A 56,965-nucleotide genomic window follows, 5' to 3' on the forward strand; every position below is an offset into this window, starting at 1 on the left:
CCGCTCTGCTGTTCACCGCCCGGCGGCGCTGCGCTTGCCGGGCCTACGGGTTCTGCGCTCACCGGCTGGACCGTAGGCCGGATAAGGCGAAGCCGCCATCCGGCATAAAGACTGGCACCTGCTCTGCTGTTCACCACCCGGCGGCACTGCCCTTGCCGGGCCTATGGGTTCTGTTGTCACCGGCTGGACCGTAGGCCGGATAAGGCGAAGACGCCATCCGGCATCTTGTGCGACAAGCAGAATGACCGGTCTGGTTGCGAAGATTATTTCCCTGTTCGTGCCGCCGTCAGCTCGGCGATACGCACGATCACCTGCACCGCTTTCTCCATCCCTTCCAGGGTGACAAACTCATGTTTGCCGTGATAGTTGTAGCCGCCGGTAAACAGGTTCGGGCACGGCAGTCCCATAAACGAGAGCTGCGCGCCGTCGGTACCGCCGCGGATCGGTTTCATCTGCGGTTCGATATCGCAGTCCACCATCGCCTGGCGGGCAATATCGACCACGTGCGGGTGGGCGATCACCTGCTCATGCATGTTGTAATAACTGTCCTCGATCACCAGCTCGATATAGCAGTCCGGATGTAGCCCCTTGCCCACCTTTTTGGCGATCTCCATCATCTTGCGCTTGCGCGCCTCAAAGTGCTTGCGGTCAAAATCGCGGATGATGTAGTGCATCTCGGCCCGATCGACGCTGCCTTTGATGCTGGTGAGGTGATAAAAGCCTTCATAGCCTTCTGTGGTCTCCGGCGCCTCGTCGGCCGGCACTTCGGCATGAATGCGCGCGGCCAGCGACAGCGCGTTGACCATCACCCCTTTCGCGGTGCCGGGGTGCACGTTGTTGCCGACGATCTTAATGGTCACCGAGGCGGCATTGAAATTTTCAAACTCCAGTTCGCCGACCCCGCCGCCATCTACGGTGTAGGCCCAGCGGGCGTCAAAGGCCTCGACGTCGAAATGCTTCGCCCCTTTTCCCACCTCTTCATCGGGGGTGAAGGCCACGCGGATATCGCCGTGGGGGATGTTTTTCGCCTGCAGGGTCGCCAGCGCGGTCATGATTTCGGCGATGCCGGCCTTGTCGTCCGCCCCCAGCAGCGTCTTCCCGTCGGTGGTGATCAGCGTCTGCCCCAAAAGCTGATGCAAAACCGGGAACATCACCGGAGAGAGCACCTCATCGCCAATGCCGAGCGCGATATCGCCGCCGCGATAGTTTTCGACAATCTGCGGGTTAACGTTTTTGCCGCTGAAATCCGGGGAGGTGTCGACGTGAGAGATAAAGCCGATGGCCGGGATATCGCCCTCAACGTTGGCGGGCAGGGTTCCCATTACCGTCCCTTTTTCACTCAGCGTTACCTTGACCAGTCCCATTTCTTCCAGCTGCGCCTGCAACAGGCGTAACAGCTTCCACTGCCCTTCCGTGCTGGGGACCTGACGAACGCCAGGCTTCGACTGCGTGTCCAAAGAAACGTACTGCAAAAAACGCTCAAGCAATTTATCCATGTAGCCACCCTCTTCTTTTGTGACAACATTATTGATAAGCCAGAAAAGACAAATATTGCGTCAGGTCATTTTTAGCCCGTAAAGCGAAATTTAATAACGGAACCGACGTTATGGTGTAAAGGTAGACTATGCGGGCGTATCAAGGATTGGCGATTACCCTCGTTTGCCGTAGAATGCTGGCCCTTATTAAAAACGTGCAACCCCAAAGGTGGTTAATCACAAACCCCGCAGCGGCCGGAAATTTCCGTTGCGTCTACATGGGACAGAGTCAAAAATTGAATATACAACCGCGTTCGCGTTCGCCGCTGGTGCATCTGGCGGGAATTCGCAAGAGCTTTGATGGTAAAACGGTCATCGATAACCTTAACCTGACCATCAACAATGGTGAGTTTCTCACCCTGCTTGGCCCCTCTGGCTGCGGTAAAACCACCGTTCTGCGCCTTATTGCCGGCCTGGAAAACGTCGACAGCGGACGGATCCATCTCGAAGATCACGATATCACTCATGTTCCGGCGGAAAACCGCCACGTTAATACCGTATTCCAAAGCTACGCCCTGTTTCCGCATATGACGGTGTTCGAGAACGTCGCCTTTGGCCTGCGGATGCAGAAAACCCCGGCGGCGGAAATCACACCGCGGGTGATGGATGCCTTAAAGATGGTGCAGCTGGAGGCCTTTGCCCAGCGCAAACCGCACCAGCTCTCCGGCGGCCAGCAGCAGCGCGTGGCCATCGCCCGCGCGGTGGTCAACAAACCGCGCCTGCTGCTGCTCGATGAGTCCCTTTCGGCGCTGGATTACAAGCTACGCAAGCAGATGCAGAACGAACTGAAAGCGCTGCAGCGTAAGCTCGGCATCACCTTCGTCTTCGTCACTCACGACCAGGAAGAGGCCCTGACCATGTCCGATCGCATCGTGGTGATGCGTGATGGCAAAATTGAGCAGGACGGTACCCCGCGCGAGATCTACGAAGAGCCAAAAAACCTGTTCGTCGCCAGCTTTATCGGCGAGATCAATATCTTCGACGCCACGGTCATTGAACGCCTCGACGAACAGCGCGTGCGGGCCAGCGTGGAAGGGCGTGAATGCAACATCACCGTCAATTTTGCGGTGGAGGCCGGCCAGCGCCTGCATGTCCTGCTGCGCCCGGAAGATCTGCGCGTCGATGAGATCCACCACAACAGCGACGCCGACGGCCTGATAGGCTATGTCCGCGAGCGCAACTATAAGGGCATGACCCTCGAGTCGGTGGTGGAGCTGGAAAACGGCAAAATGGTGATGGTCAGCGAATTCTTTAACGAAGACGACCCGGATTTCGACCACTCTCTTGATCAGAAAATGTCTATCAATTGGGTAGAGAGCTGGGAGGTGGTGTTGGCCGATGAAGAACACCAGTAAATTCCAGAATGTGGTGATCGCCACCATCGTCGGTTGGCTGGTGCTGTTTGTCTTTCTGCCCAACCTGATGATCATCGCCACCAGCTTCCTGACCCGCGACGACGCTAACTTCGTCAAGCTGGTCTTCACGCTGGACAACTACTCGCGGCTGATGGATCCGCTCTATTACGACGTGCTGCTGCATTCGCTGAACATGGCGCTGCTGGCGACCCTCGCCTGCCTGGCGCTGGGCTACCCGTTTGCGTGGTTCCTCGCCCGGCTGCCGCAGAAGGTGCGCCCCCTGCTGCTGTTCCTGCTGATCGTTCCCTTCTGGACCAACTCGTTGATCCGCATCTACGGGCTGAAGATTTTCCTCAGCACCAAAGGCTACCTTAACGAGTTTCTCCTGTGGCTGGGAGTGATCGACACGCCGATACGCATTATGTTCACCCCGTCGGCGGTGATTATCGGCCTGGTATACATCCTGCTGCCGTTTATGGTGATGCCGCTCTACTCCAGCATTGAGAAACTGGACCGTCCGCTGCTGGAAGCGGCGAAAGATCTCGGCGCCAGCAAGCTGCAGACGTTTATCCGCATCATCATTCCGCTAACCATGCCGGGGATCATCGCCGGCTGCCTGCTGGTGATGTTGCCGGCGATGGGGCTATTCTACGTTTCCGACCTGATGGGCGGCGCCAAGAACCTGCTGATCGGCAACGTGATCAAGAGCCAGTTCCTCAATATTCGCGACTGGCCGTTCGGCGCGGCAACCAGCATTACCTTAACCCTGGTGATGGGCCTGATGCTGTTGATTTACTGGCGCGCGGCGCGCCTGCTGAATAAAAAGGTGGAGCTGGAATGATCGGTCGACTGCTGCGCGGCGGCTTTATGACCGCCATCTACGCGTATCTCTACATCCCTATTATTATCCTGATCGTTAACTCATTTAACCGGTCGCGCTTCGGCATCAACTGGCAGGGGTTCACCACCGACTGGTATAGCCTGCTGATGAACAACGATAGCCTGCTGCAGGCCGCCCAGCACTCGCTGACCATGGCGGTGCTGTCGGCGACCTTCGCCACCCTTATCGGCTCGCTGACCGCCGTGGCGCTGTATCGCTATCGCTTTCGCGGCAAACCGTTCGTTAGCGGTATGCTGTTTGTAGTGATGATGTCGCCAGATATTGTCATGGCTATCTCCCTGCTGGTGCTGTTTATGCTGATTGGCGTCCAGCTTGGCTTCTGGTCGCTGCTGTTTTCGCATATCACCTTTTGCCTGCCGTTTGTGGTGGTCACCGTATACTCCCGGCTGAAAGGCTTTGACGTGCGGATGCTGGAGGCGGCGAAAGATCTGGGCGCCAGCGAGATGACCATCCTGCGTAAAATCATCCTGCCGCTGGCCCTGCCGGCGGTGGCCGCCGGGTGGCTGCTGAGCTTCACGCTGTCGATGGATGACGTGGTGGTCTCCTCGTTCGTCACCGGTCCGGGGTATGAAATCCTGCCGCTGAAGATCTATTCGATGGTCAAGGTCGGCGTTTCGCCAGAGGTGAACGCCCTGGCAACGATACTGTTGGTTCTGTCGCTGGTGATGGTCATCGCCAGTCAGTTAATTGCACGTGATAAAACTCAGGGGACGTTAAAATGAAAAAATGGTCACGCCACCTGCTCGCGGCGGGCGCTCTGGCAATCGGCATGAGCGCTGCCCACGCGGACGACAGCAAAACGCTCTACTTCTACAACTGGACCGAATATGTGCCGCCGGGCCTGCTGGAGCAGTTCACCAAAGAGACCGGCATCAAGGTTATTTACTCGACCTACGAGTCGAACGAAACCATGTACGCCAAACTCAAGACCTATAAAGACGGAGCGTACGATCTGGTCGTCCCGTCGACCTACTTCGTCGACAAGATGCGCAAAGAAGGTATGCTGCAGAAGATCGATAAGAGCAAGCTGACTAACTTCAGCAACCTCGATCCGCAGATGCTGAACAAACCGTTCGACCCGAATAACGACTACTCCATCCCCTACATCTGGGGGGCGACGGCTATCGGCGTCAACAGCGACGCTATCGATCCGAAAACCGTCACCAGCTGGGCCGACCTGTGGAAACCGGAATACAAAAGCAGCCTGCTGCTGACCGACGACGCACGCGAAGTGTTCCAGATGGCGCTGCGTAAGCTGGGTTATTCCGGCAATACGACCGACCCGAAAGAGATTGAAGCCGCCTATAACGAGCTGAAAAAACTGATGCCCAACGTCGCGGCGTTTAACTCCGATAACCCGGCGAACCCGTATATGGAAGGCGAAGTGAACCTCGGGATGGTATGGAACGGCTCGGCTTACGTCGCACGCCAGGCCGGTACTCCGCTGGAAGTGATCTGGCCGAAAGAAGGCGGCATCTTCTGGATGGACAGCCTGTCGATTCCGGCAAATGCTAAGAACGTCGACGGCGCGCTGAAGCTGATTAACTTCCTGCTGCGCCCGGATGTCGCCAAACAGGTCGCGGAAACCATCGGCTATCCCACGCCAAACCTGGCGGCGCGCAAAATGCTCAGCCCGGCAGTGGCCAACGATAAATCGCTCTATCCGGACGCCGCCACCATCGAAAAAGGCGAATGGCAGAATGACGTCGGCAGCGCCAGCACCATTTATGAAGAGTATTACCAGAAGCTGAAAGCGGGCCGCTAATCCCGCAGGGCGGAACCGCGGTTCCGCCCTATTTTTGCCCTCACTTTAGCCTCTCAGCGCGCGCCAGAGGATCGCCGGCAGCTTGCGCCAGCGCGGCCGATGGTAAAAATCCGCCAGCCGCTGCGCCACCGCTTCCTGCCCCCGGTGGGTAATAAACCAGGGCGGCAAAGGCATCAGCGTCAGTTCGCCATGCCACAGACTGCGCGGAAACGGCCGAAACGGCGCCTCAATCACCGTGCGCTCGGTTTTCTCCAGCATAAAGCTGTTATGCACCTTGCCCCGCCCGCTCTGAATATCGTCGAGTGTATGGCCAGGGAATGCCCCCCACGGGCAAGGGGCTAACAGGAAGGCCACCCCGCTCCAGCAGTTGATCGCCACCGTGCCATAGCGCAGCTCGGCGATCAGCGCGTTAAAACGCTTACGTCCAATCGCTTTGCGGGTGCGCGGGTGGATCACAATATTGGCCCCCAGCGTGCCCTGCAGCCGCTGATTGGCATAGCCGATCGCCTGACGCAGAAAGCTTTCCGCGCTGTCGGCCTCAAGGCGGGTGATCGACAGCCCCGGACCAAAGACCTCCTGCTGGCAGAAGTCGGGGTCATCCTCGGTGTTCGCCACAATCAACGGCAGCGCATCGCCGCGCGCTATCTCCAGCGGCTGGCGGGCGCGCAGGCGAAAGTTAGTCAACCGGTTTTCCGCGCCGGGGTAATAGTCCTGGCGGGTATTGGCGGCGATCAGCCGGTACAGCTGGTTAAGCAGGGCCGACGCCGGCTCCCAGTCCTGCTGCAGGATCAGCACCTGGCTGGCCACGCAGTTAAACCCGCCGTTGTTCATTTTCTGCGTCGCCAGCTGCTGCGCCTGAAAAGCGATATCCGCCTCGTTCCATGGCCCGGGGACGATAATGGTGGGGCTGACCCCGCCCAGCTCTGAGGTCACCCGGCGCGGGTTCAGCGGCGTCCCGGCGGCCCGACGCTGGCGAGCGGCCTCACCGTCGCCCCAGACGATGGCGTCATGGCTCTCCCGCGATCCGGTGATATGGATCTCATCGACAGCGGGATGGGTGGTCAGCCACGCCCCCGCCCGGGCGTCGCCGGTGACAATGCGGAGCGCATCCATGGCGATCAGCGGCGCCAGAGCCTGAGCCAGCAGATCGTGCAGATAATCATTCACCGGGTTGAGCTTCAGCAGGCAGACCTGATTTTCAATAAACAGCTTGTGTAACACGTCCAGCGGCGCGATAGAGGCCACATTTCCGGCGCCGAGCACCAGCGCCAGCTTGCCCTGCCGCGCGGCCGGCGGGATGTCGTATGCGGCTGCCGCGCAGCGATCGAGATTGGCCCGGGTGACTCCCGGCTGCATCCAAATTTCAGCGCGAATACCGGAGAGCAGCAGCCGATCCCAGAGCGTGCCGGGCACCACCCGCAGCGCCAGCCGGCCGTCCGCCAGCGTCCTCAGCGGGATCCGCCGCAGAAAGGTTTTCTCCTCCAGTTGCTCCAGGGTGGTGATAAGCCCGTTGCAGCCGACCATTAGCGCGCAGGGGCCCGCCAGCCATTCTTCGCCCGTCAGCGGATCCCCCGCCGGCAGCCCTTTAGCCCTCGCCGCCGCCTCCACCCACGCCGGCGCTATGCTGGCCAGGGCATCCTTGATCTGGCGCAGGAGCGCCAGACGACGGTTCACTGAGGTTTCCGCCCAGCGCTGGCGCGCCGCCGACAAGGCGTGCAGCGCTGCGTCATACTGAGAGCAGGTCGTCAGACCGGGTCGCGCGTGGCTCATTGTCCCTCACTCATTAAAATTTCCCCGTAGGCCTGGCGCAGCTGGTTTTTAAGCACCTTACCCGTGGCGCTGACCGGCAGCGCATCGACAAATATCACCCGATCCGGGATCTGCCACTTGGGCACCCGTTTCTCAAACCAGGCCAGCAGATCGCTCTCCTCCACTTTCCCCCCTTCCGCACGGACGCACAGCAGCACCGGCCGTTCGTCCCAGCGCGGGTGGCGGGCGGCGATGGCCGCCGCGCTGCGTACCGCCGGATGCGCGATGGCAATATTCTCCAGCTCAACGGTGGAGATCCACTCGCCACCGGACTTGATAATATCCTTTGCCCGATCGCTGATCACCAGATAACCATTGGCGTCGAGCGTACCGATATCGCCGGTATCAAACCAGCCTGCCGCGGTCAGGGCGCTTTCGTCCTGACCATAGTATTGCTCTACCACCCAGTGCCCCCTCACCTGCAGATACCCCTGACTTTGACCATCCCGGGGCAACGGTTCGCCATCCACGTCGACCACCTGCAGCTCGATGCCAAAAATAGGCCGCCCCTGACCGGTACGCTGCTTTTGCTGCTCCTGTGCCGGGAGGGCGTCATGTTTGCTCAACAGCGTGTTGATGGTGCCGATAGGCGATGTTTCGGTCATTCCCCAGGCGTGGGTCAGCGCAATGCCGTAATCGCGCTGAAAGGCCTCGGCCATCGACGGCGGCAGCGCGGAGCCACCAACCAGCGCACGTTTGAATTCAGGCATTCTCACGTCTGTCCGACGCATCGCCGCCAGCAAGCCGGCCCAGATCACCGGCACGCCAAACCCCACGGTTACTTTCTCGGCAGCCAGCAGCTGCAGCAGGCTGTCGCCATCGAGGTGCGGCCCCGGCAGCACCAGCCGCGCCCCGACCATGGCGGCGATAAACGGCGTCCCCCACGCGTTGACATGGAACATCGGCACCACCGGCAACAGGCTGTCCCTGGCCGATATCCCGGCGGCGTCCGGCTGATTGCCGCTCAAAGCGTGCAGGACCAGCGAACGATGGGTATTCAACACCCCTTTCGGCCGGCCAGTGGTTCCCGAGGTATAGCAGAGCGAGGCCGGCGTCAGTTCATTCAACTGCGGCCAGCGGTAGTCTACTGTCCCCTGCTGCAACAGATCGTCATAAAACAGCAATGAGGGCAGCTGGCTGAGCGCCGCTTCGCTGCGGGGCTCCATCAGCACGACGTGTTTCACCGTCGGCAGCTGCGCCAGCAGCTGCGCTACCAGCGGCAAAAAGGTCTGATCAAAGAACAGCACTTCGTCGGCAGCGTCGTTGAGGATATACAGTAGATGGTCAACCGACAGCCGCGGATTGACGGTATGCGTTACCCAGCCGCCGGAGGCGACGGCAAAATAGATCTCCAGGTGGCGACGGTTGTTCCATGCGAGGGTGGCGCAGCGGGCGCCCGGTGGCAGCCCCAATGATGCCAGCGCCGAGGCCAGCCGCTGAGCGCGGCTGGCCACCTCCCCCCAGCTGCTGCGCTCCTTCTCACCGCCAGCGCTCACCGAGACGATCTCGGTCTCGCTGTGGTATTGCGCCGCATGGCTGAGCAGCGCGGTGGTGGTGAGATCCTGATAAATCATCGGTGACGGCATGGCGGGGTCTCCTTTGCAGACTTCCGGGCGGGGGAACAGGGTCGCGGCGCGAACGTGCGGACGCCTATTGAATCTGGTCTACATTTGCCGGTATGCACAAAAAAACGTACAGAAATCAGCGGTCACGCACAAAATAGAGTAGGAAATCGCTCAGAAAGGAGAAGCCGAGAATGACAGGATGGAGGTCATTGCCCGGCGCCGGTCCGGGCGATATCGTCAGAGCGACCGCCGGGGGCTGACGGTAGCAAGGAGAAAGTTATGCGCGTCTCAGGGGGAAGCGAATCAGCGTCGTCCGCCGTCGCGCTGGCCTTTACCCTTCCCTTTTGCGGCTCGCCGCTGCAAAACCCCCTCCATGATGCCGACAACCCCGTTGAGGGGTTTCCACAGCGCCACCAGCAGCAGCAACGGGCCGTATATTCGCACACCGCCGGTCGCTATCTGGCCGGTTAGCAACAGGGCTAAACCATCCAGCAGCAGGCACAATGCGCTGCCGGTGCCGACGAACAGACACAGCAGGAAGAGGATCGGTCGGCTGTCGGCGTGTAGCGGTAAAGCACGCTGGCTCCAGACGCCAACGAGAATGGCCGCGATCAAGGAGATCGATTCAATGACCAGGGGATTATGCATGGTCTGACTCCTGTCATGACGTATCATCCTTGTCAGCAGCGCTGCCGGAGGCGGCGGGCGTCGCCCTCGTCCCCGGCAGGCTGCTTCAGTTTACAGCGCGTTTTCCTGCAGCAGCTTATCGATAAAGGCGGGCACCACTTCGCTCGCCAGTCCGTAGTGCTTTTCGGCAAACTCACTGCCCACCTGGCTGGGCTCCAGGTTCAGTTCAACGGTGTGGGCGCCGTGCAGCCGCGCCTCGTGCACAAAGCCGGCCGCCGGATAAACGTGGCCGGAGGTGCCGATGGCGATAAAGATATCCGCTTCGGCCAGCGCGCTGTAGATCTCGTCCATCCCCAGCGGCATTTCGCCAAACCAGACCACGTGGGGACGCAGCGCCGCCGGGAACTGGCAGCAGTGGCACTTGTCCTCTGCGGTGACGTCGCCGGTCCACTCCAGCACCTGGCCACTCCACGAACAGCGCACCTTCAGCAGCTCGCCGTGCATATGGATCACCCGGCGGTTGCCGGCGCGTTCGTGCAGATTATCGATATTCTGGGTGACCAGCAGAAAATGGTCGCCCAGCAGATCCTCCAGACGCGCCAGCGCCAGATGCGCCGCGTTCGGCGCGATCTCCGGACTCTGCAGCTGACGACGGCGGGCGTTGTAGAACGCCTGCACCAGCGCCGGGTCGCGGGCAAAACCTTCCGGCGTCGCCACATCTTCCACCCGATGCTCTTCCCACAGGCCATCGGCCGCGCGGAAAGTTTTGATCCCCGACTCCGCCGATATCCCCGCGCCGGTTAACACCACCACTCTCGGTTTGGCCATCGCTTCAGGCTTCATCCTGTCCTCCCTAAAGAAAATCCGCTGACGCAGACGGTCACGCAACTGACGTTTATTGCGACGAAAACGGCTCAATCGATGTAAACGGCGCGACTGCATAGCTACCTCTGTGATTAATGAGTCAGATGAAGGAAGGCCGCACCGCGCATTCCCCCGGCATCGCCGTGGCGCGCGCGCTCAATGCGCGGTACCCTGGCGACCGGCAGAAGATGGCGCGGTAATCGCTGCGCCAGCCCTTCGCTAATGGCCGTAAAGTTAGATAATCCACCGCCGAGCACCAGCAAATCCGGGTCGACAATGGTCAGTATATTCCCCAGACACACCGCCAGCAGATCGAGATAGCGCTCTACGTGCGCCAGGGCGCGCGGATCGTGCTGCTGCCACTGCGCCACAATCTCCGGCGAGGTGAGCGGTTGCTGATAAAAATGTTCATACAGCCAGGCAAAACCGCGGCCGGAGAGATAATTTTCAATGCAGCCCAGCTGGCCGCAGCCGCAGCGAAGCAGCGGAAAATCACGCCCGACCACCTCCAGGGCATCCACCGGCAGACGAATATGACCAAACTCGCCGGTGATATAGCTATGTCCGGTAATCGATTTACCGTTCAACACCAGGCCGCCGCCCACGCCGGTTCCGAGGATCAGCCCCATCACCAGCGGGTATTGCGTAAACTCATCGTCCCACGCTTCCGACAGCGCGAAGCAGTTGGCGTCATTATCGAGGCGCACATCGCGCCCCAGCCGCGCGCTGAGGTCGGCGCGCAGCGGCCGGCCGCTGGCGGCAGGCACGTTAGCGGCATACAGCGTGCCGTCCGCCGTTTCCGGCATCCCCGGGATACCGATCCCAACCGACCCCTGCTGGTCGAAGCGCTCATCGGCCTCGCGGACCAGCGCCTCTACCGCCTGAAGAAAATCCTCATAACTGCTTTTCGGCGTGGCGACGCGTTTTTCCCACTGCAGCCGCCGCTCCTGATTAAATACGCCCAGCGCTATCTTGCTGCCGCCAATGTCAAATCCATAGTACATTTCAGCAATTCCTCTTGTGTCGTCAGCCAGGCCGACGATGACGATAAATTACTGGCCACTCAGCACCCTCGCCGGGTCGATACGGCTGGCGCGGCGGGCGGGATACCAGCTGGCCAGCAAACTCAGCAACAGTGCTGTCACCAGCACATAAAAGACGTCCAGCCAGTGCAGTTCTGACGGCAGGAAGTCAATAAAATAGATGTCGCCGGAGAGGAATTTATGCCCAATCAGGTATTCGATGCCGTTGATGATTGACGTCAGGTTCAACGCGCAGATCACGCCGATCACCACCCCAAACAGGCTGCCTACCGATCCGGCTAATAAACCATACCACACGAAAATCGCGCGAATTAAGCCGTCTTTTGCGCCAAGCGTGCGCAGCACCGCAATATCGCCGCTCTTGTCTTTGACCGCCATCACCAGCGTCGAGACGATGTTAAAGCAAGCCACGCCGATCACCAGCACCATTGCCAGGTACATAATGGCGCGGATCATCTGGATATCGCGATACATATAGCCGTAGGTGCCGATCCAGCTCTTGATATATACGTAGCTGTTGGTCACCTCGCCGGCGTCGCGCACCAGCTTGTTAGCATGGAAAACGTCCGTGACCTTGATGGCGATACCGGTCACGCTGCCGCCCATCTCCAGGTACTGCTGCGCATCCTGCATCGGGATCATGGCAAAACTATGATCGAGCTGGCCGCTCAGCTGCAAAATACCGGTCACATGCAGCCTGACGCGTTTCGGCTGCAGCAGCTGATGGTCGGCGTCGGCGTTAGGGATCATGATCGACACCCAGTCTCCCTGCTTCACGTGCAGCGCATCAGCGACGCCTTTACCCAGAATCACCTGCTGTTCACCGGCCTTGAAGCCGGCCCACGCGTTATTCTGCACAAAGGTGGGCAGCGCGCTGAGCCGGGTTTCCTGCTGCGGGTCGACCCCTTTCACCTGGATGGCGCGCATATTGCTGCCGCTTTCCACCAGGCCGGTGAAGTTAATATAGGGCGCCGCGGCGACTATCCCCTTCACTTTCTGCACCTTAGCCAGCGCCTCCTGCCAGTTATTCCACGGCTGGTTCACGGGTTCGATTTCACCGTGCGGCACCACCGCCAGCACGCGGTTATTCAGCTCGCGCTCAAAGCCGTTCATCGCGCTGAGGCCGACGATCAGCACTGCCACCCCCAGCGCAATACCGATGGTGGAGATCACCGAGATCAGCGACACCATGCCGCCGCGCCGCCGGCCGCGGCTGAAACGCAATGCAATCAGTAACGATAACGGAGAGGCCATTACTCGGCCCCCATCAGGGTCAGGTCGGCGGTCAGGCGGCCATCGCGCATCTCCAGCTGGCGGCTCATCCGCTTCGCCAGCTGCAGGTCGTGGGTCACCACCAGAAACGCGGTGCGCTGCGCGAGGTTCAGTTCGCCCAGCAGCTGGAAGATGCTGTCGGCGTTGCGAGCGTCGAGGTTACCGGTCGGCTCATCCGCCAATACCAGTCGCGGTTTGTTCACCAGCGCGCGGGCAATCGCCACCCGCTGGCGTTCGCCACCGGAGAGTTCCGACGGACGGTGATGGCTGCGGTGTTCAAGCCCGACCGCCTGCAGCATCGCTTTCGCCTGACGTTCAATGTCCGCCGGCTTCTTTTTGCCAATCAGCAGCGGCATCGCCACGTTCTCCAGTGCGCTAAAGTCCGGCAGCAGATGGTGGAACTGATAGATAAAGCCCAGCTCGCGGTTACGCAGGTCGGCGCGCGCGGCGGTGGAGAGCTTGCTCATCGGCTGGCCGGAGAAAATCACGTCGCCAGAGGTGGGGGTATCGAGGCCGCCCAGCAGATGCAGCAGGGTACTTTTGCCGGAGCCGGAGGTACCGACGATGGCCATCATCTCGCCTTCATCAATGCTGAAGCTGACATTGTGCAGGACATCGGTTTGCACATTGCCTTCCTGATAGCGTTTGCACAGGTTGTCGCATTGCAGCAGGATCTTATTCATAACGTAAAGCCTCAGCGGGTTGAGTGGCGGCAGCGCGCCAGGAAGGGTACAACGTAGACAACAATGCCAGCGCCATCGCCACCAGGGCGATAACGACGACCTGCAGCGGCTCAATCGCCACCGGCAGCGCCGCGCCGTCAAGGAAGGCGCCGATGATCGGCATTAAATTATTCAACTGGCTGGCCAGCAGCGCACCAAGCACCGCTCCCAGCAGCGCGCCGACGATCCCTGCGCTGGCGCCCTGCACCATGAAGACGGCCATAATCTGCCGCGGCGTCAGCCCCTGGGTCTGCAGGATCGCCACTTCGCCCTGCTTCTCCATCACCATCATCCCCAGCGAGGTAATAATGTTGAAGGCCGCGACGGCGACGATCAGGCTGAGCAGCAGGCCCATCATATTTTTCTCCATGCGCACCGCCTGGAACAGTTCACCCTTGCGCTCGCGCCAGTCCTGCCACTGGGTGCCCGGCGGCAGCGTCTGCTGGCTGAGGGTATCCACTTGCAGCGGTTTATCCAGCCACAGGCGCCATCCGGTGATATTCCCCAGCGGATAGCGCATCAAACGGGAAGCGTCGTCGATGTTGGTCAGCATCTGATAACCATCGACTTCGCTGTTGGCAGCGAAGGTGCCGATGACCGTAAACAGGCGCTGGCTCGGCACGCGGCCCATCGGCGTAAACTGGCTGGCGGAAGGAACCATCAGGCGAATTTTATCGCCGCGATTAACCCCCAGCTGACCCGCCAGCTGCTCGCCGAGAATAACGTTATATTTACCCGCCTGCAGATCGCTCTGTTTGACGTTCACCAGATACGGGGTCAGGGGATCGTTCTGCGCCGGGTCGATGCCCAGCATGACCCCGACCGCCACGCTGCGCGCGCTCTGCAGCACCACGTCGCCGGTGGTGATCGGCGCCACCCGGGTTACGCCCTGGAGTTTCGCCTCGCGCTCCGGCAGCTGTTGGGGATTCACCGAACCCTGTTTGGCGCTAAGTATGGCCTGGGGCATCAGCCCCAGGATGTTGTTTTGCAGCTCGCGTTCAAAGCCGTTCATCACCGACAGGACCGTCACCAGCGCCATGACGCCGAGGGTAATACCGATGGTGGAAAGCCAGGAGACGAAGCGACCGAAGCGGTCGGCTGCTCGCCCACGCATATAGCGCAGGCCGATAAAGAGTGCGGCAGGTTGATACATGTCATCCATCTGGTTGCTGATAGCCGATTCCCGAGTATATAAGCGATTAGGGGCAGCGTAAATGACTGATACCTGACGACTTTATTAGCAAAAATCCTAAAACCCAAGCAAATACAAACGGATAGATAAGTACTTACTTATTTATCTTTACGCTTATCGACAGCGCTGACCTTTCTTCACCCAACACGCGATGGCAATTCGGGTTGGCGAATCCAGACCAATCGCGGATAATCTCACTATTGAATATCAGCGAGTTGCCCTCCATATCGGCAGAGCGAATCCCTAAGAGACCATGAAACCGTCTATGCCTGAACAATATCGATACTCATTGCCGGTGAAAGCCGGTGACCAGCGCCAGCTTGGCGAGTTGACCGGCGCAGCCTGCGCCACCCTGGTGGCGGAGATGGCCGAACGCCACAAGGGCCCGGTGGTGCTGGTGGCGCCTGACATGCAAAACGCGCTGCGTCTGAACGACGAGATCAGGCAGTTCACCGACAGCATGGTGATGGGGCTGGCGGACTGGGAGACGCTCCCTTATGACAGCTTCTCACCGCATCAGGACATCATCTCCTCCCGTCTTGCCACCCTTTACCAGTTACCCACCATGCAGCGCGGCGTGCTGATCGTCCCGGTCAGCACGCTGATGCAGCGCGTCTGTCCGCACAGCTTCCTTCACGGCCACGCGCTGGTGATGAAAAAGGGTCAGCGCCTGTCGCGCGATGCGCTGCGCGATCAGCTTGAGGGGGCCGGCTACCGCCATGTCGATCAGGTGATGGAGCATGGCGAATATGCTACCCGCGGCGCGCTGCTCGATCTGTTCCCGATGGGCAGCGACCAGCCCTACCGCCTCGATTTCTTTGACGATGAAATCGACAGCCTGCGCCTGTTCGACGTCGACAGCCAGCGCACGCTGGAGGAAGTGGCGGCCATTAACCTGCTCCCGGCGCACGAATTCCCCACCGATCAGACCGCCATCGAGCTGTTCCGCAGCCAGTGGCGCGACCGCTTTGAAGTGAAACGCGATGCCGAGCATATCTATCAGCAGGTCAGTAAAGGGACGCTGCCTGCCGGTATCGAATACTGGCAGCCGCTGTTCTTCAGCGAGCCGCTGCCGCCGTTATTCAGCTATTTCCCGTCCAGCACGCTGATCGTCAACACCGGCGATCTCGAGACCAGCGCGGAGCGTTTCCAGAATGAAGCCCGCGCCCGTTTTGAAAACCGCGGCGTCGATCCGATGCGCCCGCTCCTGCCGCCGGAACTGCTGTGGCTGCGCAGCGATGAGCTGTTTAGCGAACTGAAAAAGTGGCCGCGCGTACAGCTGAAAACCGAGCGCCTGGCGGACAAAGCGGCAAATACCAATCTGGGCTACCAGACGCTGCCGGACATCGCCGTCCAGGCACAAAACAAAGCGCCGCTGGATAATCTGCGCCGCTTCCTCGAAGCGTTTACCGGCCCGGTTATCTTCTCGGTGGAAAGCGAGGGTCGCCGTGAAGCGCTGAGCGAAATGCTGGCGCGGATTAAAGTTGCGCCAAAACACGTGCTGCGTCTGGAGGAAGCCACCGGCAACGGCCGCTATCTGATGATTGGCGCCGCCGAACACGGGTTTATCGACAGCCAGCGCGGCCTGGCGCTGATTTGCGAGAGCGACCTGCTCGGCGAGCGCGTAGCGCGCCGTCGTCAGGATTCCCGTCGCACCATTAACCCTGACACACTCATTCGCAACCTTGCCGAACTGCATATCGGCCAGCCGGTCGTTCACCTGGAACACGGCGTGGGCCGCTACGCAGGCATGACTACCCTGGAGGCGGGCGGCATCACCGGCGAATACCTGATGCTGACGTACGCCAACGATGCCAAATTATACGTTCCGGTCTCCTCCCTGCATCTTATTAGCCGCTACGCCGGCGGAGCGGAAGAGAACGCGCCCCTGCACAAGCTGGGCGGCGATGCCTGGACCCGGGCGCGGCAAAAAGCGGCCGAGAAGGTACGCGACGTCGCGGCCGAATTGCTGGATATCTACGCCCAGCGCGCAGCGAAAGCCGGGTTTGCCTTTAAACACGACCGCGAACAGTATCAGCTGTTCTGCGACGGTTTCCCGTTTGAAACCACGCCGGATCAGGCGCAGGCGATCAACGCCGTCCTCAGCGATATGTGCCAGCCGCTGGCCATGGACCGCCTGGTGTGTGGCGATGTGGGCTTCGGCAAGACCGAAGTGGCCATGCGCGCCGCCTTCCTCGCCGTGGAGAACCACAAACAGGTGGCGGTACTGGTGCCGACCACCCTGCTGGCTCAGCAGCACTATGACAACTTCCGCGATCGTTTCGCCAACTGGCCGGTACGCATCGAAATGCTCTCCCGTTTCCGCAGCGCTAAGGAGCAGGCGCAGATCCTCGAGCAGGCCGCGGAAGGCAAAATCGATATCTTGATCGGCACCCACAAGCTGCTGCAGAGCGAGGTGAAGCTCCGCGATCTGGGGCTGCTGATCGTCGACGAAGAGCACCGGTTTGGCGTGCGGCATAAAGAGCGTATCAAAGCGATGCGCGCCGATGTCGATATCCTGACCCTCACCGCAACGCCGATCCCGCGAACGCTGAACATGGCGATGAGCGGGATGCGGGATCTGTCGATCATCGCCACGCCGCCGGCGCGCCGCCTGGCGGTAAAGACCTTCGTTCGCGAATACGATGCGCTGGTGGTGCGCGAGGCGATCCTGCGTGAAACGCTGCGCGGCGGCCAGGTTTACTACCTGTTTAATGACGTCGAGAACATCCAGAAAGCCGCCGACAAACTGGCGGAGCTGGTGCCTGAGGCGCGGATCGCCATCGGCCACGGTCAGATGCGGGAGCGTGAGCTAGAGCGGGTGATGAATGACTTCCATCACCAGCGCTTCAATGTGCTGGTGTGCACCACCATCATCGAAACCGGGATCGACATTCCCACCGCCAACACCATCATCATCGAACGCGCCGACCATTTTGGCCTCGCACAGCTGCACCAGCTGCGCGGCCGCGTTGGCCGCTCCCATCACCAGGCCTATGCCTGGCTGCTGACGCCGCATCCAAAGGCGATGACCACCGATGCGCAAAAGCGCCTCGAAGCCATTGCCTCGCTGGAAGATCTCGGCGCCGGCTTTGCGCTAGCCACCCACGATCTGGAGATCCGCGGCGCCGGGGAACTGCTGGGCGAAGATCAGAGCGGTCAGATGGAGACCATCGGCTTCTCCCTGTATATGGAGTTGCTGGAGAATGCGGTGGATGCGCTGAAAGCCGGGCGCGAGCCGTCGCTGGAGGATCTCACCAGCCAGCAGACGGAAGTCGAACTGCGCATGCCTTCCCTGCTGCCTGACGATTTCATCCCCGACGTCAATACCCGCCTGTCGTTCTATAAGCGCATTGCCAGCGCCAAAAACGAACAGGATCTGGAGGAGATCAAAGTCGAGCTGATCGATCGCTTTGGCCGCCTGCCCGACGCCGCCCGCAACCTGCTGGATATCGCCCGTCTGCGTCAGCAGGCGCAGAAGCTGGGGATCCGTAAACTGGAAAGTAACGAAAAAGGCGGCGTGATCGAATTTAACGAGAAAAACAACGTCAATCCGGTGTGGTTAATTGGCCTGCTGCAGAAGCAGCCGCAGCACTTCCGCCTGGACGGGCCGACGCGCCTGAAGTTCATGCAGGATCTCGAGGAGCGTAAGACGCGGATGGACTGGGTTCGCCAGTTCATGCGCCAGCTGGAAGAGAACGCCGTCGCCTGATCGCGGGGGGATATGGCCGTTACGCCGTATCCCCCTTTCCACATATCTGGCAATCTTTACAAACATTTTGCAATCCGCCTGGATTTCCCCACACAGACTCACGCCATAATCTCATCTCCTTTTTCATATAAAAATAACCACTTATATATTTTGGAGTTATGGTAATGAGAATCCGTTTCCCCTTGATGCTGGCGCTGGTCGCGCTGGTTGCTGCGCTGGCGCTGCCCGCGCGCGCTAACACCTGGCCCCTTCCCCCGCCGGGCAGCCGACTGGTGGGGCAGAATCAGTTCCATGTGGTGCAGGATAACGGCGGTTCGCTGGAGGCGATTGCCAAAAAGTACAATGTCGGCTTCCTGGCCCTGCTGCAGGCCAATCCCGGGGTGGACCCCTACGTTCCGCGCGCCGGCAGCGTGCTGACCATCCCCCTGCAGACGCTGCTGCCCGATGCGCCGCGCGAAGGGCTGGTGATTAACCTTGCCGAACTGCGCCTCTACTATTACCCGCCGGGCAAGAATGAAGTGACCGTCTACCCGATCGGCATCGGCCAGCTGGGCGGAACCACCATCACACCGACAATGGTTACCACCGTGTCCGACAAGCGGGCCAATCCGACCTGGACGCCAACCGCCAACATTCGCGCGCGCTACAAAGCGATGGGGATTGAGCTGCCGGCGGTGGTGCCTGCCGGTCCTGACAACCCGATGGGACATCACGCCATCCGCCTCGCCGCCTATGGCGGAGTCTATCTCCTGCACGGCACCAATGCCGACTTCGGCATAGGTATGCGCGTCAGCTCCGGCTGTATTCGTCTGCGCGACAACGATATCAAGGCGCTGTACAACGCCATCTCGCCGGGCACGAAGGTGAATATTATCAACACGCCGATCAAGGCGTCGGTAGAGCCGGACGGTCGCCGTCTGGTTGAGGTCCATCAGCCGCTGTCTGAGCATATCGATGACGACCCGCAGACCCTGCCTATTACGCTTAACGCGGCCATGAAGGCGTTCAAACAGGCGCCGCAGACCGACGGAACAGTGATGGAGCGCGCGATGAATTACCGCTCGGGCATGCCCATTGACGTCACCCGTCATGCGGACCCCGGCCCGCAGTCGCTGTAACCTCACACCGCAGAAAACAAAAAACCCGCCTGAAGGCGGGTTTTTTGTTGGCAAGGGTCAAACAGGGGTACAACAGGGTTTTACTCATCGCTGACCGGTGAAGGGGGCCGGGCAGCGACGCATCGGGTTTACTTGTAGATAACCGCGGTACCGTGAAGGGTATTCGGACCGGTTACCGAAGTAATACGGTATGAGGTGGCGCCCATCTCATCCGCTTTCTGCGCCAGCTGGTCTTCCAGCGAACCCAGGTTAGTCCCTGCGGAAGCTGAGATAGTACCCACTTTATGCTGGCCGGCTGGGGTGGACTGCACCTCAACAGCGGCAAAGCTGGCGAAAGAGAGGGAGCTAAGAACGGCGGCAATAGCCAGAGTATTAACGGTTTTCATGATTATTATACCTATGCAGATGAATTTTATAGTAGGGTCGTAAGCATTAACTTAACGATCGATAGGTAAATATTAATGTGATCTAAGTCACACGTCAACGCATTTTTATAACGATCGTTTAACTATTTATAAAATGCTTAATTTTCATACGCATATGAATTATTTATTTTTGAACCAACAGCGCTGGCCCCGGCGATCGTTTATTTTTATAATGACGATTCACCAAACCAACATAGGTACAACGGCATCATGACAACTGACGTTCAGAGTTGCGCCAAAAAAAGCCGTGGCCGACCGAAGGTGTTCGACAGGGATGCGGCGCTGGACAAAGCCATGACACTCTTCTGGCAGCACGGCTATGAGGCGACCTCGCTCGCCGATCTGGTCGAGGCGACAGGAGCAAAAGCCCCCACCCTGTATGCGGAATTTGTGAATAAAGAAGGACTGTTCCGCGCAGTATTGGACCGTTACATTTCGCGCTTTGCCGCGAAGCACGAAGCCGTGCTGTTTGCTGAGGGAAAATCCGTCGATCGGGCGTTGCGCGACTACTTCACCGCGGTCGCCACCTGTTTTACCAGCAAAGAGACACCGGCCGGCTGCTTTATCATTAATACCTCCGCCGCGCTGGCCGCCTCCTCGACGGATATCGCCAATACCATCAAATCCCGCCATGCGATGCAGGAGCAGGCGCTAACCCAGTTTCTGCAGCAACGGCAAGCGCAGGGCGAACTGCCCGCGGGCCGCGACGTGGGGCAGCTGGCGCAGTTTCTCAACTGTGTCCTGCAGGGGATGTCCATCAGCGCACGGGAAGGCGCCGATTTTGACAAACTGATGCAAATCACTGACACCACCCTCCGTCTCTGGCCGCTGGTCCTCGAGTCCTGATGCGCCCCGCTTCCGGCGGTGTTCAACCGCCGGAACCGCCCGCCGTTTCGCTTTATCCCCACAAAATAGATTGATTTTTATTACCTTTTCTCGCGCAAGATAAACGCAAATGATATTGATTGCGATATTCATTATGTGCAAAATCCTTTTTTGAGTTTTTCCAGATGTTTCGCATTGTAACGAATACCGGCCCGACGCCGGCCCATAACAACGACAAAACAACTTGCTCATAAAAGGAATGGATATGAAAAAGCGCCTCTGGGTGCTCCACCCTCTGCTGCTGGCCAGCGCGCTGCCTGCGCTGGCGGCTCAGTCTGAAGAAGACAGCATTATCGTTAGCGCGAACCGCACCCATCGCACCGTTGCCGAAATGGCCCAAACCACCTGGGTCATTGAGGGCCAGGAGATTGAGCAGCAGGTCCAGGGCGGAAAAGAGTTCAAAGACGTGCTGGCGCAGCTGATCCCGGGCATCGACGTCAGCAGCCAGGGGCGCACCAACTATGGGATGAACATGCGCGGGCGCGCCATCGTCGTGCTGATTGACGGCGTCCGGCTCAACTCTTCCCGCACCGACAGCCGCCAGCTCGACGCCATCGACCCGTTCAACATCGAGCATGTCGAAGTGATCTCCGGGGCAACCTCGCTGTACGGCGGCGGCAGTACCGGCGGACTTATCAACATCGTCACCAAAAAAGGGCAGCAGGATCGCCAGGTCGATCTTGAGGTGGGCAGCAAGAGCGGGTTTGCAAACAGCAACGATCATGATGAGCGTGTCGCGGCGGCGGTCAGCGGCGGGACAGACCACGCGTCCGGGCGTTTATCGGTAGCCTATCAGCGTTTCGGCGGTTGGTACGACGGCAATAACGATGCGCTGATCCTCGATAACACCCAAACGGGGCTCCAGCACTCTGATCGTCTGGACGTCATGGGGACGGGGACGATCGAGATCGACGACAACCGCCAGCTGCAGCTGGTCACCCAGTACTATAAAAGCCAGGGCGATGATGACTATGGCCTGTGGCTCGGGAAAAATATGTCCGCGGTCACCAGCGGCGGCAAAGCGTACACCACCGATGGGCTCAATTCCGATCGTATCCCCGGCACCGAGCGCCATCTGATCAGCCTCCAGTACTCCGATGCCGATTTCTTCGGCCAGAATCTGGTGAGCCAGGTGTACTATCGCGATGAGTCCCTCACCTTCTATCCATTCCCGACGCTCAGCAAAGGTCAGGTCAGCAGCTTCTCCTCGTCGCAGCAGGATACCGATCAGTACGGGGCAAAGCTGACCCTCAACAGCCAGCCGCTGGCGGGATGGGATCTCACCTGGGGTCTCGACGCCGATCATGAGACCTTCAATGCCAACCAGATGTTCTTCGATCTGCAACAATCGCTGGCGTCCGGCGGGCTGCACAACGAATCGATCTACACCACCGGCCGCTATCCGGGATACAGTATCTCCAACGTCGCGCCGTTCCTGCAGTCGAGCTATGATCTGAACGATATCTTTACCCTCAGCGGCGGGGTTCGCTACCAGTGGACCGAAAACCGGGTTGACGACTTTGTCGGCTACGCCCAGCAACAGGATATCGCCAACGGCAAAGCGCGCTCCGCCGACGCCATCAAAGGCGGAAAAACCGATTATGACAACTTCCTGTTTAACGCCGGGATCGTGGCCCATCTGACCGAGCGTCAGCAGACCTGGTTTAACTTCTCGCAGGGCGTTGAGCTGCCGGATCCGGGTAAATACTATGGCATCGGGAAATACGGCGCGGCGGTCAATGGTCATCTGCCGCTGCTCTCCAGCGTCAACGTCGATGACTCGCCGCTGCAGGGGATCAAAGTTAACTCGTATGAGCTGGGCTGGCGCTATACTGGCGATAACCTGCGCACCCAGCTGGCGGCGTATTACTCGACTTCGGATAAGACCATCGTCGTCAACCGTACCGATATGACCATCGATGTTCAGTCCGACAAACGGCGTATTTACGGCGTTGAGGGTGCGGTCGATTACTTTATTCCGGACAGCGACTGGAGCGTCGGCGGCAACTTCAACGTGCTGAAATCACAGGTGCAGACCGATGGCCGCTGGCAGAAGTGGGACGTCACCCTCGCCTCGCCGTCCAAAGCCACCGCCTGGGTGGGCTGGGCGCCGGATCCGTGGAGCCTGCGCGTGCAGAGCCAGCAGGTGTTTGACCTCAGCGACGCCGCCGGCAACAAGCTGGAAGGCTATAACACCGTCGATTTTATCGGCAGCTACGCGCTGCCGGTGGGGAAACTGACCTTCAGTATCGAAAACCTGCTTAACGAAGACTATATCACCATCTGGGGCCAGCGCGCGCCGCTGCTCTACAGCCCAACCTACGGCAGCTCGTCGCTGTATGAATACAAGGGCCGCGGCCGCACCTTCGGTCTGAATTACGCGTTAACCTTCTGATAAAAAAAGCCCCTCAGCCTGAGCGATTGAGGGGCTAATCAATACACAAATCTGTTTTTAGATTTTGTTGTTCAGGACCAGCTGGCCGTTGTTGTCCAGCGGGATCTGGCTGCCAGGATCGTGATCCATCCGGATTTTCCCCTGCTGATCGCCTATCTTATAGGTCACATCGTAACCCAGCATTTTGTCGGATTTGTCATACACCGTTTTGCAGCGCTGCTGCGTGGTGGTGTAGGTGTCGTTGTCCTGCATCGCGCCCTGGATCTGGTTACCGGCATAGCCGCCGCCCAGCGCGCCCACCACCGTCGCCACGCTGCGTCCGTGACCGCCGCCGAACTGGTGGCCAATCACCCCGCCCGCCACCGCGCCCAGCACGGAACCGGCGATGCGGTTTTCATCCTGTACCGGACGACGATGGGTCACGGTGACATTGCGGCATTCCTGGCGCGGGGTTTTCACGGTTTCTTTAATCGGTGTACTGGAGACCACTTGCGCATACTGCGGGCCGCGATCTAACACGTTGAGACCAGCGACAGCTGCAACGCCCAGCGCGGCAGCCACGCCTATCCCTATACCCGCCAACATAGATTTATTCACGGGAGATCCTCCTTTGTTGCTGTTGATACAATTTTGCAACCGGACCCGGGAAGGCGCAAATCAGATAGCGGATGAAAAGTGCGAGAATTCGCTGCAAATCAAAGGGATTCAGAGGATTCCGAGCGGGATTGCCGCCGGTTCAGCAGAAGAGCCCGGAGGCGCCGCCAGGGCGCGCTCCGGGTCGCAACAGCGATTAATGCAGCTTGAGGCGCGGGCGAATGATGCGGTTGATGCGCCCAACCAGCATCATCAGGCCGGTTTTGAAATAGCCGTGCAGGGCGATCTGGTGCATACGGTACAGGGAGATGTACACAAAGCGCGCAATGCGCCCTTCCACCATCATCGAGCCGCGCATCAGGTTGCCCATCAGGCTGCCGACGGTGGAGTAGTTGGATAGCGACACCAGTGAGCCATGGTCTTTATAGGTATACGCCTTCAGCGGTTTACCTTTCATCTGCGCGAGGATGTTATTCAGCGCGCAGGTGGCCATCTGGTGCGCCGCCTGGGCACGCGGTGGTACAAAGCCGCCTTCCGGACGGGCGCAGGAGGCGCAATCGCCAATGGCGAAAATATCCGCGTCGCGGGTGGTCTGCAACGTCGGCTCAACCACCAGCTGATTGATACGGTTGGTTTCCAGGCCGCCGATCTCTTTCATGAAATCTGGCGCTTTGATCCCGGCCGCCCAGACCATCAGATCCGCTTCAATATATTCGCCATCTTTGGTGTGCAGGCCGCCCGCATCGGCGCTGGTGACCATGGTCTGCGTCAGCACCCGTACACCCAGCTTGGTCAGCTCATTATGCGCCGCCCCGGAAATGCGCGGCGGCAGCGCCGGCAGAATGCGTTCGCCCGCTTCGACCAGCGTGACGTTCAGCGCTTCGTTGGTCAGCCCTTTGTAGCCGTAGCTGTGCAGCTGTTTCACGGCATTATGCAACTCAGCGGAGAGTTCCACGCCGGTGGCGCCGCCGCCGACGATGGCAATGTTTACTTTACCGTTAGCGCCGAGGTTCGCGGAGTATTTAAGGAACAGGTTGAGCATTTCCTGATGGAAACGACGCGCCTGGTGCGGGTTGTCGAGGAAAATGCAATTCTCTTTAACGCCAGGGGTATTGAAGTCATTCGAGGTACTGCCCAGCGCCATCACCAGCGTGTCGTACGGCAGTTTACGCTCAGCCACCAGCAGCTCGCCTTTTTCATTGCGCAGCTCGCCGAGGGTGATGGTCTTCCCTTCGCGATTGATATCGACCACCGACCCCAGCTGGAACTGGAAGCCGTGGTTGCGGGCATGGGCCAGATAGCTCAGCGCATCGACACCTTCATCCAGAGAACCGGTGGCCACTTCGTGCAGCAGCGGCTTCCACAGATGGCTGTGGTTACGGTCCACCAGGGTGATTTTCGCTTTCTTATGGCGCCCTAACTTTTTCCCCAGCTGAGTTGCCAGTTCCAGTCCGCCTGCGCCGCCACCCACAATTACGATTTTTTTCAATGGCGTAGTCATGTGTACCCCTAAAATTATTAACCAAGTGTTAAATAAAAGTTATTAAAATAGCCTTTATTTAACAACAAGTTACGTCAATGAAAGCATTCAGCACTGTCGAGAATACCATGAACGGTGCATTGGTCATACCAAAATTGATGTGCATCAAGTTTTGTCGCGTATTTTTTCAACGAAACCAATAAGTGTAGACATGAAAAAACCCGCGCGGTGAACCCGGCGCGGGTTTGGAGACAGGGGAAAAGGCTTAACCGAGGGTTTTAAACGCTTTCAGCCGCTGCAGGTGCGGCGAAATGTTTTTAAACTTATGGGTCTGCTCTTCATCCCAGATAATTTCATAATAGTGGTGCAGAAGGTCGGCGGAACGCTGGCTGTCCAACGCTTCGTCCTGTCGGGAAAGCACCACCAGGCAGCGATCGCGGTTCTTTTCGCGGAAGTTGGTCACGCATTTGGTGGCGATGTCAGCATACTCTTCCGGTCGGTCGATTTTGCCTTCCATATTCTCATGCGGAAACAGGTTCGGATTGAACACCGCCTGACGGATATCGCACAGGAAACCAATCCGCTCCGCCCAGTAACCGCCGAGTCCAACGCCGCAGATCAGCGGCCGGTCATCGGCGGTAAGCTGCAGCATTTTATCAACCTCTTTCAGCAGATGCTGCATGTCGTGCTTGGGATGGCGCGTGCTGTAGCTTATCAACCGCACGTCAGGGTCAATAAACTGCAACTGCATCACCTTCTCGTGGTTACCGGGGCTGTTCGAGTCAAAACCGTGTAAATAGATAATCATCGCATCCTCACCAGACAACAACGCCCCGCAGAGCGTTACGCGGACTTCGCCTCTTGCCAGCGCGCATGAAGCTGCTCCAGCTGGGCACTCACCGTTTTCCAACGGGCTGAATCCCTTAACTCCTGACGGGAAAAGGAACCTTTATGATACAATTTCGTAACACGCTCTGCTTTGATCGGCGACAGGTTATCCAGCACACTGACCGCGCCCTTACGATTATTGCAGACGAGTATCATATCGCAACCGGCGTCGAGCGATGCCTGGCCGCGTTCGGCATAGCTGCCCATGATCGCCGCCCCTTCCATCGACAGATCGTCGGAGAAAATCACCCCATCGAAGCCCAGCTCGCCGCGCAGCACCGTTTTCAGCCAATAGGCCGAACCGCTCGCCGGACGCGGGTCGAGCTCCGGGTAAATCACATGCGCCGGCATAATGGCATCCAGACGCTGCTCGGCGATAAGGCTTTTGAATACCGCCATATCGTGGTCGCGGATAACCGATGCCGGACGCGGATCGAACGGGGTTTCTTTGTGCGAATCGGCAGTCACCGCCCCGTGTCCCGGGAAGTGTTTGCCGGTGGTTTTCATGCCCGCGGCGTGCATGCCGTCAATGACGTGACGCGCCATCGTCAACGCTTTCTGCGGATCTTCATGATAAGAACGTTCGCCGATTGCGGCGCTGATGTGACCGACGTCCAGCACCGGCGCAAAGCTGATATCGATGTCCATGGCGATCATTTCGCTGGCCATCAGCCAGCCAGCCTCGGCGGCCAGTTTGCCCCCCTCTTCCATCCCCAGCAGCGCAGCGAAAGACTGGGCCGCCGGTAAACGGGTAAAGCCTTCGCGGAAACGCTGAACGCGTCCCCCTTCCTGATCGACCGCCACCACCAGATGGTTACGGGAGGCTTCGCGGATCTGGCGCACCAGCTCCCGCAGCTGCGCCGGATCGTGATAATTTCGGGTGAAGAGGATCAACCCTCCCACCAATGGATGCGCCAGAATCTCTCGCTCTTCCGCATCCAGTTCATACCCTTCAACATCCAACATCACTGGGCCCACACTGACCTCTCTTATCCTTTGCGTTCGTTGTCTAACTGACACCATGTTTCATCTGCCAGCATGATAAATTGCCGATCCCCGCTCTGCCGCCAGCGCATTTCATACCAGCCCGCCATGAGCAGCAGTACCCACGGACGCCAGCGCGCCACCTGCCGCCATAGCTGCTGCGCGTCGATAGCCGCCCGTCGGGCATATGCCGCCACCAGCTGGCGGCGCTCGTCCGGGGCGATCCACACGGCGGCCAGCTCCAGCGCGATATCGCCATCGCCGGCATATTCCCAGTCGATCAGCTTCAGACCGGCGTCGCTGTGGATAATATTGCCGGCATGGACGTCCATATGCAGCGGCGCCAGCCGCAGAGGACGAGGCTCGCCCCGGCGGCACAGCCGCTGATGCCAACGTAGCCAGCGCGGCGTGCGCCGGGCCGGATCGCTCCTCTGCCAGTACTGCGCCAGCAGCGGCCCGAGACTAACACGCCAGCCGAACCGCGGTTGCTGATGCAAATCATACAATAAGCCAGACAGCTGCGGGCAGTCAGGTAACTCGCTTTTCACCTCACCCGCGCAATACTCCACCACCATCCAGCAGGGCGAGTAAAACAGAGGAGTGGGCGCCAGCCTGGCAGGCAGCCGGCGCAGCGCACGATACTGACGACGAAAATAACAGGCAGCGGCAGACGGGTCGTGCGGCTGACGCAGCACTCGTCGCTGGTCGCCATCGCTGATAATCACACTGCCGCCGCTGAGGCCGGTCTGGCTCAGCGAGGCGACAGGATGATAGTGGGGAAAGAAGCGCGACAAGAGCTCGTCGCGCGTTAGCTTATTGTTGCTGAACCGCACCTTTACCTGACCAGATAATCTCGCCGGTTTGCACCAGCATCAACTGCATCTTCAGCTCGGGCGCGTTGACATTGCCAGTGGCATTGGAATAAAGCACATACTGCGCGCCCACGTTGCGGGCGATGCCCATGGCTTTGCTGCGGCTGCCGAGGCTGTCCTGCGGCGACAGGCCCAGCTGCTGCTTGGCGACCGCCAGCTGCTGCGGTGAAACAAGGGTAAATTTGCCGTTGCCCGCCAGCGCGTTACGTAACGCGGTGGTGGCTTCTCCGGCATTCAGCGAACCGTTGGTGCGGTTGTTCACGCTGTCAACCAGCAGAATACTGCCGGCATTGACCCCGCCCGCCTGCAGCATCTGTCCCACCATCGGCTGCACCGCGCCGTTCCAGTTATAATGACGCACGCGCGGCGCCGGCTGACCCGACTGCTGATCCTGATGCTCAATCGGTCCTAGCTGCGAAGGGACGGAAGGCACCGCCGGTACCGTCGGCACCGTGGGCTGTGGCTGCACAGGCTGCTGCGGCTGCGGTTTGGCCTCTTCTACCGGCGCGGGCTGCTCACGCAGCCCCGCACAGCCTGCGAGGAATATCGCCAGTGCTGTGATTAACGCATAGCGACACATTTTCATCATTATAATTACCCCTTACAGATAAAGATAAAGGCGGGCCTTATGCGCCCCCAGGATATTGGCGCTGCCATACAACGTCACCGAGGAGCGAGCCGGGACCACGATGGTGCGCGGCGCCTCCAGCGGGTGCATCTCCAGCCCTCGGGCGTCATACCAGAAAAAACGATAATGCACGGTGACCGGCTGTTGGCGCTCGTTATACAGCGTAGAGGAGGCGGTAGCCTGTATCTCCGTCGCCACGACGACAGGCTCGCTGGCGCTGATCCCGGCGGCCAGCACGCTCGACTCCATCACCAGCGCCTGCTGGTCAGAAACCGGGATCTCCGGGTGTGAACTACATCCGGCCAGCAGCCCCGCCGCCAGACACGCGCCCAAAAGGGTCCTTAGCATGGCGTTAGCCTTTGTGCGCCAGCATCGGACCCAGCGGACGACCGCCCAGCAGATGCATATGGATATGGTAAACTTCCTGGCCGCCGTGGCGGTTGCAGTTGACGATCAACCGGTAGCCATCGTCGGCGAGGCCTTCATCGCGGGCAATCTTCGCCGCGACGGTCATCATCCGGCCCAGGGCCAGTTCATGTTCGGTGGTGACGTCATTTACGGTAGGAATCAGAACGTTCGGGACAATCAGAATGTGGGTGGGCGCCTGCGGGGAGATGTCGCGAAAAGCGGTCACAAGCTCATCCTGATAAACAATATCCGACGGGATCTCCCGGCGAATGATTTTGCTGAAAATCGTTTCTTCTGCCATGACTGATTCCTTATTAGTTTTATCCCGTACGCTGGCCTGCTTCTGCAGATAAACGCAGACGCACAGGTTCCGGTAAGAGTATGAGCGACATCCTCCCTCTCTTTCAACCTGAAAGCTCTTTTTCTTATTCAACTATAGACTTAGCTGCTGAGGGAATAAGCATTTGGCGGACAGTTAGCAGGGTTATCGCCTCTGGAAGGCCTATCTTGTCACGTAAAAAAGGCAGCCAGTTGGCTGCCTTAGTCTCCCCGATACTACGTCTTAACTGTTACGGATGTACTCATCCATTTCAGTTTTCAGGTTATCGGACTTGGTACCGAAGATGGCCTGTACGCCAGAACCTGCCACTACCACGCCAGCGGCGCCCAGTTTTTTCAGGCCAGCCTGGTCAACTTTCGCTACATCCGCCACGCTAACACGCAGACGAGTAATACATGCGTCGAGGTTGGTGATGTTCTCTTTACCGCCGAAAGCGGCGATCAGAGCCGGAGCCATCTCGCTGGTTGCGCCAGCTTTGCTCTCTTCGGTGGTATCTTCACGACCCGGTGTTTTCAGATCCAGGGCTTTAATCAGCACGCGGAAAATGACGTAGTACACGATCGCATAGCAGATACCGACGATCGGGAACAGCCACAGCTTGCTGCTGTTACCGGACAGCACGATAAAGTCGATCAGGCCGTGAGAGAACGAAGTACCGTCACGCATACCCAGCAGGATACAGATCGGGAACGCCAGACCCGCCAGGATGGCATGGATAACGTACAGGATCGGCGCCACGAACATGAACGAGAACTCGATCGGCTCGGTGATACCGGTCAGGAACGAGGTCAGCGCGGCGGAGATCATGATACCGCCCACTTTGGCGCGGTTTTCCGGTTTAGCAGAGTGCCAAATCGCGATAGCCGCTGCCGGCAGACCGTACATTTTGAACAGGAAGCCGCCAGACAGTTTGCCCGCGGTCGGGTCGCCTGCCATGTAGCGCGGGATATCGCCGTGGAATACCTGACCAGCCGCGTTGGTGTATTCGCCGATCTGCATCTGGAAAGGAACGTTCCAGATGTGGTGCAGACCAAACGGCACCAGGCAACGCTCGATGAAACCGTAGATACCAAACGCCACCACCGGGTTCTGATAAGCAGCCCACTGGGAGAAGGTCTGGATCGCGGAACCGATCGGCGGCCAAATGAAGGAGAGGATCACGCCGGTGAAGATAGCGGCCAGACCAGAGATAATCGGTACAAAGCGCTTGCCCGCAAAGAAGCCGAGATATTCTGGCAGCTTAATGCGATAGAAGCGGTTAAACATGTACGCGGCGATAGCACCGGAGATAATACCGCCAAGCACGCCGGTATCAGCCAGGTGTTTTGCCGCAATCTCGTCAGCAGGTAAATGCAGCACCAGCGGCGCAACCACCGCCATGGTTTTCACCATGATGCCGTAAGCTACCACTGCAGCCAGTGCGGATACACCGTCGTTATTGGTGAAGCCGAGGGCCACACCGATAGCGAAGATCAGCGGCATGTTGGCGAAAACTGAACCGCCTGCTTCTGCCATAACGTGGGAGACCACGGCTGGCAGCCAGCTGAAGTTTGCGGAACCGACGCCCAGCAGGATACCTGCGATAGGCAGTACGGATACCGGCAGCATCAGCGATTTACCGACCTTCTGCAGGTTAGCAAATGCATTCTTAAACATAATTGAGAGTGCTCCTGAGTATTTGGTACTTTTTTACGTTTTCACGCATTGGCCCGGGGGGAGAACCGCGCCGTGGACAGGACATCTAAGCGCCCTTTATTTATTACACAGAGTAAAATAATTAACGGGATGATTGTTTGACGGCTATCACGTTTCAATCAGCCTTCCGGTAAAAATTTACATCAGCTTACATAAGTTGTATCCAGATGTTGCCAAAAAACCTTCACCGCCACTTTTGTGGCGGTGAACTTTACTCGCTTTGGCTATTAATTACGAGCCTTAAAATAATAAGCAGATCAAGCAGGTTGCAAGCGGGCGGGGTCAATGTGGAACAGCGTGGCAAAATTGTCGGTGGTCTGCTGAGCCAGTTGCTCCAGCGACACACCCTTCAGTACCGCCATGTATTCAGCAACGTCACGCACCAGCGCCGGCTGGTTCTCTTTGCCGCGATGGGGTACCGGCGCCAGGTATGGCGAATCGGTCTCCACCAGCAGACGATCCAGCGGAACATAGCGCGCCGCATCGCGCAGCTGCTCGGCGTTACGGAAAGTGACGATACCGGAAAACGAGATATAGAACCCCATGTCGAGCAGCTTACCCGCCGTCTCCCTGTCCTCAGTGAAACAGTGTAGTACGCCTCCGCAATCCGTCACCTTTTCTTCGCGTAAAATGGCCAGGGTATCGGCGCGAGCGTCACGGGTATGCACGATCACGGGCTTGTTCAGCTCCCGGCCGATGCGGATATGGTCACGGAACGAAGTTTGCTGCTGGACTTTGGTTTCCGGGGTATAAAAATAGTCCAGTCCGGTCTCTCCCATCGCGACGACGCCCTCTTCCGCCGCCAGCGTGCGCAGTGTCTCCACCTCGTAGGGCTCATCCTGGTTTAACGGGTGCACGCCGCAGGAGAAGACGACGTTGTCACGCCTTCCTACCAGCTCGCGCATACTGCGGTAGCCAGGCAGCGTCGTGGCGACCGCCAGGCAAAATTTCACATCGCGTGCGGCCGCTTTTGCCAGTACGTCATCGACGTTTTTGTGCAGGGTTTGATAATCCAGACCATCAAGATGGCAGTGGGAGTCGACTAAAAACATAATGTCTCACTCAGAGGTGGGAGACGGGTAAAACCGTCCCGGGTTGCAGGTAATGTTCCCAGCGCAGCAGGCGCTCGGTGAGCAGCAGTTCGCGGTTGACGCCGACGACGTTCAGCAATTGCTCGCGGCAGGTACAGACGTCATGGGCAATCGCCTGCAGCCGGGCGGCGGGCAGACTGTGCGCCAGCTGCTCCAGCAGCGGCCAGACATCCGGGTTACTCACCAGGGCAATTCCCTGCTGTCGTTTTTGCGCATCGACCAGCAGCGATGCCAGCCAGTGCAGGCGAACCGCCGCCTGTTCATGATTGAGTATCGGCAGCAGCGCCAGCCAGTCACCGCTCGCCAGTGTGGTCGCCAGCGCCTGACACAGCTGCTGTCGCGCCGTCCACTGCGGCTCTTTAAGCAGTTCGAGCGCGGCGGCCGGCGCGCTGGCGCACAGACGTAACGCGGTCAGCAGCGCCTCCTGCGGCAGGTTCACCTCACGCTCCAGCCAGGCCAGGGCATAAGATTCCGTCGGCGGCGACAGGTGGTGCAGGCGGCAGCGACTGCGCAGGGTGGTCAGCAGACGCGCCGGCTCCTCGCAGGCGAGGAAGAACCAGGTATTTTCCGGCGGCTCCTCCAGCGTTTTCAGCAACGCGTTGGCGGCAGCATCGGTCAGCAAGGCGGCATCGCTAATCCATACCACCTTCGCCCCACCGAGGCGCGCGCGCTCATAGAGCTTGTCGTTGACATCGCGCACCGCGTCAATACCCAGCGCGCTCTTGCCTTTCTCAGGGCTCAGCGGATAGTAATCGGGGTGCGTACCGGCCTGCATCAGCTGGCAGCTGTGGCAGTGACCGCAGCTTTTATGCCCTTCAGGCTGGCGGCACATCAGGAAGCGGCACAGCGCATAAATCAACGCCTCGCCGCCCATCCCGCTCAGAGACTGTAACAGTAAGGCGTGGTGGCCACGTCCGGCCTGATAGCTACCGACCAGTTGTTCGAACGAGGGGCGCAGCCACGGATACCATTTCATGCCGGTTGCTCCGCCATCCACTGGGCGATCGTGGCGCGAATATCGCGCGCGACGGCATCCAGCGGCTGCGTCGCGTCCACCGTGCGGATAGAAGGATCTGCCGCAGCCAGCTCAAGGTAGCGCGCGCGGGTACGATTGAAGAAGTTCATCGACTCCTGCTCAATGCGATCCAGTTCGCCGCGAGCGCGGGCGCGCTGCAGCCCCACTTCCGGCGTAACGTCGAGGTACAGCGTCAAATCGGGACGAAAATCGCCGAGAACGGCGTCGCGCAGCGTCGCCAGCATCGTGCGGTCAATGCCCCTGCCGCCGCCCTGATAGGCCTGGGTGGAGAGATCGTGACGATCGCCGATCACCCACTGGCCGCGAGCCAGAGCAGGCTTAATCACCGTCTCCACCAGCTGGACGCGCGCCGCGTAAAACATCAGCACTTCCGCTTTATCGTTAATCACTTCATCGCCCGTGGACTGGATATCCAGCACCAGGCTACGCAGTTTTTCAGCAAGGATTGTGCCACCCGGCTCACGGGTAAACACCATATCGTGAATACCTGCCGACTGCAGCGTCTCCACCACCAGTTGACGTGCGGTGGTCTTCCCGGCGCCCTCCAGCCCCTCGATGACGATATAGTTACTGCGCATTTTTTTCCTTAAGTACTTTCAGATAGTCCTGCACCGCGCGGTTATGGCTGACCAGGTTTGTGGTAAACGTATGGCCCCCTTTCCCGTCGGCGACAAAATAGAGGTATGGTGTTTTCGCCGGATGGGCGGCCGCCTTCAGCGACGCTTCGCCCGGCACCGCGATAGGGCCTGGCGGCAGGCCGCTGATGGTATAGGTATTGTACGCGGTCGGCGTCTCCAGATCCTTACGCGTTAACTTTCCATTATACCCTTCGCCCATCCCGTAGATCACCGTTGGGTCGGTCTGTAAGCGCATGCCGATGCGCAGGCGGTTGATAAATACCGACGCGACGCGATCGCGCTCTTCCGCTACCGCGGTCTCTTTCTCAATAATCGAGGCCATGGTCAACAGCTGATTCTGATCGGCATAGGGCAGATTATCCATCCGTCCTTCCCAAATCTTCGCCACTTCAGTGACCATTTTCTGATGCGCGCGCTTGAGGATAGCGATGTCACTGGTATTGGCGGTGTACATCCAGGTGTCCGGCCAGAACCAGCCTTCCACCCAGTCGGCATGGTCAAGACCTAACGCCTTAGCCACCGTCGCGTAGCTATCGTCTTCAAGCGTGTGCTTCACGTAGGGAGCATCGCGCAGCTGACGAAGGTAGTCGCTGACGCGCATGCCTTCGACAAAGCGCAGCGGAAACTGCGCCTCTTTGCCACTGGCCAGCAGCTGCAGCATCTCGCGCACCGTCATTTGCGGCGTGAGGCGATAGGTCCCGGCCTTGAAGTGAGACAGCTCAGGCTCCATCCGCAGCAGCCACTGGAACACGCGCGGGCGATTGATCACCTTCTCGCGATAGAGATCCTGCCCCAGCGCCAGCCGGCCGGTGCCGGCTTCGAGGGTAAAGATGGTCTCTTCTTTAATCAGCAGCTTGCTGTCCGCCAGCTGGCGTACCTTCCACATTCCTGCCGCCGCGGCGATGCCCAACAGCACCACCAGCAACAGGATAAAACGTAACATTTTCTTCATACTAACCAGACAGCTCACACAAAGGGGCTAAAAAATGGTAAAGCTCGCGCGAGGACCAGACGGTCTCCTCCCAGCGACGAACCGGCACCAGCGGCATCAGCGCATTGCAGATCAGCACTTCATCGGCCTCCCGCAACGCCTCGGGACGCGCTGTCACTTCGACAACGCGAAACGTCGATGGTGCCAGCTGCGCGATACAGCGCTGCCGCATTATGCCGTTGACCCCGGCATAATCGAGTCGCGGAGTAAATACATCCCGTCCCTGACGCCAGAATAAATTCGCGGCACAGCATTCCGTAAGCCACCCGTCACTGTCAAGGACCAGCGCCTCATCGGCGTCCGTCTGTTCAAGATGAGAGCGAATCAGCACCTGCTCCAGACGATTAAGATGCTTCAGGCCAGCCAGCCAGGGGTTGCGCCCCAGGGTCACCGGGCTCCGGGTCAGGGTAATGCCCTCCTCTCGCCAGCGCGCGTAGTGCGCCGGAAGCGGAGAGTCGCTCAGAATACGGGTGGGCGACGCACAGCCCGCCGTGCTGTATCCCCTTCCCCCAACGCCGCGGGTAAGGGTCACCTTAAGCACGCCCTGCGCGTGCGGTCGAGCCAGACGCTGCATCTCGTCGCTTAGCGTCAGCCAGTCGTCAAACGGGATGCGTAATTTTTCGCAGGTTGTCTGCAAACGCTGCAGATGGGCGTCCAGTAACGCAACCTGTCCATGCTGTATACGGGCAGTGGTAAAACAACCGTCGCCAAACTGGACGGCGCGATCGTTCGCCGCCAGCGTGTCCTGTTCAACGCCATTTATCAAGAACATAAAGGACTCCTTTTCACTGGTCGGTGAGTGTCTCAGGACACGGAGCAGAGGACAAGTGGAGAAAGCCGAATAAAAAAGGCCCGACAATCGGGCCTTTTGTTAAAGCAGTACCGGGGCAAGCCCTGTCACACTTTTTTGAAGATCAGCGAACCGTTAGTGCCGCCAAAGCCGAAGGAGTTGCACAGGGTGTACTCCATACCGGAAACCTGACGCGCTTCGTGCGGAACGAAGTCGAGGTCGCAGCCCTCATCCGGGTTGTCGAGGTTGATCGTCGGCGGAACCGCCTGATCGCGCAGCGCCAGGATAGAGTAAATCGACTCTACCGCCCCTGCCGCGCCCAGCAGATGCCCGGTCATGGATTTGGTGGAGCTCACCAGTACGCGGCTCGCCGCATCGCCGAAGACAGACTTAACCGCCTGCGCTTCCGCTTTATCGCCAGCCGGCGTCGAGGTGCCATGGGCATTGACGTAGCCGATCTGGCCCGGTTCGATGCCCGCATCGCGAATGGCATTCACCATCGCCAGCGCGGCGCCCGCGCCATCTTCCGGCGGTGATGTCATATGGTAAGCATCGCTGCTCATGCCGAAGCCGACGATCTCGGCGTAGATTTTCGCGCCGCGTTTTTTTGCGTGCTCGTACTCTTCCAGCACCACCATGCCCGCGCCGTCGCCCAGCACGAAGCCGTCGCGATCTTTATCCCACGGACGGCTTGCCACCTGCGGGTTGTCATTGCGCGTGGAGAGCGCCCGCGCTGCGCCAAAGCCGCCCACGCCAAGCGGGGTACTGGCTTTTTCCGCACCGCCTGCCACCATCGCATCGGCATCGCCATAGGCGATAATGCGCGCAGCCTGACCGATGTTGTGCACGCCTGAAGTACAGGCGGTCGCGATGGAGATACTTGGTCCACGCAGACCAAACATGATGGTCAGATGGCCGGCCACCATGTTAACAATTGTGGAGGGAACGAAGAATGGGCTGATCTTACGCGGTCCGCCGTTGACCAGCGAACTGTGGTTTTCTTCGATCAAGCCGAGACCGCCAATACCAGAGCCGATTGCGGCACCAATACGGGTAGCATTCTCTTCCGTCACTTCAAGGCCAGAATCCTGCATGGCCTGAACGCCAGCGACAATTCCATATTGAATGAAGGCATCCATCTTGCGCTGCTCTTTGCGCGAGATGATGTCATCACAGTTAAAATCCTTTACTAAGCCAGCAAATTTCGTTGCATAGGCGCTAGTATCGAAATGGTCGATCAGGCTGATGCCACTCTGACCGGCAAGGAGAGCTTTCCAGGTAGACTCTACGGTATTGCCGACAGGAGACAACATGCCCAGTCCGGTCACAACTACACGACGCTTAGACACGTTTGTCCTCCAGGGAGGGAAAATAGATTCTTGTGGGACAAATAAAGATAAAACTCAGGCGGTCGAATGACCGCCTGGAGATGTTCACTTACGCCTGGTGGCCGTTGATGTAATCAATGGCAGCCTGAACGGTGGTGATTTTCTCAGCTTCTTCGTCCGGAATCTCAGTATCAAACTCTTCTTCCAGAGCCATTACCAGCTCAACGGTGTCAAGAGAATCAGCGCCCAGGTCTTCAACGAAGGAAGCATTGTTGGTAACTTCTTCCTGCTTAACGCCCAGCTGCTCGCCGATAATTTTCTTAACGCGTTCTTCGATAGTGCTCATACTCTTAAATTTCCTATCAAAACTCGCTTTCGCGATGGTTTTCGTAGTGTATAAAATGTTGAAAAATTTGCAACTAAATCCCGGCAGGTCTTACCACGATTTTGCGCTATTTTGAGGCCGTTTGCCCTAAGAACGCAAATCTTTTCGCACAAAACCGCACAGAGAACCGTGCGAAGTGCGCGGTTCCTGAACGTTTTGCACAAATCTCGGTCAGACCATGTACATTCCGCCGTTGACGTGCAGGGTTTCACCAGTGATGTAACTTGCTTCGTCAGAGGCTAAAAATGCAACCGCGCTGGCGATTTCATTTGGGGTGCCAAGGCGCCCCGCAGGAACTGCCGCCAGCGTACCCGCACGCTGCTCATCGGTCAGCGCACGCGTCATGTCCGTTTCAATAAAGCCCGGAGCAACAACGTTTACAGTAATACCGCGGGACGCAACTTCACGCGCCAGTGATTTACTGAAGCCGATCAGACCCGCTTTCGCCGCAGCGTAGTTGGCCTGACCCGCATTTCCCATGGTACCAACCACAGAACCGATAGTGATAATACGTCCATGACGCTTTTTCATCATAGCGCGCATTACCGCTTTTGACAGACGGAAAACCGATGACAGGTTGGTTTCGATGATATCGTTCCACTCGTCATCTTTCATGCGCATTAACAGGTTGTCGCGAGTGATCCCGGCATTATTCACCAGGATATCCACTTCGCCAAACTCTGCGCGCACATTTTCCAGAACAGATTCAATAGATGCCGGGTCGGTCACATTCAACATCAGACCTTTACCGTTGGCGCCTAAATAGTCGCTGATCGCCTGCGCGCCGCTTTCGCTGGTCGCAGTACCGATAACTTTCGCGCCGCGGGCGACAAGCGTTTCAGCGATGGCGCGGCCAATACCGCGGCTTGCACCGGTAACCAGCGCGATTTTTCCTTCAAAACTCATGGTTTTCCTCTTTTATTGCTCAAGCGCCGCAGACATCGCCGCCGGCTCGTTAAGCGCGGAAGCGGTCAGGGTGTCAACAATACGTTTGGTCAGGCCGGTGAGGACTTTACCCGGGCCCACCTCATACAGATGCGTTACGCCCTGAGCAGCCATAAACTCAACGGTTTTAGTCCACTGAACCGGACTATACAGCTGGCGTACCAGCGCGTCGCGAATGGCGTCCGGCGCGGTTTCGCACTTCACGTCGACGTTATTTACCACCGGGATCGTCGGCGCGTTGAAAGTGATTTTCTGCAGCTCAAGCGCCAGTTTCTCCGCAGCTGGCTTCATCAGCGCACAGTGAGACGGCACGCTCACCGGCAACGGCAGCGCCCGTTTAGCGCCCGCGGCCTTACAGGCGGCGCCTGCGCGTTCAACGGCCTCTTTGTGACCGGCGATAACCACCTGGCCCGGGGAATTGTAGTTCACCGGAGAGACGACCTGCCCTTCGGCCGATTCTTCACAGGCTTTGGCAATAGCCGCGTCGTCCAGACCGATAATCGCTGACATGGCGCCAGTACCTTCCGGTACAGCTTCCTGCATGAATTTGCCGCGCAGTTCAACCAGGCGAACGGCATCAGCGAAAGCGATAACGCCCGCGCAAACCAGCGCGGAGTATTCGCCGAGGCTGTGGCCAGCCAGCAGCGCCGGCGCTTTGCCGCCCTGCTGCTGCCAGACGCGGTACAGCGCCACGGAGGCGGTCAGCAGCGCTGGCTGGGTCTGCCAGGTCTTATTCAGTTCTTCTGCCGGGCCCTGTTGCGTCAGCGCCCACAGATCGTAACCCAACGCTGCGGAAGCTTCACCGAAGGTCTCTTCAATGACCGGCCAGGTCGCCGCCATATCGGCCAGCATGCCTACGGCCTGCGAGCCCTGTCCCGGGAACACAAAAGCAAATTGCGTCATGTTTAAATCCTTATACTAAAAACGAACCAGCGCGGAACCCCAGGTGAAACCGCCACCAAAGGCTTCCAGCAAAATCAGCTGCCCACGTTGAATGCGGCCATCGCGGACGGCCTCATCCAGCGCGCAAGGGACTGACGCCGCGGAGGTGTTGCCATGGCGGTCGAGGGTCACTACGACGTTATCCATCGACATGCCCAGTTTCTTCGCCGTCGCGCTGATGATCCGCAGGTTTGCCTGATGCGGCACCAGCCAGTCCAGCGCAGAACGTTCAAGATTATTCGCGGCCAGCGTCTCATCAACGATGTGCGCTAACTCAGTGACCGCCACTTTGAAGACTTCATTGCCGGCCATCGTCAGATAGATCGGATTTTCCGGATCGACGCGATCGGCGTTCGGCAGGGTCAGCAGTTCGCCATAGCTACCGTCAGCATGCAGATGCGTCGAGATAATGCCAGGCTCTTCGGAGGCGCCCAGCACCACCGCCCCGGCGCCATCGCCGAAAATAATAATCGTCCCGCGATCGGCCGGATCGCAGGTGCGCGCCAGCACATCGGCGCCGACGACCAGCGCATAGTCCACCGCGCCGTTCTTGACATACTGATCGGCGACACTCAGCGCATAGGTGAAACCGGCGCAGGCGGCCGCGACGTCAAACGCCGGGCAGCCCTTGACGCCCAGCATAGACTGAATCTGGCATGCCGAACTCGGAAACGCGTGCGTGCCGGAGGTGGTCGCAACGATGATCAGACCAATTTGCTCCGCGGACACGCCCGCCATCGCCAGCGCCTGCTTTGCGGCTTCAAAGCCCATCGTAGCAACTGTTTCATGCGCTGCGGCAATACGACGCTCACGGATACCTGTGCGGGTGACAATCCACTCGTCAGAGGTCTCTACCATTTTTTCCAGGTCGGCGTTTGTACGCACTTGCTCGGGCAGATAGCTGCCGGTACCAATAATCTTCGTATACATGTACGCTCAGTCACTCTTGGGTAATATACCCGCCTCGTTCAACCGCCGCGGCGTCAGTGGTGTCCATTCGTCCCGCTTTGCTGTCGGGCGTTCACGTCACTGTCGCTTTCCGGCAGCTCGAAACCAGCTGGGTATAAAGATTCCAGGCGCGCGGCGATCCGTTGGGGAATTTGCCGCTGCACCGCCTGCACTGCCTGCTCTATCGCGACGCTAAAGGCGCGTTGATTGGCAGCACCATGACTCTTGATCACGGAACCGCGCAATCCTAACAGACAGGCGCCATTATACTGGTCGGGGTTGAGGTGACTGAATCGCCTCGCCAGGCTTTTTTGTAACCAACGTTTTAGTAACAGCAGCCACCACGACCGTTTTTTGCCCTCTCCCTGAGATTTCAGCAGTGAAAGGAACATTCTGACAACACCTTCCATGGTTTTTAATGTGACGTTGCCCGTGAATCCATCACAAACCAGCACATCGGTTTTTCCGGTCAACAGTTCATTGGCTTCAAGATAGCCGATGTAGTTGAGGGAAGGCAGCGTTTTGAGCACTGCGGCAGCATCGCGGATGCTGCTGAGGCCTTTCATCTCTTCTTCGCCGATGTTCAGCAAGGCGACGCGAGGATTGGCAATGCCAACCACCTCTTCCGCCAGCACTGACCCCATCACCGCGAACTGCACCAGCATCGTGCTGTCGCAATCGACGTTGGCGCCGAGATCCAGCACCACGGTTTTGCCCTTCTGCTGGTGCGGCAGCACCGTCACCAGCGCCGGCCGCTCAATACCTTCAATCGGTTTGAGCAGCAGTTTCGCCAGGCCCATCAGCGCGCCGGTGTTGCCGGCGCTGACGCAGGCTTCCGCCCGCCCTTCTTTCACAAGCTCCAGCGCCACGCGCATTGAGCTTCCGCGACTGCTGCGGATAGCCTGTGCGGGTCGCGCATCACTGGCAATAACTGACTGCGCAGGAATAATCTGCAGACGCGAACGTTGTTCGAAGTCAGCTTTGGCGAGTAATGGCGTGATGGCGTCGGGATCGCCGACTAAAAGAAGTGTGAGTTGCGAATTAGAGTTCAGTGCCTGCAGTGCTGCAGGCACTGTCACGGATGGGCCGAAATCGCCCCCCATGACATCTAACGCCAGGGTTAGACGTGTCAAGGTATCGTCGCTGCCCGGTTCGGTGATTCCCCAGTTGCCCGGGGAGTCCTCACTAAGCTTCATCACGCTGGCACCCGCGAATTTTCACGCTGCAGACGCAACAATCCGGGCATTGACGCCTCTGGTTATCGGGTTAACCGAGTGCCCAGGTACGTACAAACCCGCCATGGCCTGCAACGGGAAATCCTGCGAGTATCGCGTGATTACTTAGCGATAACCTTGCGACCGCGGTAGAAACCGTCGGCAGTGATGTGGTGACGCAGGTGTTTCTCACCAGAAGTTTTGTCTACAGACAGGCTGGTGACTGCGGTCAGCGCGTCATGGGAACGACGCATGCCACGTTTGGAACGGGTTGGTTTATTCTGTTGTACGGCCATGGACCTTACTCCTCAATTACTTACGCTTTAAGCTGGCTAATACGGCAAATGGGTTTGGTTTTTGTGCCTCTTCAGGCAGTTCGCCAAAGACCATGTCCGCGTCGGACACTTCACAGTGTTCAGAATCATGCACCGGAACTACGGGCAGGGAGAGGATAATTTCATCCTCGACCATTGCCTGCAGGTCGATTTCACCGAATTCGTTAACCTCAATCGGCTCATACGCTTCCGGTAGTGCTTCGGCCTGTTCGTCATTTCTGACGGGGCTAAAACAATACGTGGTGTGGACGTGATGGGAAAACGGTTTCCCGCAACGCTGGCATTCGAGGGTTACCGTCACCTTCGCATCGCCTGTAATAACGGCGAGACGCTGGTTATCGATAGCGAACGACATGCTGCATTCCACATCGCTGTCCACGCTGACTACAGAATCGGCTACACGTTCAACCTGATCGCGGGCATAGATGCCTTCGTAATCAAGGCGTTTTTGAGCCGTGCGTACCGGATCAAGAGTCAGGGGTAATTTTACCTTTTGCATAGGGCGCGCATATTAACTTTGTAATGTCATAGAGTCAAAGAAAAAGGCAGCCTCAGGTTGCCTTTTGCCATTTATTCGCACACATTGCGGCGCATAGTTTAAGATGATGCTCTGCGAAGCGCTATATGTGGATGAAAAAATATGTCTCAACTTATCCTGGCGTCAACCTCTCCCTGGCGGCGCATGCTGCTGGAAAAACTGGGGTTACCATTTGAATGTGCGGCGCCTGACGTCGACGAAACGCCCCGCCCTGAAGAATCCGCGCGTCAGCTTGTCACCCGGCTGGCGCAGGCCAAAGCGCAGAGCCTGGCTTCGCGCTACCCCAATCACCTTATTATAGGCTCCGATCAGGTTTGCGTATTGGACGGTGAGATCACCGGCAAACCGCACACCGAGGAAAATGCCCGCAGGCAGTTGAGAAAGGCGAGCGGGTCGATCATTACCTTTTATACTGGCCTCGCGCTGTACAACTCCGCCAGCGGTCATCTGCAAACCGAATGCGAGCCCTTTGACGTCCACTTCCGGCATCTCAGCGATAAAGAGATCGAAGGCTATGTGCGTAAAGAGAACCCGCTGCAGTGCGCCGGGAGTTTTAAGAGCGAGGGGTTAGGTATTACGCTGTTCGAACGGCTGGAAGGCCGCGATCCGAATACGCTGGTCGGTTTACCCTTGATCGCGCTCTGTCAGATGCTGCGCCGCGAAAATTACAACCCGCTGTTAGGCTGAGGTAAAAAAAACGGCGGAACTGATTCCGCCGTTGCACTTATTTGCTCTTCCGTAGCACCTGTAGACAGTGCTTCAGCTGGTTATCCAGCGGCGCCTCAACGCGCATCACCTCCCCGCTCCCCGGGTGGGTAAACTTCAGCGCAGCAGCGTGGAGGAACAGGCGGTTTAAACCGGTACCAGAGAGTTGCTTGTCAAATTCGCGGTCGCCATAGCGGTCGTCAAAGGCGATAGGATGGCCGGCATACTGGGTATGAACGCGAATCTGATGCGTGCGTCCGGTGACCGGACTGCAGCGCACCAGAGTGGCGAATTCATAACGCTCTTCCACTTTGAAGCGCGTCTCTGACGGCTTGCCTTCCTGACTCACGCGGACGATTCTCTCGCCGCTCTGCAGAATGTTCTTCAACAGCGGGGCCTGCACCACTTTGGTATGCGACTGCCACTGGCCGCGCACCAGCGCCAGATAGTCTTTCTGCATGCCTTTATCACGCAGCTGCTCGTGCAACGAACGCAGCGCCGAGCGCTTTTTCGCCACCAGCAGCACGCCAGAGGTATCGCGGTCGAGCCGATGTACCAGCTCAAGGAAGCGCGCCTCCGGGCGCAGGGCGCGCAGCCCTTCAATCACGCCGAAGCTCAGGCCGCTGCCGCCATGTACCGCGGTACCGGATGGCTTATTGAGGACCAGAATATGATCGTCTTCATAGAGGATCACCTCAGAGAGCGCCGCCACTTTCTGCAGATGCGGCGATACCGCCTCTTCTTCACGTTCCGCCACACGCACCGGCGGGATACGGACTTCATCGCCCGCTTCCAGCTTATACTCCGGTTTCACGCGTTTTTTATTCACCCGCACCTCGCCTTTACGCAGGATGCGATAAATCATGCTCTTCGGTACGCCTTTCAATTGGGTACGCAAAAAGTTGTCGATACGTTGCCCCGCTTCATCAGCAGCAATGGCAACCATTTTTACGGTTGGGGTCTCAGTTTTCATGGTGCGCGATTCTAAATAGCCGGACGCATTAGCGCCACTCATTTTTATATGCTTATATTTATCATTATCCTGTTTTCACGGTTTGCCTGACCGCCATATTGTTTGTTATTAGAACAATCTGTATGGGCAGGTGATAAAACTGTGAGTAACCGGGTGATAAAAGGTGAAAGTCAACTTGCTATAACAAGGTTAGCAATGGAATAATGAGACCGTTTTCCGTATTGCATCTTGTTAGAACAAGACATTAGCGGAATGACCAGTTTTGTCTGACCGATCGCCCACGCAGCAATGGCGTAAGACGTTGTGATCTTTCAGACAGTTAGCGGGCTGCGGGTTGCAGTCCTTACCGGTACAGGCTCTATGGATTTCAAGTCGCAGGAAGGCGTCAACTCCGGGACTCCCGGGAGCTCATCTGGATCCGCTGATCGAGGTGAGCAGGTTAAGCCATCATGCCTGCAACGCGAAAGACGACGAGTATAAATGGAATATTCTCTGGTGATACATCCCAGGCTGTTCCCCTGAATAATTGCGCTGTGTTTCCGTTTGAAACACAGGCGACCGACACTCTGCGCCTCTTAAGCGCGCGACAACCGTGAGGTTGGCGACGTGAACCAGACACGAGGCCATCGGTTTTCCCCCGGAAAGGCATTACTCTGCCCGCAGCTTAGTCGTCAATGTAAGAATAATGAGTAAGTTACGATGAAAAGAATGTTAATCAACGCAACTCAGCAGGAAGAGTTGCGCGTCGCCCTTGTTGATGGGCAGCGCCTGTACGACCTGGATATCGAAAGCCCCGGGCACGAACAGAAAAAAGCGAACATCTACAAAGGCAAAATCACCCGCATTGAACCCAGCCTTGAAGCCGCGTTTGTTGATTACGGCGCCGAGCGTCATGGTTTCCTCCCTCTCAAAGAAATCGCCCGCGAATATTTCCCCGCCAACTACAATGCGCACGGCCGTCCTAATATCAAAGACGTACTGCGTGAAGGTCAGGAAGTTATCGTGCAGATTGATAAAGAAGAACGCGGCAACAAAGGCGCTGCGCTCACCACCTTTATCAGCCTGGCGGGCAGCTATCTGGTATTGATGCCGAACAACCCGCGCGCGGGGGGAATTTCCCGCCGTATCGAGGGCGACGACCGTACCGAACTGAAAGAAGCGCTGGCGAGCCTGGAGCTTCCGGACGGCATGGGCCTTATCGTTCGCACCGCTGGCGTCGGCAAATCTGCCGAAGCCCTGCAGTGGGACCTGAGCTTCCGTCTGAAACACTGGGAAGCGATTCAGAAAGCCGCGGAAAGCCGTCCGGCGCCGTTCCTTATCCACCAGGAAAGCAACGTCATTGTCCGCGCCTTCCGTGACTATCTGCGCCAGGATATCGGCGAAATCCTGATCGATAATCCGAAAGTGCTCGAGCTGGCGCGCCAGCATATCGCTGCGCTGGGTCGTCCGGATTTCAGCAGCAAAATCAAACTGTACACCGGTGAAATCCCGCTGTTCAGCCACTACCAGATCGAATCCCAGATTGAATCCGCCTTCCAGCGTGAAGTGCGTCTGCCGTCCGGTGGCTCTATCGTCATCGACAGCACTGAAGCGCTGACCGCGATCGATATCAACTCGGCCCGCGCCACCCGCGGCGGCGATATCGAAGAGACGGCGTTCAACACCAACCTCGAAGCAGCTGACGAGATTGCCCGTCAGCTGCGTCTGCGCGACCTCGGCGGCCTGATCGTTATCGACTTTATCGATATGACCCCGGTTCGCCACCAGCGCGCTGTGGAGAACCGTCTGCGCGAAGCCGTCCGTCAGGACCGGGCGCGCATTCAGATCAGCCATATCTCGCGCTTCGGCCTGCTGGAGATGTCCCGCCAGCGCCTGAGCCCGTCGCTGGGCGAATCCAGCCACCACGTCTGCCCGCGCTGCTCCGGCACCGGTACCGTCCGTGATAACGAATCGCTGTCGCTCTCTATTCTGCGTCTGATTGAAGAAGAAGCGCTGAAAGAGAACACCAAAGAAGTACACGCCATCGTTCCGGTACCGATCGCCTCCTATCTGCTGAACGAAAAACGTGCCGCGGTGAGCGCTATCGAATCCCGTCAGGGCGATGTGCGCGTTATTATCGTGCCAAACGACGAAATGCAGACGCCGCACTACTCCGTCCTGCGCGTGCGCAAAGGTGAAGAGACCTCAACGCTGAGCTACCTGCTGCCGAAGCTGCATGAAGAAGAGATGGCGCTGCCGGGCGACGATGAGCCGGCAGAACGGAAACGTCCGGAACAGCCGGCCCTGGCCGCTTTTGTCATGCCTGACGCGCCGCCGGCCCCGATGCTTGAAGAGCCTGTCGCCGCGCCTGTCGCCGCAGCGGCACCGGTCGCGGCCGCCGCACCGGCGCAGCCTGGCCTGCTCTCACGCTTCTTCAGCGCGCTGAAGAATATCTTCTCAGGCGCCGAAGAGGCCAAACCGGCTGAGGTTAAGGTCGAGAAGAAAGCGGAAGAAAAACCGGAGCGTCAGCAGGAGCGCCGTAAACCGCGCGCCAACAACCGCCGCGATCGCAACGACCGCCGTGAAAACCGCGACAATCGTGACAACCGCGATAACCGTGACAATCGTGATACTCGTGCGGACAATGCCGAGGGCCGTGAACCGCGCGAATCGCGTGAAGAGAACCGTCGCAACCGTCGTGAGAAGCCGTCGCAGAACGTGGAAGCCCGTGATGTTCGCCAGACCTCAGGCGACGACGCGGAGAAAGCGAAATCTCGTGACGAGCAGCAGCCGCGCCGCGAACGCACCCGCCGCCGCAATGACGACAAACGTCAGGCGCAGCAGGAAGCCAAAGCGCAGACTCGCGAAGAGCCGGTAGCGCAGGAGACGGAGCAGGAAGAGCGTGTGCAGACCCTGCCGCGTCGTAAACCGCGCCAGCTGGCACAGAAAGTACGCGTTGAGTCCGCTGTCGTTGAGCAGGTTGCCGAGATCGTGCCAGAAGCCGTAGTGGCGGAAGTTATCGCTCCGCGCAGCGAGCCGGTGAAAGGCGAGCTGCCAGCAGTAGTGGAGAGCGTGGCTGACCAGGACGAAAATGGCGAATCCCGTGAAACGAACGGTATGCCGCGTCGCTCACGTCGTTCCCCGCGTCACCTGCGCGTTAGCGGTCAGCGTCGTCGTCGCTATCGTGACGAACGCTATCCGACCCAGTCGCCAATGCCGCTGACCGTAGCCTGCGCATCGCCGGAGATGGCTTCCGGTAAAGTCTGGATCCGCTACCCGGTGGTTCGTCCGCAGGATCAGCAGCCGGAAGAGGTTCAGGTTCAGAACGACAACCTTGTGGAAACCGTCGCGGCCGTCGCGACCCCGGTTGCCATCGTTGAAACCGTTACCGCTGCCCCGGTCACCGTCGAGCCGGCTACCATGGAGCCGGTTACCGCCGAGCCTGTGGTCGTCGAGCCGGTCGTAGCCGCCGAGCCGGTGGTGGTTGATGCTGCGGAGGGTGTCGCGCCAGCAGCCGTCGAGCCAGCGCCGCAGGAGCTGGTCACCGAAGCGCCGGCTGTCGAAGCGCCTCAGGCTATCGCGCCAGCGACGCTCGACGCCGGGCCGGTGGTGGTAGAACCTGAAGTGGTGGAAACGGCGCCTGTCGTTGAAGCGCCAGTGGAAACCATCGCGCCGGCGGCGGAAACCGCAGTTGAAGCACCGGTTGTCGAAGCCGCGCCTGTCGAGCCGGTCAAAGTCGAGCCTCCGGTGAGCAAGCCGGTAGTGGTGGCGGGTCATCGCCATGCCACCGCGCCAATGACCCGTGCGCCAGCGCCGGATTATGTCCCGGAAGCGCCGCGCCACAGCACCTGGGTGCGCCCGCCATTCGCTTTTGAAGGCAAAGGCGCCGCCGGCGGTCATAGCGCCACCCATAAAGCCACCGCTGAACCGACCCGCCCACAGCCCGTCGAGTAAGCGTGCTAAATAAAAAACCGGCCTCCTGGCCGGTTTTTTTATGCGCTTTGCGGAGGCTGCATGCCGGCGAGGTCCGGCATGATCTCCCGCATCAGGTCGAGGAATTTACGCAGCCGCGTCGGATAATAGCGCGCCCAGGGATAGACCAGGTGGACCGGCAGCGAGGCGGGACGCCACTGCGGGAACAGCTCTGTCAACCTTCCGGCAGCAAGATCCTCCGCCACGGCCCAGCTGGACACCATCGCCACCCCCAGCCCCGCCAGCGCAGTGTTACGCGCGACGTAAAGGCTGTCGGTGCTCAGACAGGGGGTGATCGCCGTGGAGACGAGCTGCCCGCTGACCTGATGTCGGAGCCGCACCTCATGCTGATAAAAGGTGTTAATGGCGATCCACGGCAGGCCGGATAACGCCTCCAGCGAGGTTAACGGCGGGTGCTTCGCCAGCAGTTCAGGGGAGGCCACCACGCAGCGCGGCACTTCCGCCAGCAGCACGGAGACCGTGGCCGGATCCACCTCCGCCCCCACGCGGATGGCGCAGTCGATATTATCGCTGAGAAAGTCGACAGTATTATCATTCAGCATCCACTCCACCGACAGTTGCGGGTGGCGCTGGAGAAAGGCGACCAGCGGCCCCAGCAGCTGCTGCTGGCCAAAAGCGTGCGGCGCCCTCACCCGCAGCACCCCCACCGGCCGATCGTCGGCAATACGCAGGTCATCTTCCAGCGCCAGCCAGGCATCCACCAGCTGGCGGGCGTGACGGTAGCAGCGTTCGCCATCGTCAGTGAGCTTCATCGCATGGGTGGTACGCAGGATCAGCTTGACTCCCAGCAGCCCTTCAAGGGACTGCAGGCGGCGGCTGACGGTCGCCTGGGTGGTCTCCATCTGCCCCGCCGCGGCGGAGAGCGACCCTGCCTCTATAATACGAATATAGGTGCGCATCAGCTCAATGCGATCTATACGCTCCTGTCTTTTCATTTTTCTTTTGCCTATACGTGCTACGTATAACCGTTTTACCACCAGCCCGGCTACCGCGCCAGCCGCATTCAGGGAAAAATAGCCCCATCGCATTCACGAGGTATTGATCATGACACCGACTTCCCTTTCCACCCGCGACGCAGGCTGGATTATCTTCATTCTCGCGCTCGGCGCCGGCTTTAGCGTCGCCTCTATCTACTACGCGCAGCCGCTGCTGCCGTTGATGGGCGCCAACCTCCACCTGACGGTAGAAGGTATGGGTCTGGTCCCTACTCTGACGCAGGCGGGTTATGCGCTCGGCATTCTGTTCCTGCTCCCGCTCGGCGACCGCCACGATCGCCGCCGGCTGATTTTGGTGAAAAGCGCGCTGCTGGCGCTCCTGCTGCTCCTGTGCAGCCTCACCGGCCAGCTCAGCTCACTGCTGGTGGTCAGTCTGCTGATCGGTATGGCGGCGACCATGGCGCAGGATATCGTCCCTGCGGCGGCGATCCTCGCCCCGGCGGGCAAGCAGGGCAAAATGGTGGGCACGGTGATGACCGGGCTGCTGCTGGGGATCCTGCTTTCCCGGACGGTCAGCGGCGTGGTGGGCGCAGTGTTCGGCTGGCGGGTGATGTATCAGGCGGCGGCGGTCAGCGTGGCGCTGATTGGCCTGGTGATGTGGCGGGTGCTGCCGCGCTTCGCCATTCACTCGACGCTGAGCTATCCGCAGCTGATGGCCTCAATGGCGCATCTGTGGCAGCGCTACCCGGCGCTACGCCGCGCTGCGCTGGCTCAGGGGGCGCTCTCTGTCGCCTTCAGCGCCTTCTGGTCGACGCTGGCGGTGATGCTCTCCGAACACTATCACATGGGCAGTGCGGTAGCGGGCGGCTTTGGTATCGCCGGGGCTGCCGGGGCGCTGGCCGCGCCGCTGGCCGGCGGACTGGCCGATAAATTTGGCGCCGGTAAAGTGACTCAAATGGGGGCGGCGCTGGTCACCGTCTCCTTCGCCCTGATGTTTATACTGCCGCTGCTGCCACTGCATGGCCAGCTGGCGCTGATTGCCCTGTCGGCGATTGGCTTCGACCTTGGCCTGCAGTCAAGCCTGGTGGCGCATCAGAACCTGGTGTATGGCCTCGAGCCGCAGGCCCGCGGCCGCCTTAACGCCCTGCTGTTTACCGTGGTCTTCATCGGGATGTCGCTGGGGTCGGTGCTGGGTAGCAAGCTGTACGTGCTGGCCGGCTGGAACGGGGTGGTTACCCTGGCGGTGGTCAGCGGGGCGATCGCCCTGGCAATCCGCCTGCTGGAGAATGCCCGTATCGTCGCTGCCGAACGCCGCGCATCATAAAAAAACCCGCTTCGCCTGAGGCGAAGCGGGTTCATCCATTCCCGCACAACCGCTTAGGCTGTACGTCGGGCAAACTCTTTCACGCGGAAGCCCAACAGCAGCAGTGTGGCGAAATAGGCCACCACCCCGGCGACAACCACCACCAGCAGGCGCATCAGACGGAACGGCATCGTCCCCAGCGACCACTCCGGCATGATATGCATGACGCCCAGCAGCGCCGCAGCCATAACCAGCACCGCAGCAATCAGACGCAGCAGGAAGGCCAGCCAGCCCGGTTGCGGGGTAAAGATCTTCTGTTTACGCAACTGCCAGTAAAGCAGCGCGGCGTTCAGGCAGGCCGCCAGGCCAATGGACAGCGATAGACCCGCATGCTTCAGCGGGCCGATAAACGCCAGGTTCATCACCTGGGTCATAATCAGGGTGACAATAGCAATCTTGACCGGGGTCTTGATGTCCTGGCGGGAATAGAAGCCCGGCGCCAGCACCTTCACCACGATAAGCCCCATTAGTCCCACGGAATAGGCCACCAGCGCGCGCTGGGTCATTGCCGCATCAAAAGCGCTAAATTTGCCGTACTGGAACAGGGCCACGGTCAGCGGTTTGGCGAGGATCCCCAGCGCCACCGCGCTCGGCAGCGCCAGCAGGAAGCAGAGACGCAGCCCCCAGTCCATCAGCCGGCAATACTCGTCATGATTACCGCTGGCGAAGCTTTTTGACAGCGATGGCAGCAGGATAGTGCCGAGCGCCACTCCCAGGACACCGGACGGAAACTCCATCAGACGGTCGGCGTAGTACATCCAAGACACCGATCCCGACACGAGAAACGAAGCGAAGATAGTATTGATAATAAGGGAGATCTGGCTTACCGACACGCCAAGGATCGCCGGCCCCATCTGCTTCACCACCCGCATCGCGCCGGCATCTTTCAGATTGATGCGCGGCAGGACCAGCATGCCAATTTTCTTCAGGTGCGGCAGCTGGTAGGCCAGCTGTAGCACGCCGCCGACCGTGACCGCCCAGGCCAGGGCCAGCACCGGCGGATGAAAGTACGGTGCGGCAAACAGCGCAAAGCCAATCATGCTGACGTTGAGGAACGTCGGCGCAAAGGCCGGCACCGAGAAGCGGTTCCAGGTATTAAGGATCGCCCCCACCAGCGAGGCGAGGGAGATCAGCAAAATATAGGGGAAGGTAATGCGCAGCAATTGGGTAGTCAGCGCAAATTTATCGGCGGTATCAGCAAACCCGGGGGCGGTGATGGTGATCACCCACGGCGCCGCCAGCATCCCGATAACGGTGACGATCGCCAGGGCCAGGGTCAGCAATCCGGAGACATACGAGACAAACACCCGGGTGGCATCTTCGCCCTGCTTGCTTTTATATTCGGCAAGGATCGGCACAAACGCCTGAGAGAAGGCGCCTTCGGCAAAAATACGCCGCAGCAGATTAGGCAGTTTAAAGGCGACGAAAAAGGCGTCGGTCGCCATCCCGGCGCCAAAAATGCGCGCCACAATCGCATCGCGGGCAAAGCCCAGCACGCGCGAAAACATGGTCATCGAACTGACGGCCGCCAGTGATTTTAAAAGGTTCATTACGCTGTTATTCCAAACCCTGGAGTAAAACGCCCGCAAATGCGGGCGCTGGAAAGTGGCGATAGTCTACCGGGTTCAACATGAATTACTACTGTCAGTTGTTACAACGGATTATTCGCTGATGGCGTCGCGCCAAAGTTTGTCGACCACCCGCTGAGCCAGCAGCGCCTGTTCGCCTGCGGTTTCAGGAACCGTCTGATTTTGCACGCATTCGATAAAATGGCGCGCGCAGCCGACAAAGCCGCGCTGCTCAAGGGTGGTTTGCCAGCTGGCGACCGGGCGCTGGACCACGCCGTGACCGCACTCCTCCTGCCATTCGCGCATCTCGCTGACGGCATATAGCCCGCCATCCGTAACCGCCTGCACCCACTCGCGCTGGCTGCCTGCGCGGCGGTGCATGCTGGTGGTGACCTGCAGCCGGGGCGAACTGAACTGGTGTTCGGCATACAGCATCTCGCCCTGCGGAGTGATCTGTAGCGCGCCACCGCGCAGACGCGCCTGACCGTCGGCCAGCCATAGCGCGGTATCCACCACGTGCAGATAGTCATCAAGCAGGGTAAAGCGCAGATCGTTGCCCACGCTATCGCTGCGGTGCTTATCCATCCGCAGCGAGGCCGCCTCGCCCAGCCGCCCCTTTAGCTCCCGATAGAGCGGTGCGAAGCGACGATTGAAACCGACCATCAGCGTCAGACGACGCCGCGCCGCCAGCTCGACCAGCGTCTCCGCCTCACTCAGCTTGTCCGCCAGCGGTTTATCTACGCAAACATGAACCCCGGCATTCAGCAAATGATTCACCACTTCATAATGTGAAGCCGTCGACGTATGAACAAAGACCGCATCGCACTGCGCCGCCAGGGCATCCAGCGATTCAGCGTATGGCATCCGCCAGGTTTCGCAAACCCGCAGCGCCTTCTCTTTTCCCGGCGACCAGGCCGCCTGCAGCGTCCAGCTTTCCGCCGCCCCCAGAACCGGCAGCCACGCTTTCTGCGCAATACCGCCCAGGCCAACCACCCCGATGCGCAATCTTGTCCCCACGTTTAGTCCCCCAGATGGTGTAACAGCGAATCGAGGCGCGCTTTCAGCTCCGCCACCTCGCCTTCCAGCGCTTCAACCCTGGCACGCAGATCGTCTTCCTCTTCCAGCGGCGAGAGTGCTTCCACTGTCGTGATCAGTGTGTCCATGTCGTCGCAAAACAGATGCATATAGCGGCTTTCCCGTTTCCCCGGCTCCCGGGGCAGACGGGCGACAAAGGGACCATCTTCGCGGGTCGCCAGCCCTTCCAGCACGCTTTCCACTTCCGCCATATCGCTGAACTCATGCATCCGCTGCGCCCGACTGCGTAATTCACCCGGCGTCTGGGCGCCGCGCAGCAGCAGCGTCGTCACCACCGCCACCTCGCCGGCGCTGAGCTTCAGATCGCCAAATTCGGAGTTGCAAAAGCGCTGCTCATACTTGGTTACCCGATTGCCGAAGCCACTGACCGTACGCAGATAATGGCGTTTCACCAGGGTATCCAGCAGAGCCTGGACTTCGCCTTCGCTCAGCGACATCACCGGCTCGCGGTTGGTTTTCTGATTGCAGGCGGTCACTACGGCGTTCACCGACAGCGGATACTGCTCGGGCGTGGTGACCTGCTTTTCCAGCAGACAGCCAATGACGCGCGCTTCGTGCGCGGTTAACTGATATTTCATCCTCTCTCCTTAACGTCCCGCTGACCAGTCCGGCGTCGTTAGCGCCGTCAATACATGGTCACGCCACTGCCCGTCAATCAGCAGGTAATCTTTGGCGTAACCCTCTTTTTCAAACCCCAACCGCGCCAGCAGCGCGCCGCTGCGCTGATTATGCGGCATATAGTTGGCCATAATGCGATGAATATGCTGCGTACGCTGCATATAGCGAATCGCCGACGTCAGCGCTTCAAACATCAGTCCCTGCCCCTGCCACTTCTCGCCAATAGAGTAGCCGAGATAACAGGCATGGAATGACCCGCGCACCACGTTGGAAAAATTCGCCACGCCGACGATCTCCTTTTCCTCCGGATCGAGTAGCGCGAAATAAAAAGCAGACCCCTGCTTATGAAACTCGGCGATCATCGACAGACGCGCCTGCCATCCGGAAGGATAGCAGTGGCTGTCGTCACGAACCGGCTCCCAGGGTTTTAAGAACGCCTTATTCTCGGCGTAATAATCGGCCAGACGCCAGGCGTCACGATCGTGAACCAGGCGCACCACCAGCCGGTCCGTCGTCAAACGCACCTTCGGCACGTTACTGCGATAGCCAAACATTTCCTTTTCAGTCCCCCTGACTTCATTCTTGCTGCCTTCACTATACCTGTCCTGCGCGACGGTGTGAAAACAGCAACATACCATTTTCTGCGCCATCTCCTCTTTTCGATGAATAGCCTCAATCGAACTTGCATTTTGATAAAAAAATATTGTCGCAAGGGCGCTGGGAAAAGCAGCAGATTGCCCGCAGAATATCCACGCTTATCTCTATTTTTCCCTGGAGGGGAAATGTCCCGCGTCTCGCAGGCAAGGAGCCTGGGTAAATATTTCCTGTTAGTCGATAACATGCTGGTCGTGCTGGGCTTTTTTGTCGTCTTCCCGCTGATTTCCATCCGCTTTGTCGATCAGATGGGCTGGGCGGCGCTGATGGTCGGCATCGCGCTCGGCCTGCGCCAGCTCGTGCAGCAGGGATTAGGTATCTTTGGCGGCGCCATCGCCGACCGCTTTGGCGCCAAACCGATGATCGTCACCGGTATGCTGATGCGCGCCGGCGGCTTCGCGGCGATGGCCGTCGCCCATGAGCCGTGGGTACTGTGGTTCTCATGCATACTTTCCGGGCTCGGCGGCACGCTGTTCGACCCGCCGCGGGCGGCGCTGGTGGTTAAGCTGGTGCGCCCGCATCAGCGCGGCCGCTTTTTCTCCATCCTGATGATGCAGGATAGCGCCGGCGCGGTGATTGGCGCGCTGCTGGGCAGCTGGCTGCTGCAGTATGATTTCCGCCTGGTGTGCAGCGCCGGCGCCGCGCTGTTTATCGCCTGCGCGGCGTTTAACGCCTGGTATCTGCCGGCATGGAAGCTCTCGACGGTAAAAACGCCGATCCGCGAGGGGCTGGGCCGGGTGCTGCGGGACAAGCGCTTCGTCACCTATGTCCTGACGCTGACGGGCTATTACATGCTGGCGGTTCAGGTGATGCTGATGCTGCCGATCATGGTGAATGACATCGCCGGCTCGCCAGCCGCCGTAAAGTGGATGTACGCCATCGAAGCCACCATTTCGCTGACCCTGCTCTATCCCATTGCCCGCTGGAGCGAAAAACGTTTTCGCCTTGAGCACCGGCTGATGGCCGGTCTGCTGGTGATGACCCTGGCCATGCTCCCCATCGGCATGACCAGCAGTTTGCAGCAGCTGTTTACCCTGATCTGCCTGTTTTACATCGGTTCCATCATTGCTGAACCTGCCCGGGAGACGCTGGGCGCCTCGCTGGCGGACGCCCGGGCGCGCGGCAGCTATATGGGCTTCAGCCGCCTGGGGCTCGCCTTTGGCGGCGCGCTGGGATATGCGGGCGGCGGCTGGCTGTTTGATGCTGGTAAAGCCGCCGGTCAGCCCGAGCTGCCGTGGCTGATGCTCGGGGCAATCGGGGTTATCACCTTTCTGGCGCTGTGGTGGCAGTTTAGTCCGAAACGCTCTGCCTCCGGCATGCTGGAGCCGCGGACCTGATGCGCGCGGCGGCGGTTTCTCCTGCTTTCAGCCTATTCTGCTGGTATCGAGGATGCTGACAGGTCATGATGCTTTGTGTCAGGATGAATGAAGGTATGAGCCAGAGGAACCCCATGAAAAAGATTTTGATCGCCGCCGCGCTGATTGTCAGCGGCCTGCTGAGCGGCTGTAATCAGCTGACCCAATACACGGTAAGCGAGCAGGAGATTAACCAGGCCCTGCAGAAGCGAAACCATTTTGCCAAAGATATTGGTCTTAAAGGCGTTGCCGACGCCCATATCGAACTGCAGAACCTGACCAGCGCTATCGGGCGCGAGGAGCCGGGCAAAGTCACGCTGACCGGGATCGCTAACGTTGACCTGAACTCCCTGTTCGGCACGCAGAAAGCGACGATCGATCTGAAGCTCAAAGCGTTGCCAACCTTTGACAGAGAGAAAGGCGCCATCTTCCTGCAGGAAATGGAGGTGGTGGATGCCAAAGTGGCGCCCGAGAAGCTGCAGTCGGTCATTCAGGCCCTGCTCCCCTACCTGAATCAGTCGCTGCGCAGTTACTTCAGCCAGCAGCCGGCCTATGTCCTGCGTGAGGACGCCAGCACCGGTGAAGCGCTGGCGAAGAAATACGCCAAAGGCATTGAGGTGAAGCCGGGCGAGATTGTCATCCCCTTTACCAATTAATCTCCAGGGCGCCGCGGCGCCCTCAATTTTTTACGGAAATGAGTGCAAAGGAAAACGTTTACGCTTATCCTTAGTGCCCGGCAAAAAACAGCCCTGATGACTGAACCTATTAGCCGGAGCCTTCCATGACAGCACAATCCCAGGTATTGAAAATCCGCCGCCCAGACGACTGGCATATCCATCTACGTGATGATGATATGCTGAAAACCGTCGTGCCTTATACCAGTGAGTTTTATGGCCGGGCGATCGTGATGCCGAATCTGGTGCCGCCTGTCACCACCGTCGCGGCGGCTATCGCCTATCGCCAGCGCATTATGGACGCCGTCCCGGCCGGGCATGATTTTACCCCGCTGATGACCTGCTATCTGACAGACTCCCTCGACCCGGCGGAGCTGGAGCGCGGCTTTAACGAAGGCGTATTCACCGCCGCCAAGCTCTACCCGGCCAACGCCACCACCAACTCCAGCCACGGCGTCACCAGCACCGACGCCATTATGCCGGTGCTGGAGCGGATGGAAAAACTGGGGATGCCGCTGCTGGTACATGGGGAAGTCACCCACGCCGAGATTGATATATTCGATCGCGAAGCGCGCTTTATTGAAACCGTGATGGAGCCGCTGCGCCAGCGCCTGCCCGGACTGAAGGTGGTCTTTGAGCATATCACCACCAAAGATGCCGCCGAGTATGTGCGTGACGGCAATGAACTGCTGGCGGCCACTATCACCCCGCAGCATCTGATGTTCAACCGTAACCATATGCTGGTCGGCGGTATTCGTCCTCACTTGTACTGCCTGCCGGTACTTAAACGCAATATTC

The 56,965-nt window shown here is 59.0% G+C and carries 55 protein-coding genes (1 of these 55 cut by a window edge); 15 read left to right on the top strand and 40 right to left on the bottom strand.

Annotated elements, in window-relative coordinates; genetic code table 11:
* Positions 1 to 263: 263 nt before the first annotated feature.
* Positions 264 to 1,496: a peptidase T gene (gene pepT, locus ABLV76_RS06385; RefSeq protein ID WP_004206633.1), complete on the bottom strand. Its 1,233-nt coding sequence runs from the start codon at positions 1,494 to 1,496 to the stop codon at positions 264 to 266.
* A gap of 257 nt (positions 1,497 to 1,753) precedes the next feature.
* On the opposite strand from pepT, the gene potA reads away from it, so the two are divergent.
* The 4 genes from potA to potD are packed head-to-tail and all read left to right on the top strand — an operon-like array spanning position 1,754 to position 5,556.
* Positions 1,754 to 2,890, top strand: coding sequence for a spermidine/putrescine ABC transporter ATP-binding protein PotA (gene potA / locus ABLV76_RS06390; protein WP_004150811.1), 1,137 nt, complete (start codon positions 1,754 to 1,756; stop codon positions 2,888 to 2,890).
* A complete protein-coding gene (gene potB / locus ABLV76_RS06395; protein WP_065697221.1) occupies positions 2,874 to 3,731 on the top strand; it encodes a spermidine/putrescine ABC transporter permease PotB in 858 nt (285 codons plus the stop codon). The genes potA and potB overlap by 17 nt, the downstream gene beginning before the upstream one ends.
* Entirely contained in the window at positions 3,728 to 4,513 is a 786-nt protein-coding gene (gene potC / locus ABLV76_RS06400; RefSeq protein WP_004150813.1) for a spermidine/putrescine ABC transporter permease PotC, read from the top strand. Before potB ends, potC begins: the two co-directional genes overlap by 4 nt.
* Positions 4,510 to 5,556, top strand: coding sequence for a spermidine/putrescine ABC transporter substrate-binding protein PotD (gene potD, locus ABLV76_RS06405; RefSeq protein WP_032455835.1), 1,047 nt, complete (start codon positions 4,510 to 4,512; stop codon positions 5,554 to 5,556). The genes potC and potD overlap by 4 nt, the downstream gene beginning before the upstream one ends.
* 45 nt (positions 5,557 to 5,601) lie before the next feature.
* Here potD and ABLV76_RS06410 read toward each other — a convergent pair whose 3' ends face one another.
* The 9 genes from ABLV76_RS06410 to ABLV76_RS06450 all read right to left on the bottom strand — a co-directional run bounded on the left by ABLV76_RS06410 (position 5,602) and on the right by ABLV76_RS06450 (position 14,876).
* Positions 5,602 to 7,326: an aldehyde dehydrogenase family protein gene (locus tag ABLV76_RS06410; RefSeq protein ID WP_135683043.1), complete on the bottom strand. Its 1,725-nt coding sequence runs from the start codon at positions 7,324 to 7,326 to the stop codon at positions 5,602 to 5,604.
* Positions 7,323 to 8,951, bottom strand: coding sequence for a long-chain fatty acid--CoA ligase (locus tag ABLV76_RS06415; RefSeq protein WP_348878237.1), 1,629 nt, complete (start codon positions 8,949 to 8,951; stop codon positions 7,323 to 7,325). The genes ABLV76_RS06410 and ABLV76_RS06415 overlap by 4 nt, the downstream gene beginning before the upstream one ends.
* Before the next feature lie 282 nt (positions 8,952 to 9,233).
* On the bottom strand, positions 9,234 to 9,578 hold the full coding sequence (locus tag ABLV76_RS06420) for a hypothetical protein (RefSeq protein ID WP_043519497.1): 345 nt from the start codon (positions 9,576 to 9,578) through the stop codon (positions 9,234 to 9,236).
* Between the two features lie 90 nt (positions 9,579 to 9,668).
* A complete protein-coding gene (gene cobB / locus ABLV76_RS06425; RefSeq protein ID WP_017898959.1) occupies positions 9,669 to 10,499 on the bottom strand; it encodes a Sir2 family NAD+-dependent deacetylase in 831 nt (276 codons plus the stop codon).
* Between the two features lie 14 nt (positions 10,500 to 10,513).
* Positions 10,514 to 11,425, bottom strand: coding sequence for an N-acetylglucosamine kinase (gene nagK / locus ABLV76_RS06430; RefSeq protein ID WP_004204591.1), 912 nt, complete (start codon positions 11,423 to 11,425; stop codon positions 10,514 to 10,516).
* Positions 11,426 to 11,473: 48 nt separating this feature from the next.
* Positions 11,474 to 12,718 carry a lipoprotein-releasing ABC transporter permease subunit LolE gene (lolE, locus tag ABLV76_RS06435; protein WP_008806005.1) on the bottom strand — a complete coding sequence of 415 codons (1,245 nt, stop codon included), beginning with the start codon at positions 12,716 to 12,718 and terminating at the stop codon, positions 11,474 to 11,476.
* Entirely contained in the window at positions 12,718 to 13,419 is a 702-nt protein-coding gene (gene lolD / locus ABLV76_RS06440; protein WP_004204584.1) for a lipoprotein-releasing ABC transporter ATP-binding protein LolD, read from the bottom strand. The genes lolE and lolD overlap by 1 nt, the downstream gene beginning before the upstream one ends.
* A complete protein-coding gene (gene lolC / locus ABLV76_RS06445) occupies positions 13,412 to 14,611 on the bottom strand; it encodes a lipoprotein-releasing ABC transporter permease subunit LolC (protein WP_004204582.1) in 1,200 nt (399 codons plus the stop codon). The genes lolD and lolC overlap by 8 nt, the downstream gene beginning before the upstream one ends.
* Before the next feature lie 133 nt (positions 14,612 to 14,744).
* Positions 14,745 to 14,876, bottom strand: a complete 132-nt coding sequence (locus tag ABLV76_RS06450; RefSeq protein WP_004140630.1) for a hypothetical protein — start codon at positions 14,874 to 14,876, stop codon at positions 14,745 to 14,747.
* Between the two features lie 39 nt (positions 14,877 to 14,915).
* Between ABLV76_RS06450 and mfd the strand changes: the two genes are divergently transcribed.
* Positions 14,916 to 18,362, top strand: a complete 3,447-nt coding sequence (gene mfd, locus ABLV76_RS06455; RefSeq protein ID WP_043519500.1) for a transcription-repair coupling factor — start codon at positions 14,916 to 14,918, stop codon at positions 18,360 to 18,362.
* 164 nt (positions 18,363 to 18,526) lie between these two features.
* Entirely contained in the window at positions 18,527 to 19,480 is a 954-nt protein-coding gene (locus ABLV76_RS06460; RefSeq protein ID WP_017898955.1) for a L,D-transpeptidase family protein, read from the top strand.
* A 128-nt stretch (positions 19,481 to 19,608) separates the two neighbouring features.
* Here ABLV76_RS06460 and bhsA read toward each other — a convergent pair whose 3' ends face one another.
* Positions 19,609 to 19,866, bottom strand: a complete 258-nt coding sequence (bhsA, locus tag ABLV76_RS06465; protein ID WP_002900788.1) for a multiple stress resistance protein BhsA — start codon at positions 19,864 to 19,866, stop codon at positions 19,609 to 19,611.
* A 133-nt stretch (positions 19,867 to 19,999) separates the two neighbouring features.
* Here bhsA and ABLV76_RS06470 point away from each other — a divergent pair, with 133 nt between their 5' ends.
* Positions 20,000 to 20,119, top strand: a complete 120-nt coding sequence (locus tag ABLV76_RS06470; protein WP_048294479.1) for a hypothetical protein — start codon at positions 20,000 to 20,002, stop codon at positions 20,117 to 20,119.
* Positions 20,116 to 20,751, top strand: coding sequence for a TetR/AcrR family transcriptional regulator (locus ABLV76_RS06475; protein WP_004204579.1), 636 nt, complete (start codon positions 20,116 to 20,118; stop codon positions 20,749 to 20,751). The genes ABLV76_RS06470 and ABLV76_RS06475 overlap by 4 nt, the downstream gene beginning before the upstream one ends.
* 52 nt (positions 20,752 to 20,803) lie before the next feature.
* Here the strand turns inward: ABLV76_RS06475 and ABLV76_RS06480 are convergent, their stop codons facing one another.
* A complete protein-coding gene (locus ABLV76_RS06480) occupies positions 20,804 to 20,926 on the bottom strand; it encodes a hypothetical protein (RefSeq protein ID WP_004140642.1) in 123 nt (40 codons plus the stop codon).
* Positions 20,927 to 20,995: 69 nt separating this feature from the next.
* Here ABLV76_RS06480 and ABLV76_RS06485 point away from each other — a divergent pair, with 69 nt between their 5' ends.
* A complete protein-coding gene (locus tag ABLV76_RS06485) occupies positions 20,996 to 23,185 on the top strand; it encodes a TonB-dependent siderophore receptor (RefSeq protein WP_043519501.1) in 2,190 nt (729 codons plus the stop codon).
* Positions 23,186 to 23,242: 57 nt separating this feature from the next.
* On the opposite strand, the gene ABLV76_RS06490 is transcribed toward ABLV76_RS06485, so the two are convergent.
* The 22 genes from ABLV76_RS06490 to yceD form a co-directional block, all read right to left on the bottom strand.
* Positions 23,243 to 23,782, bottom strand: a complete 540-nt coding sequence (locus ABLV76_RS06490) for a glycine zipper 2TM domain-containing protein (protein WP_002900781.1) — start codon at positions 23,780 to 23,782, stop codon at positions 23,243 to 23,245.
* A gap of 193 nt (positions 23,783 to 23,975) precedes the next feature.
* Positions 23,976 to 25,280 (bottom strand): NAD(P)/FAD-dependent oxidoreductase, encoded by a 1,305-nt coding sequence (locus tag ABLV76_RS06495; protein ID WP_008805997.1) that lies wholly within the window; start codon positions 25,278 to 25,280, stop codon positions 23,976 to 23,978.
* Between the two features lie 244 nt (positions 25,281 to 25,524).
* The gene (gene ycfP, locus ABLV76_RS06500; protein WP_002900775.1) at positions 25,525 to 26,067 is read right to left on the bottom strand and encodes an alpha/beta hydrolase YcfP; all 543 of its coding nucleotides are present in this window, start codon (positions 26,065 to 26,067) and stop codon (positions 25,525 to 25,527) included.
* Between the two features lie 35 nt (positions 26,068 to 26,102).
* On the bottom strand, positions 26,103 to 27,113 hold the full coding sequence (gene nagZ, locus ABLV76_RS06505) for a beta-N-acetylhexosaminidase (RefSeq protein WP_072140424.1): 1,011 nt from the start codon (positions 27,111 to 27,113) through the stop codon (positions 26,103 to 26,105).
* A gap of 23 nt (positions 27,114 to 27,136) precedes the next feature.
* The gene (thiK, locus tag ABLV76_RS06510; RefSeq protein WP_348878238.1) at positions 27,137 to 27,964 is read right to left on the bottom strand and encodes a thiamine kinase; all 828 of its coding nucleotides are present in this window, start codon (positions 27,962 to 27,964) and stop codon (positions 27,137 to 27,139) included.
* Positions 27,945 to 28,583 (bottom strand): penicillin-binding protein activator LpoB, encoded by a 639-nt coding sequence (gene lpoB / locus ABLV76_RS06515; RefSeq protein WP_348878241.1) that lies wholly within the window; start codon positions 28,581 to 28,583, stop codon positions 27,945 to 27,947. The genes thiK and lpoB overlap by 20 nt, the downstream gene beginning before the upstream one ends.
* A 21-nt stretch (positions 28,584 to 28,604) precedes the next feature.
* Entirely contained in the window at positions 28,605 to 28,979 is a 375-nt protein-coding gene (locus ABLV76_RS06520; protein ID WP_004204572.1) for a YcfL family protein, read from the bottom strand.
* 4 nt (positions 28,980 to 28,983) lie between these two features.
* Positions 28,984 to 29,340 carry a purine nucleoside phosphoramidase gene (gene hinT, locus ABLV76_RS06525; RefSeq protein WP_004204571.1) on the bottom strand — a complete coding sequence of 119 codons (357 nt, stop codon included), beginning with the start codon at positions 29,338 to 29,340 and terminating at the stop codon, positions 28,984 to 28,986.
* A 261-nt stretch (positions 29,341 to 29,601) separates the two neighbouring features.
* On the bottom strand, positions 29,602 to 31,035 hold the full coding sequence (gene ptsG, locus ABLV76_RS06530; RefSeq protein WP_004204570.1) for a PTS glucose transporter subunit IIBC: 1,434 nt from the start codon (positions 31,033 to 31,035) through the stop codon (positions 29,602 to 29,604).
* 296 nt (positions 31,036 to 31,331) lie between these two features.
* Positions 31,332 to 32,126 carry a metal-dependent hydrolase gene (locus tag ABLV76_RS06535; RefSeq protein WP_004204569.1) on the bottom strand — a complete coding sequence of 265 codons (795 nt, stop codon included), beginning with the start codon at positions 32,124 to 32,126 and terminating at the stop codon, positions 31,332 to 31,334.
* Positions 32,127 to 32,136: 10 nt separating this feature from the next.
* Entirely contained in the window at positions 32,137 to 33,141 is a 1,005-nt protein-coding gene (gene holB, locus ABLV76_RS06540; protein WP_017900729.1) for a DNA polymerase III subunit delta', read from the bottom strand.
* Positions 33,138 to 33,779, bottom strand: a complete 642-nt coding sequence (tmk, locus tag ABLV76_RS06545) for a dTMP kinase (protein WP_004204566.1) — start codon at positions 33,777 to 33,779, stop codon at positions 33,138 to 33,140. The genes holB and tmk overlap by 4 nt, the downstream gene beginning before the upstream one ends.
* A complete protein-coding gene (gene yceG, locus ABLV76_RS06550; protein ID WP_004204565.1) occupies positions 33,769 to 34,791 on the bottom strand; it encodes a cell division protein YceG in 1,023 nt (340 codons plus the stop codon). The genes tmk and yceG overlap by 11 nt, the downstream gene beginning before the upstream one ends.
* Before the next feature lies 1 nt (position 34,792).
* The gene (gene pabC, locus ABLV76_RS06555) at positions 34,793 to 35,602 is read right to left on the bottom strand and encodes an aminodeoxychorismate lyase (protein ID WP_057214305.1); all 810 of its coding nucleotides are present in this window, start codon (positions 35,600 to 35,602) and stop codon (positions 34,793 to 34,795) included.
* 125 nt (positions 35,603 to 35,727) lie between these two features.
* Positions 35,728 to 36,969: a beta-ketoacyl-ACP synthase II gene (fabF, locus tag ABLV76_RS06560; protein WP_348878239.1), complete on the bottom strand. Its 1,242-nt coding sequence runs from the start codon at positions 36,967 to 36,969 to the stop codon at positions 35,728 to 35,730.
* A gap of 88 nt (positions 36,970 to 37,057) precedes the next feature.
* Positions 37,058 to 37,294: an acyl carrier protein gene (acpP, locus tag ABLV76_RS06565; RefSeq protein WP_000103754.1), complete on the bottom strand. Its 237-nt coding sequence runs from the start codon at positions 37,292 to 37,294 to the stop codon at positions 37,058 to 37,060.
* A gap of 210 nt (positions 37,295 to 37,504) precedes the next feature.
* Entirely contained in the window at positions 37,505 to 38,239 is a 735-nt protein-coding gene (gene fabG, locus ABLV76_RS06570) for a 3-oxoacyl-ACP reductase FabG (protein WP_002899294.1), read from the bottom strand.
* 12 nt (positions 38,240 to 38,251) lie between these two features.
* Positions 38,252 to 39,181, bottom strand: coding sequence for an ACP S-malonyltransferase (gene fabD, locus ABLV76_RS06575; RefSeq protein WP_004204563.1), 930 nt, complete (start codon positions 39,179 to 39,181; stop codon positions 38,252 to 38,254).
* A gap of 15 nt (positions 39,182 to 39,196) precedes the next feature.
* Positions 39,197 to 40,150, bottom strand: coding sequence for a beta-ketoacyl-ACP synthase III (locus tag ABLV76_RS06580; protein WP_002899288.1), 954 nt, complete (start codon positions 40,148 to 40,150; stop codon positions 39,197 to 39,199).
* A 53-nt stretch (positions 40,151 to 40,203) separates the two neighbouring features.
* Positions 40,204 to 41,301, bottom strand: a complete 1,098-nt coding sequence (gene plsX / locus ABLV76_RS06585; RefSeq protein WP_202821001.1) for a phosphate acyltransferase PlsX — start codon at positions 41,299 to 41,301, stop codon at positions 40,204 to 40,206.
* A 203-nt stretch (positions 41,302 to 41,504) separates the two neighbouring features.
* Positions 41,505 to 41,678 carry a 50S ribosomal protein L32 gene (gene rpmF / locus ABLV76_RS06590; protein WP_000290724.1) on the bottom strand — a complete coding sequence of 58 codons (174 nt, stop codon included), beginning with the start codon at positions 41,676 to 41,678 and terminating at the stop codon, positions 41,505 to 41,507.
* A 16-nt stretch (positions 41,679 to 41,694) separates the two neighbouring features.
* On the bottom strand, positions 41,695 to 42,216 hold the full coding sequence (yceD, locus tag ABLV76_RS06595) for a 23S rRNA accumulation protein YceD (protein WP_017900733.1): 522 nt from the start codon (positions 42,214 to 42,216) through the stop codon (positions 41,695 to 41,697).
* 141 nt (positions 42,217 to 42,357) lie between these two features.
* Here yceD and ABLV76_RS06600 point away from each other — a divergent pair, with 141 nt between their 5' ends.
* Complete coding sequence (locus ABLV76_RS06600) at positions 42,358 to 42,942, top strand: nucleoside triphosphate pyrophosphatase (protein WP_004204559.1); 585 nt, start codon at positions 42,358 to 42,360, stop codon at positions 42,940 to 42,942.
* A 37-nt stretch (positions 42,943 to 42,979) separates the two neighbouring features.
* On the opposite strand, the gene rluC is transcribed toward ABLV76_RS06600, so the two are convergent.
* Entirely contained in the window at positions 42,980 to 43,933 is a 954-nt protein-coding gene (rluC, locus tag ABLV76_RS06605; protein WP_012542245.1) for a 23S rRNA pseudouridine(955/2504/2580) synthase RluC, read from the bottom strand.
* A 699-nt stretch (positions 43,934 to 44,632) separates the two neighbouring features.
* On the opposite strand from rluC, the gene rne reads away from it, so the two are divergent.
* On the top strand, positions 44,633 to 47,866 hold the full coding sequence (gene rne, locus ABLV76_RS06610) for a ribonuclease E (RefSeq protein WP_348878240.1): 3,234 nt from the start codon (positions 44,633 to 44,635) through the stop codon (positions 47,864 to 47,866).
* A 38-nt stretch (positions 47,867 to 47,904) separates the two neighbouring features.
* On the opposite strand, the gene ABLV76_RS06615 is transcribed toward rne, so the two are convergent.
* Complete coding sequence (locus ABLV76_RS06615) at positions 47,905 to 48,933, bottom strand: LysR family transcriptional regulator (protein ID WP_074194119.1); 1,029 nt, start codon at positions 48,931 to 48,933, stop codon at positions 47,905 to 47,907.
* Between the two features lie 16 nt (positions 48,934 to 48,949).
* On the opposite strand from ABLV76_RS06615, the gene ABLV76_RS06620 reads away from it, so the two are divergent.
* Positions 48,950 to 50,164 carry an MFS transporter gene (locus ABLV76_RS06620; protein WP_004204552.1) on the top strand — a complete coding sequence of 405 codons (1,215 nt, stop codon included), beginning with the start codon at positions 48,950 to 48,952 and terminating at the stop codon, positions 50,162 to 50,164.
* A gap of 53 nt (positions 50,165 to 50,217) precedes the next feature.
* Here the strand turns inward: ABLV76_RS06620 and murJ are convergent, their stop codons facing one another.
* From murJ to rimJ, 4 genes are all read right to left on the bottom strand, one after another.
* Positions 50,218 to 51,753 (bottom strand): murein biosynthesis integral membrane protein MurJ, encoded by a 1,536-nt coding sequence (murJ, locus tag ABLV76_RS06625; RefSeq protein ID WP_004204551.1) that lies wholly within the window; start codon positions 51,751 to 51,753, stop codon positions 50,218 to 50,220.
* Positions 51,754 to 51,864: 111 nt separating this feature from the next.
* Complete coding sequence (locus tag ABLV76_RS06630) at positions 51,865 to 52,776, bottom strand: Gfo/Idh/MocA family oxidoreductase (RefSeq protein ID WP_072140422.1); 912 nt, start codon at positions 52,774 to 52,776, stop codon at positions 51,865 to 51,867.
* Positions 52,777 to 52,790: 14 nt separating this feature from the next.
* Positions 52,791 to 53,444, bottom strand: a complete 654-nt coding sequence (locus tag ABLV76_RS06635) for a YceH family protein (RefSeq protein WP_004204549.1) — start codon at positions 53,442 to 53,444, stop codon at positions 52,791 to 52,793.
* A gap of 9 nt (positions 53,445 to 53,453) precedes the next feature.
* Positions 53,454 to 54,038: a ribosomal protein S5-alanine N-acetyltransferase gene (gene rimJ / locus ABLV76_RS06640; protein WP_017900738.1), complete on the bottom strand. Its 585-nt coding sequence runs from the start codon at positions 54,036 to 54,038 to the stop codon at positions 53,454 to 53,456.
* A gap of 228 nt (positions 54,039 to 54,266) precedes the next feature.
* Between rimJ and mdtH the strand changes: the two genes are divergently transcribed.
* The 3 genes from mdtH to pyrC all read left to right on the top strand — a co-directional run.
* Complete coding sequence (gene mdtH / locus ABLV76_RS06645) at positions 54,267 to 55,475, top strand: multidrug efflux MFS transporter MdtH (protein WP_023289127.1); 1,209 nt, start codon at positions 54,267 to 54,269, stop codon at positions 55,473 to 55,475.
* Positions 55,476 to 55,588: 113 nt separating this feature from the next.
* Positions 55,589 to 56,149 (top strand): lipoprotein, encoded by a 561-nt coding sequence (locus ABLV76_RS06650; RefSeq protein ID WP_004204546.1) that lies wholly within the window; start codon positions 55,589 to 55,591, stop codon positions 56,147 to 56,149.
* Positions 56,150 to 56,274: 125 nt separating this feature from the next.
* Positions 56,275 to 56,965: the 5' portion of a dihydroorotase gene (gene pyrC / locus ABLV76_RS06655; RefSeq protein ID WP_048294471.1), read on the top strand. The gene runs 356 nt beyond the window's last position; the window shows 691 of its 1,047 coding nt (coding positions 1–691); the start codon lies at positions 56,275 to 56,277; its stop codon lies beyond the right edge, outside the window.

It is taken from the genome of Klebsiella sp. GB_Kp047, assembly GCF_040065235.1.
GTDB classification, from domain to species: domain Bacteria; phylum Pseudomonadota; class Gammaproteobacteria; order Enterobacterales; family Enterobacteriaceae; genus Klebsiella; species Klebsiella quasipneumoniae.

Coding starts and splice junctions, on each gene's coding strand:
- ABLV76_RS06535 (WP_004204569.1), bottom strand. CDS start 32,126: ATGTTTTTAGTCGACTCCCACTGCCATCTTGATGGTCTGGATTATCAA.
- ABLV76_RS06650 (WP_004204546.1), top strand. CDS start 55,589: ATGAAAAAGATTTTGATCGCCGCCGCGCTGATTGTCAGCGGCCTGCTG.
- acpP (WP_000103754.1), bottom strand. CDS start 37,294: ATGAGCACTATCGAAGAACGCGTTAAGAAAATTATCGGCGAGCAGCTG.
- nagK (WP_004204591.1), bottom strand. CDS start 11,425: ATGTACTATGGATTTGACATTGGCGGCAGCAAGATAGCGCTGGGCGTA.
- rluC (WP_012542245.1), bottom strand. CDS start 43,933: ATGAAAACTGAGACCCCAACCGTAAAAATGGTTGCCATTGCTGCTGAT.
- ABLV76_RS06470 (WP_048294479.1), top strand. CDS start 20,000: ATGCTTAATTTTCATACGCATATGAATTATTTATTTTTGAACCAACAG.
- ABLV76_RS06450 (WP_004140630.1), bottom strand. CDS start 14,876: ATGGAGGGCAACTCGCTGATATTCAATAGTGAGATTATCCGCGATTGG.
- ABLV76_RS06410 (WP_135683043.1), bottom strand. CDS start 7,326: ATGAGCCACGCGCGACCCGGTCTGACGACCTGCTCTCAGTATGACGCA.
- ABLV76_RS06475 (WP_004204579.1), top strand. CDS start 20,116: ATGACAACTGACGTTCAGAGTTGCGCCAAAAAAAGCCGTGGCCGACCG.
- ABLV76_RS06485 (WP_043519501.1), top strand. CDS start 20,996: ATGAAAAAGCGCCTCTGGGTGCTCCACCCTCTGCTGCTGGCCAGCGCG.
- murJ (WP_004204551.1), bottom strand. CDS start 51,753: ATGAACCTTTTAAAATCACTGGCGGCCGTCAGTTCGATGACCATGTTT.
- ABLV76_RS06635 (WP_004204549.1), bottom strand. CDS start 53,444: ATGAAATATCAGTTAACCGCGCACGAAGCGCGCGTCATTGGCTGTCTG.
- ptsG (WP_004204570.1), bottom strand. CDS start 31,035: ATGTTTAAGAATGCATTTGCTAACCTGCAGAAGGTCGGTAAATCGCTG.
- tmk (WP_004204566.1), bottom strand. CDS start 33,779: ATGCGCAGTAACTATATCGTCATCGAGGGGCTGGAGGGCGCCGGGAAG.
- lolC (WP_004204582.1), bottom strand. CDS start 14,611: ATGTATCAACCTGCCGCACTCTTTATCGGCCTGCGCTATATGCGTGGG.
- ABLV76_RS06415 (WP_348878237.1), bottom strand. CDS start 8,951: ATGCCGTCACCGATGATTTATCAGGATCTCACCACCACCGCGCTGCTC.
- potC (WP_004150813.1), top strand. CDS start 3,728: ATGATCGGTCGACTGCTGCGCGGCGGCTTTATGACCGCCATCTACGCG.
- fabD (WP_004204563.1), bottom strand. CDS start 39,181: ATGACGCAATTTGCTTTTGTGTTCCCGGGACAGGGCTCGCAGGCCGTA.
- ycfP (WP_002900775.1), bottom strand. CDS start 26,067: ATGATTATCTATTTACACGGTTTTGACTCGAACAGCCCCGGTAACCAC.
- ABLV76_RS06420 (WP_043519497.1), bottom strand. CDS start 9,578: ATGCATAATCCCCTGGTCATTGAATCGATCTCCTTGATCGCGGCCATT.
- rimJ (WP_017900738.1), bottom strand. CDS start 54,038: ATGTTTGGCTATCGCAGTAACGTGCCGAAGGTGCGTTTGACGACGGAC.
- rpmF (WP_000290724.1), bottom strand. CDS start 41,678: ATGGCCGTACAACAGAATAAACCAACCCGTTCCAAACGTGGCATGCGT.
- yceG (WP_004204565.1), bottom strand. CDS start 34,791: ATGAAGAAAATGTTACGTTTTATCCTGTTGCTGGTGGTGCTGTTGGGC.
- pepT (WP_004206633.1), bottom strand. CDS start 1,496: ATGGATAAATTGCTTGAGCGTTTTTTGCAGTACGTTTCTTTGGACACG.
- nagZ (WP_072140424.1), bottom strand. CDS start 27,113: ATGTTGGATGTTGAAGGGTATGAACTGGATGCGGAAGAGCGAGAGATT.
- ABLV76_RS06495 (WP_008805997.1), bottom strand. CDS start 25,280: ATGACTACGCCATTGAAAAAAATCGTAATTGTGGGTGGCGGCGCAGGC.
- lpoB (WP_348878241.1), bottom strand. CDS start 28,583: ATGTGTCGCTATGCGTTAATCACAGCACTGGCGATATTCCTCGCAGGC.
- cobB (WP_017898959.1), bottom strand. CDS start 10,499: ATGCAGTCGCGCCGTTTACATCGATTGAGCCGTTTTCGTCGCAATAAA.
- rne (WP_348878240.1), top strand. CDS start 44,633: ATGAAAAGAATGTTAATCAACGCAACTCAGCAGGAAGAGTTGCGCGTC.
- mfd (WP_043519500.1), top strand. CDS start 14,916: ATGCCTGAACAATATCGATACTCATTGCCGGTGAAAGCCGGTGACCAG.
- yceD (WP_017900733.1), bottom strand. CDS start 42,216: ATGCAAAAGGTAAAATTACCCCTGACTCTTGATCCGGTACGCACGGCT.
- ABLV76_RS06460 (WP_017898955.1), top strand. CDS start 18,527: ATGAGAATCCGTTTCCCCTTGATGCTGGCGCTGGTCGCGCTGGTTGCT.
- ABLV76_RS06600 (WP_004204559.1), top strand. CDS start 42,358: ATGTCTCAACTTATCCTGGCGTCAACCTCTCCCTGGCGGCGCATGCTG.
- ABLV76_RS06520 (WP_004204572.1), bottom strand. CDS start 28,979: ATGCTAAGGACCCTTTTGGGCGCGTGTCTGGCGGCGGGGCTGCTGGCC.
- ABLV76_RS06480 (WP_004140642.1), bottom strand. CDS start 20,926: ATGCGAAACATCTGGAAAAACTCAAAAAAGGATTTTGCACATAATGAA.
- ABLV76_RS06615 (WP_074194119.1), bottom strand. CDS start 48,933: ATGCGATGGGGCTATTTTTCCCTGAATGCGGCTGGCGCGGTAGCCGGG.
- lolD (WP_004204584.1), bottom strand. CDS start 13,419: ATGAATAAGATCCTGCTGCAATGCGACAACCTGTGCAAACGCTATCAG.
- pabC (WP_057214305.1), bottom strand. CDS start 35,602: ATGTTCTTGATAAATGGCGTTGAACAGGACACGCTGGCGGCGAACGAT.
- mdtH (WP_023289127.1), top strand. CDS start 54,267: ATGTCCCGCGTCTCGCAGGCAAGGAGCCTGGGTAAATATTTCCTGTTA.
- potB (WP_065697221.1), top strand. CDS start 2,874: ATGAAGAACACCAGTAAATTCCAGAATGTGGTGATCGCCACCATCGTC.
- ABLV76_RS06620 (WP_004204552.1), top strand. CDS start 48,950: ATGACACCGACTTCCCTTTCCACCCGCGACGCAGGCTGGATTATCTTC.
- potD (WP_032455835.1), top strand. CDS start 4,510: ATGAAAAAATGGTCACGCCACCTGCTCGCGGCGGGCGCTCTGGCAATC.
- potA (WP_004150811.1), top strand. CDS start 1,754: ATGGGACAGAGTCAAAAATTGAATATACAACCGCGTTCGCGTTCGCCG.
- fabG (WP_002899294.1), bottom strand. CDS start 38,239: ATGAGTTTTGAAGGAAAAATCGCGCTGGTTACCGGTGCAAGCCGCGGT.
- lolE (WP_008806005.1), bottom strand. CDS start 12,718: ATGGCCTCTCCGTTATCGTTACTGATTGCATTGCGTTTCAGCCGCGGC.
- bhsA (WP_002900788.1), bottom strand. CDS start 19,866: ATGAAAACCGTTAATACTCTGGCTATTGCCGCCGTTCTTAGCTCCCTC.
- ABLV76_RS06580 (WP_002899288.1), bottom strand. CDS start 40,150: ATGTATACGAAGATTATTGGTACCGGCAGCTATCTGCCCGAGCAAGTG.
- hinT (WP_004204571.1), bottom strand. CDS start 29,340: ATGGCAGAAGAAACGATTTTCAGCAAAATCATTCGCCGGGAGATCCCG.
- holB (WP_017900729.1), bottom strand. CDS start 33,141: ATGAAATGGTATCCGTGGCTGCGCCCCTCGTTCGAACAACTGGTCGGT.